53 protein-coding genes (1 of these 53 only partly in view) are annotated in these 56726 nt (G+C 70.5%); 41 read left to right on the forward strand and 12 right to left on the reverse strand.

What is annotated here, in order from left to right:
• The 6 genes from ruvB to LDL49_RS36475 form a co-directional block, all read left to right on the forward strand.
• On the forward strand, positions 1-402 hold the final stretch of the coding sequence (ruvB, locus tag LDL49_RS36450) for a Holliday junction branch migration DNA helicase RuvB (protein WP_225298193.1). The gene continues 630 nt to the left of window position 1, outside the view; the window shows 402 of its 1032 coding nt (coding positions 631-1032); its start codon lies beyond the left edge, outside the window; its stop codon occupies positions 400-402.
• A gap of 218 nt (positions 403-620) precedes the next feature.
• Positions 621-1058 (forward strand): preprotein translocase subunit YajC, encoded by a 438-nt coding sequence (yajC, locus tag LDL49_RS36455; RefSeq protein WP_225298195.1) that lies wholly within the window; start codon positions 621-623, stop codon positions 1056-1058.
• A 42-nt stretch (positions 1059-1100) separates the two neighbouring features.
• On the forward strand, positions 1101-2918 hold the full coding sequence (secD, locus tag LDL49_RS36460) for a protein translocase subunit SecD (RefSeq protein WP_225298197.1): 1818 nt from the start codon (positions 1101-1103) through the stop codon (positions 2916-2918).
• Position 2919: 1 nt separating this feature from the next.
• Complete coding sequence (gene secF, locus LDL49_RS36465; protein ID WP_225298199.1) at positions 2920-3912, forward strand: protein translocase subunit SecF; 993 nt, start codon at positions 2920-2922, stop codon at positions 3910-3912.
• Between the two features lie 227 nt (positions 3913-4139).
• Positions 4140-4658, forward strand: a complete 519-nt coding sequence (locus LDL49_RS36470; protein WP_225298201.1) for an adenine phosphoribosyltransferase — start codon at positions 4140-4142, stop codon at positions 4656-4658.
• A gap of 175 nt (positions 4659-4833) precedes the next feature.
• The gene (locus LDL49_RS36475) at positions 4834-7023 is read left to right on the forward strand and encodes a RelA/SpoT family protein (protein WP_225298203.1); all 2190 of its coding nucleotides are present in this window, start codon (positions 4834-4836) and stop codon (positions 7021-7023) included.
• Positions 7024-7028: 5 nt separating this feature from the next.
• Here LDL49_RS36475 and LDL49_RS36480 read toward each other — a convergent pair whose 3' ends face one another.
• The 3 genes from LDL49_RS36480 to LDL49_RS36490 form a co-directional block, all read right to left on the reverse strand.
• The gene (locus tag LDL49_RS36480; protein WP_225298205.1) at positions 7029-8144 is read right to left on the reverse strand and encodes a cupin domain-containing protein; all 1116 of its coding nucleotides are present in this window, start codon (positions 8142-8144) and stop codon (positions 7029-7031) included.
• A 123-nt stretch (positions 8145-8267) separates the two neighbouring features.
• Positions 8268-9497: a DUF349 domain-containing protein gene (locus LDL49_RS36485; RefSeq protein WP_225298207.1), complete on the reverse strand. Its 1230-nt coding sequence runs from the start codon at positions 9495-9497 to the stop codon at positions 8268-8270.
• A 60-nt stretch (positions 9498-9557) separates the two neighbouring features.
• A complete protein-coding gene (locus LDL49_RS36490) occupies positions 9558-10448 on the reverse strand; it encodes a peptidylprolyl isomerase (protein WP_308016239.1) in 891 nt (296 codons plus the stop codon).
• Positions 10449-10587: 139 nt separating this feature from the next.
• Here LDL49_RS36490 and LDL49_RS36495 point away from each other — a divergent pair, with 139 nt between their 5' ends.
• From LDL49_RS36495 to aspS, 3 genes are read left to right on the forward strand one after another with little or no spacing between them, the layout of a single operon-like run.
• A complete protein-coding gene (locus LDL49_RS36495) occupies positions 10588-11268 on the forward strand; it encodes an MBL fold metallo-hydrolase (protein ID WP_225298211.1) in 681 nt (226 codons plus the stop codon).
• A gap of 10 nt (positions 11269-11278) precedes the next feature.
• Positions 11279-12538, forward strand: a complete 1260-nt coding sequence (hisS, locus tag LDL49_RS36500; protein WP_225298213.1) for a histidine--tRNA ligase — start codon at positions 11279-11281, stop codon at positions 12536-12538.
• A complete protein-coding gene (aspS, locus tag LDL49_RS36505) occupies positions 12535-14271 on the forward strand; it encodes an aspartate--tRNA ligase (protein ID WP_225298215.1) in 1737 nt (578 codons plus the stop codon). Before hisS ends, aspS begins: the two co-directional genes overlap by 4 nt.
• Before the next feature lie 65 nt (positions 14272-14336).
• On the opposite strand, the gene LDL49_RS36510 is transcribed toward aspS, so the two are convergent.
• Positions 14337-15260, reverse strand: a complete 924-nt coding sequence (locus LDL49_RS36510) for a peptidylprolyl isomerase (RefSeq protein WP_225298217.1) — start codon at positions 15258-15260, stop codon at positions 14337-14339.
• Between the two features lie 152 nt (positions 15261-15412).
• Between LDL49_RS36510 and LDL49_RS36515 the strand changes: the two genes are divergently transcribed.
• The 9 genes from LDL49_RS36515 to LDL49_RS36555 all read left to right on the forward strand — a co-directional run bounded on the left by LDL49_RS36515 (position 15413) and on the right by LDL49_RS36555 (position 25773).
• Positions 15413-15892: a DUF2231 domain-containing protein gene (locus LDL49_RS36515; protein WP_225298219.1), complete on the forward strand. Its 480-nt coding sequence runs from the start codon at positions 15413-15415 to the stop codon at positions 15890-15892.
• A 134-nt stretch (positions 15893-16026) separates the two neighbouring features.
• Positions 16027-17268, forward strand: a complete 1242-nt coding sequence (locus tag LDL49_RS36520; RefSeq protein WP_263655970.1) for a replication-associated recombination protein A — start codon at positions 16027-16029, stop codon at positions 17266-17268.
• Positions 17269-17673: 405 nt separating this feature from the next.
• Complete coding sequence (locus LDL49_RS36525; protein WP_225298223.1) at positions 17674-18048, forward strand: DUF948 domain-containing protein; 375 nt, start codon at positions 17674-17676, stop codon at positions 18046-18048.
• Entirely contained in the window at positions 18045-18275 is a 231-nt protein-coding gene (locus tag LDL49_RS36530; protein ID WP_225298225.1) for a hypothetical protein, read from the forward strand. The genes LDL49_RS36525 and LDL49_RS36530 overlap by 4 nt, the downstream gene beginning before the upstream one ends.
• 17 nt (positions 18276-18292) lie before the next feature.
• Complete coding sequence (gene alaS / locus LDL49_RS36535) at positions 18293-20965, forward strand: alanine--tRNA ligase (protein ID WP_225298227.1); 2673 nt, start codon at positions 18293-18295, stop codon at positions 20963-20965.
• Position 20966: 1 nt separating this feature from the next.
• Positions 20967-21449: a Holliday junction resolvase RuvX gene (gene ruvX, locus LDL49_RS36540; RefSeq protein ID WP_225298229.1), complete on the forward strand. Its 483-nt coding sequence runs from the start codon at positions 20967-20969 to the stop codon at positions 21447-21449.
• An 802-nt stretch (positions 21450-22251) separates the two neighbouring features.
• Positions 22252-23274, forward strand: a complete 1023-nt coding sequence (mltG, locus tag LDL49_RS36545) for an endolytic transglycosylase MltG (protein WP_225298231.1) — start codon at positions 22252-22254, stop codon at positions 23272-23274.
• A 226-nt stretch (positions 23275-23500) separates the two neighbouring features.
• Positions 23501-24655: an endolytic transglycosylase MltG gene (mltG, locus tag LDL49_RS36550; RefSeq protein ID WP_225298233.1), complete on the forward strand. Its 1155-nt coding sequence runs from the start codon at positions 23501-23503 to the stop codon at positions 24653-24655.
• 260 nt (positions 24656-24915) lie between these two features.
• Complete coding sequence (locus LDL49_RS36555) at positions 24916-25773, forward strand: shikimate dehydrogenase (protein ID WP_225298235.1); 858 nt, start codon at positions 24916-24918, stop codon at positions 25771-25773.
• Here LDL49_RS36555 and LDL49_RS36560 read toward each other — a convergent pair.
• Together LDL49_RS36560 and LDL49_RS36565 are read right to left on the reverse strand one after the other, a co-directional pair.
• A complete protein-coding gene (locus LDL49_RS36560; RefSeq protein ID WP_225298237.1) occupies positions 25745-26164 on the reverse strand; it encodes a type II toxin-antitoxin system VapC family toxin in 420 nt (139 codons plus the stop codon). The genes LDL49_RS36555 and LDL49_RS36560 overlap by 29 nt on opposite strands.
• Positions 26161-26442, reverse strand: a complete 282-nt coding sequence (locus LDL49_RS36565; RefSeq protein ID WP_225298239.1) for a type II toxin-antitoxin system Phd/YefM family antitoxin — start codon at positions 26440-26442, stop codon at positions 26161-26163. Before LDL49_RS36565 ends, LDL49_RS36560 begins: the two co-directional genes overlap by 4 nt.
• A 348-nt stretch (positions 26443-26790) precedes the next feature.
• Here LDL49_RS36565 and infC point away from each other — a divergent pair, with 348 nt between their 5' ends.
• The 8 genes from infC to LDL49_RS36605 all read left to right on the forward strand — a co-directional run bounded on the left by infC (position 26791) and on the right by LDL49_RS36605 (position 34370).
• Positions 26791-27390 (forward strand): translation initiation factor IF-3, encoded by a 600-nt coding sequence (gene infC, locus LDL49_RS36570; protein WP_225298307.1) that lies wholly within the window; start codon positions 26791-26793, stop codon positions 27388-27390.
• Between the two features lie 124 nt (positions 27391-27514).
• Positions 27515-27709: a 50S ribosomal protein L35 gene (rpmI, locus tag LDL49_RS36575; protein ID WP_225298242.1), complete on the forward strand. Its 195-nt coding sequence runs from the start codon at positions 27515-27517 to the stop codon at positions 27707-27709.
• A gap of 23 nt (positions 27710-27732) precedes the next feature.
• Entirely contained in the window at positions 27733-28116 is a 384-nt protein-coding gene (gene rplT / locus LDL49_RS36580) for a 50S ribosomal protein L20 (protein ID WP_219538506.1), read from the forward strand.
• A gap of 163 nt (positions 28117-28279) precedes the next feature.
• Positions 28280-29083 carry a TrmH family RNA methyltransferase gene (locus LDL49_RS36585; protein ID WP_225298244.1) on the forward strand — a complete coding sequence of 268 codons (804 nt, stop codon included), beginning with the start codon at positions 28280-28282 and terminating at the stop codon, positions 29081-29083.
• 50 nt (positions 29084-29133) lie between these two features.
• Positions 29134-30222 (forward strand): sensor histidine kinase, encoded by a 1089-nt coding sequence (locus tag LDL49_RS36590; protein WP_225298246.1) that lies wholly within the window; start codon positions 29134-29136, stop codon positions 30220-30222.
• A gap of 171 nt (positions 30223-30393) precedes the next feature.
• Positions 30394-31434: a phenylalanine--tRNA ligase subunit alpha gene (gene pheS, locus LDL49_RS36595; RefSeq protein ID WP_225298309.1), complete on the forward strand. Its 1041-nt coding sequence runs from the start codon at positions 30394-30396 to the stop codon at positions 31432-31434.
• The gene (locus LDL49_RS36600) at positions 31434-33989 is read left to right on the forward strand and encodes a phenylalanine--tRNA ligase subunit beta (protein ID WP_225298248.1); all 2556 of its coding nucleotides are present in this window, start codon (positions 31434-31436) and stop codon (positions 33987-33989) included. The genes pheS and LDL49_RS36600 overlap by 1 nt, the downstream gene beginning before the upstream one ends.
• Before the next feature lie 51 nt (positions 33990-34040).
• Positions 34041-34370 carry a hypothetical protein gene (locus LDL49_RS36605; RefSeq protein WP_225298250.1) on the forward strand — a complete coding sequence of 110 codons (330 nt, stop codon included), beginning with the start codon at positions 34041-34043 and terminating at the stop codon, positions 34368-34370.
• Between the two features lie 14 nt (positions 34371-34384).
• On the opposite strand, the gene LDL49_RS36610 is transcribed toward LDL49_RS36605, so the two are convergent.
• The 4 genes from LDL49_RS36610 to LDL49_RS36625 form a co-directional block, all read right to left on the reverse strand.
• Complete coding sequence (locus LDL49_RS36610; RefSeq protein WP_225298251.1) at positions 34385-35677, reverse strand: MFS transporter; 1293 nt, start codon at positions 35675-35677, stop codon at positions 34385-34387.
• Between the two features lie 134 nt (positions 35678-35811).
• Positions 35812-36171 (reverse strand): nuclear transport factor 2 family protein, encoded by a 360-nt coding sequence (locus tag LDL49_RS36615; protein WP_225298253.1) that lies wholly within the window; start codon positions 36169-36171, stop codon positions 35812-35814.
• Positions 36172-36214: 43 nt separating this feature from the next.
• Positions 36215-36613 carry a hypothetical protein gene (locus LDL49_RS36620; RefSeq protein ID WP_225298255.1) on the reverse strand — a complete coding sequence of 133 codons (399 nt, stop codon included), beginning with the start codon at positions 36611-36613 and terminating at the stop codon, positions 36215-36217.
• Positions 36614-36754: 141 nt separating this feature from the next.
• Positions 36755-38197, reverse strand: a complete 1443-nt coding sequence (locus tag LDL49_RS36625; protein WP_225298258.1) for an MFS transporter — start codon at positions 38195-38197, stop codon at positions 36755-36757.
• A gap of 265 nt (positions 38198-38462) precedes the next feature.
• Between LDL49_RS36625 and LDL49_RS36630 the strand changes: the two genes are divergently transcribed.
• The 6 genes from LDL49_RS36630 to LDL49_RS36655 are packed head-to-tail and all read left to right on the forward strand — an operon-like array spanning position 38463 to position 45381.
• The gene (locus LDL49_RS36630) at positions 38463-38861 is read left to right on the forward strand and encodes an NADH-quinone oxidoreductase subunit B family protein (RefSeq protein WP_225298259.1); all 399 of its coding nucleotides are present in this window, start codon (positions 38463-38465) and stop codon (positions 38859-38861) included.
• A complete protein-coding gene (locus LDL49_RS36635) occupies positions 38858-40840 on the forward strand; it encodes a proton-conducting transporter transmembrane domain-containing protein (protein WP_225298261.1) in 1983 nt (660 codons plus the stop codon). The genes LDL49_RS36630 and LDL49_RS36635 overlap by 4 nt, the downstream gene beginning before the upstream one ends.
• 5 nt (positions 40841-40845) lie before the next feature.
• Positions 40846-41772, forward strand: coding sequence for a respiratory chain complex I subunit 1 family protein (locus tag LDL49_RS36640; protein WP_225298263.1), 927 nt, complete (start codon positions 40846-40848; stop codon positions 41770-41772).
• Between the two features lie 5 nt (positions 41773-41777).
• Positions 41778-42437 (forward strand): hypothetical protein, encoded by a 660-nt coding sequence (locus tag LDL49_RS36645; RefSeq protein WP_225298265.1) that lies wholly within the window; start codon positions 41778-41780, stop codon positions 42435-42437.
• Positions 42437-43921, forward strand: coding sequence for a proton-conducting transporter transmembrane domain-containing protein (locus tag LDL49_RS36650; RefSeq protein ID WP_225298267.1), 1485 nt, complete (start codon positions 42437-42439; stop codon positions 43919-43921). The genes LDL49_RS36645 and LDL49_RS36650 overlap by 1 nt, the downstream gene beginning before the upstream one ends.
• Positions 43918-45381 carry a hydrogenase large subunit gene (locus LDL49_RS36655; RefSeq protein WP_225298269.1) on the forward strand — a complete coding sequence of 488 codons (1464 nt, stop codon included), beginning with the start codon at positions 43918-43920 and terminating at the stop codon, positions 45379-45381. Before LDL49_RS36650 ends, LDL49_RS36655 begins: the two co-directional genes overlap by 4 nt.
• Before the next feature lie 11 nt (positions 45382-45392).
• Here the strand turns inward: LDL49_RS36655 and LDL49_RS36660 are convergent, their stop codons facing one another.
• Positions 45393-47054: a class I adenylate-forming enzyme family protein gene (locus LDL49_RS36660; protein ID WP_225298271.1), complete on the reverse strand. Its 1662-nt coding sequence runs from the start codon at positions 47052-47054 to the stop codon at positions 45393-45395.
• A 217-nt stretch (positions 47055-47271) separates the two neighbouring features.
• Between LDL49_RS36660 and argC the strand changes: the two genes are divergently transcribed.
• The 9 genes from argC to LDL49_RS36705 are packed head-to-tail and all read left to right on the forward strand — an operon-like array spanning position 47272 to position 56476.
• Entirely contained in the window at positions 47272-48294 is a 1023-nt protein-coding gene (argC, locus tag LDL49_RS36665; protein ID WP_225298274.1) for an N-acetyl-gamma-glutamyl-phosphate reductase, read from the forward strand.
• Positions 48295-48349: 55 nt separating this feature from the next.
• Entirely contained in the window at positions 48350-49501 is a 1152-nt protein-coding gene (gene argJ / locus LDL49_RS36670; RefSeq protein WP_225298275.1) for a bifunctional glutamate N-acetyltransferase/amino-acid acetyltransferase ArgJ, read from the forward strand.
• The gene (gene argB / locus LDL49_RS36675) at positions 49498-50370 is read left to right on the forward strand and encodes an acetylglutamate kinase (RefSeq protein WP_225298277.1); all 873 of its coding nucleotides are present in this window, start codon (positions 49498-49500) and stop codon (positions 50368-50370) included. The genes argJ and argB overlap by 4 nt, the downstream gene beginning before the upstream one ends.
• Positions 50370-51536, forward strand: a complete 1167-nt coding sequence (locus LDL49_RS36680) for an acetylornithine transaminase (RefSeq protein WP_225298279.1) — start codon at positions 50370-50372, stop codon at positions 51534-51536. Before argB ends, LDL49_RS36680 begins: the two co-directional genes overlap by 1 nt.
• Positions 51533-52462, forward strand: coding sequence for an ornithine carbamoyltransferase (argF, locus tag LDL49_RS36685; protein WP_225298281.1), 930 nt, complete (start codon positions 51533-51535; stop codon positions 52460-52462). Before LDL49_RS36680 ends, argF begins: the two co-directional genes overlap by 4 nt.
• On the forward strand, positions 52459-52965 hold the full coding sequence (locus LDL49_RS36690; RefSeq protein WP_225298283.1) for an arginine repressor: 507 nt from the start codon (positions 52459-52461) through the stop codon (positions 52963-52965). Before argF ends, LDL49_RS36690 begins: the two co-directional genes overlap by 4 nt.
• 30 nt (positions 52966-52995) lie before the next feature.
• On the forward strand, positions 52996-54195 hold the full coding sequence (locus tag LDL49_RS36695; RefSeq protein ID WP_225298285.1) for an argininosuccinate synthase: 1200 nt from the start codon (positions 52996-52998) through the stop codon (positions 54193-54195).
• Between the two features lie 32 nt (positions 54196-54227).
• Positions 54228-55649 (forward strand): argininosuccinate lyase, encoded by a 1422-nt coding sequence (argH, locus tag LDL49_RS36700; RefSeq protein ID WP_225298311.1) that lies wholly within the window; start codon positions 54228-54230, stop codon positions 55647-55649.
• 8 nt (positions 55650-55657) lie between these two features.
• On the forward strand, positions 55658-56476 hold the full coding sequence (locus LDL49_RS36705) for a DNA-3-methyladenine glycosylase (RefSeq protein ID WP_225298288.1): 819 nt from the start codon (positions 55658-55660) through the stop codon (positions 56474-56476).
• On the opposite strand, the gene LDL49_RS59375 is transcribed toward LDL49_RS36705, so the two are convergent.
• Complete coding sequence (locus tag LDL49_RS59375; RefSeq protein WP_372470509.1) at positions 56416-56556, reverse strand: hypothetical protein; 141 nt, start codon at positions 56554-56556, stop codon at positions 56416-56418. The genes LDL49_RS36705 and LDL49_RS59375 overlap by 61 nt on opposite strands.
• Between the last annotated feature and the right edge of the window lie 170 nt (positions 56557-56726).

Consider the following 56726-nt stretch of genomic DNA (forward strand, 5'->3'; position numbering starts at 1 on the left):
GAGATCGCCAGGCGCTCGCGCGGCACGCCCCGCATCGCCAACCGCCTGCTGCGCCGGGTCCGCGACTTCGCCGACGTGCGCACGGAAGGCGTGATCGACCGCGACATCGCCTCCGCGGCGCTCAACCTGTACGAAGTCGACCCCGAAGGGCTCGACCGGCTCGACCGCGCGGTGCTCGGGGTGCTGCTGCGCAAGTTCGGCGGCGGACCCGTCGGCCTGTCCACGCTCGCGGTGGCCGTCGGCGAGGAGCCGGAGACCGTCGAAGTGGTGGCCGAACCCTTCCTCGTACGCCAAGGACTGCTGGCCAGGACCCCACGCGGCCGGGTCGCCACCGCCGCGGCGTGGCACCACCTCGGGATGACACCGCCACCCGACGCATTCGGAGCGACACTTTTCGACTGATCACAGAACGGTTGCAACCGTTTCAATATGGGAACTTCCCCGCGCGCCGAAACGCTGCTTCGTTGCCGCGTTTCGCAACAAGCGCCTACACTCCGTGGCTTGGCTGGCTGTGTAGGCTGACGGGCTGAGCGGCGCGGCCCCGAGGCTACGCACGGAATTTCCGGCGCGAGGCCGGTGTCAACTTCTTGTACGACAATGGAAGGTCGCCCCTTATGAACATGGGACAACTCGGAAGCATCCTGCCGCTGATCCTTCTGGTGGTGGTGTTCTACTTCTTGCTGATCCGCCCCCAGCGCAAGCGCCAGCAAGAGGCGACCGCCATGCAGAACTCATTGGCTCCGGGTGCCCGTGTCATGACCACCACCGGCCTGTTCGGGACCGTGGTGGCGGTGGACAATGAGGACGTGATTCTCGAGGTCGCTCCCGGGATCGAGACCCGATGGGTGAAGGCCGCCATCGGGCGTGTCGTCACCCCCGGCGACGCTCCGGCTGACGAGTCTCTCGCCGACGAGCCCGTGGTGGACGACGTCGTCACGGACGACACGGTCGATCATGAGGTCGTCAAGGGCGACGATAAGGACAACACTCCCCGTGAGGAGACCGAGACGACCGTGGAGCGCAACGGCGGCAAGGACTCCAGCACCAAGCAGTCCTGATTAGGCTCTGCCTCAAACCCCTATCTGAAAGACTGACGACCAGTGGCCCGACCGACCAGCCGCCACAGCCGACCGGGGCGAACGCTCCTGGTGCTGCTGGCGCTCATCATCGCCCTGGGTGGGACGATGTTCCTGCAGAAGGCGTTCACGCCCAAGCTGGCACTCGATCTCGCCGGCGGCACGACGGTGACTCTGTCTCCCGTGACCCTGAACGGCGCCGCCCCGCCTGAGGAGATCCTGGACCGCGCGGTGAACATCATCCGCGACCGGGTCAACGGCACCGGCCTGTCCGACGCGGAGGTCGCCAAGTCAGGCGACAACATCATCATCTCCGTTCCGGGCGCGGGTCAGGAGGAGGTCATCAAGCTGGTCGGCACCACGGCGGAGCTCCGCTTCCGCCAGGTGCTCGCCATGGCGGCCACGCAGACTCCGCAGGAGCTCGCCACCGAGGCCCCCAAGCCGGGCACCTCGCCGTCCGCCGCCCCGTCCAGCACGGCGACCTCCGCGCCGTCGGCCAAGCCGTCATCGTCGGCGCGGGCCCCCAAGCCCACCGCGTCGCCCACGGGCAAGGCGCTGTCCTCGGCGCTCGTCGCGCCGTCGGCCACCCCGTCGGCCAGTGCCCCGGCGACCGCGGCGCCCAAGGCCCAGGAGACGCCGAAGGCTCAGGACACCAAGAAGGGCCAGAAGGACGCCAAGGCCACCCCGGCGCCCACCCCCACGTCGAGCGGCCAGCCGCCCGCCCAGGACCCCAACGCGGGGATCAACACCCAGGGCATCGACCCGGCCGTCCTCGCGCAGTTCAACAAGCTCGACTGCAGTGACCCGAAGAACCGCGGGAAGGGCGTCCAGGACGACCCGGCCAAGCAGTTCGCCGCGTGTGAGTCCGACGGCAGCCTCAAGTACGTCCTCGACGTGGCCAAGGTCGTCGGCACCGACATCTCCTCGGCCAGCGCCGGCGTCCAGCAGGGCAGCACGCAGTGGCTCGTCCAGCTCGACTTCAAGAGCAGCGGCGCGAGTGAGTGGAGCAAGCTCACCTCGACCGCGTTCAACTCGCAGGAGCCGCGCAACAAGGTCGCCGTCGTGCTCGACGGCGTCGTGATCACCGCGCCCAACATCATCGGCCCGATCCCGGGCGGCCGCGCCGAGATCACCGGCGGCTTCACCCAGAAGACCGCCACCGAGCTGGCCGACCAGCTCAAGTACGGCGCGCTGCCGCTGAAGTTCAACCCCAGCTCGATTGACACCGTGTCCTCGACGCTCGGCCAGGACCAGCTCATGGGCGGCCTGATCTCCGGCGCCATCGGCCTCGGCCTCGTGGTGCTCTACTCGCTGTTCTACTACCGCGGCCTGGGCATCGTCGCCGTCCTCAGCCTCGGGATCGCCACGGTCATCACGTACACGGCGGTGGTGGTGCTCGGCCACAACGCCGGGTTCCGGCTGTCGCTGCCGCACATCATCGGCCTGGTGGTCTCGATCGGCATCACCGCCGACTCCTTCATCGTCTACTTCGAACGCATCCGAGATGAGATGAAGGAAGGGCGGCGGACGCTTCGCGCGGCCGTCGAGGTGGCCTGGGTGCGTGCGCGGCGCACGATCCTGATCGCCGACGCCGTCATGTTCATCGCCGCGATCGTGCTCTACCTGCTCGCGGTGGGCGGTGTGGCCGGGTTCGCGTTCGCGATGGGCCTGACCACGCTGATCGACGTCGTGGTGGTCTTCCTGTTCACCAAGCCGCTCATCGCGATGCTGGCCAAGCTCAAGTTCTTCGCCAAGGGGCACCCGCTGTCCGGCCTCGACTCCGAGCGTATGAGCCAGGATCTTGGCAACACCGGCCGTACGACCACCCCGCAGGAGGCCTGAGATGGGACTGGGGCGTCGCCTCTACCGCGGCGAGATCGACGTTGACTTCGTCGGCCGCTGGAAGCTCTGGTACAGCCTTTCCGGCTTCCTGTTGATCGTGTCCCTCGCCGGGCTGCTGATCAACGGGCTCAACCTGGGCGTGGAGTTCAAGGGCGGGTCGGTCTTCGCCTTCAAGGCGCAGACCGCCACCATCCAGCAGGTCCGCACCTCTTTCCTCGACGAGGGCGTGCACCAGCCGATCGTGCAGACGGCCGGCGATCGCTGGCGGGTCACCACCGAGAGCCTTGACACGGCGGCGGTGACCAAGGTCCAGAACGGCATCGCGAAGGACTTCGGCGTGCCGGTCAAGGACGTCGACATCCAGTCGATCGGCGCGTCCTGGGGCGGTGAGGTGTCCAAGAAGGCGTGGATCGGCCTGGGCGTCTTCATGCTGGCGATCATTCTCTACCTGTCGATGGCGTTCGAGCCGAAGATGGCGCTGGCCGCGATCGTCGCGCTCATCCACGACCTCGTCATCACGGCGGGCGTCTACGCCTGGTCGGGCTTCGAGGTCACGCCCGCGACGCTGCTCGGCTTCCTGACCATCCTCGGTTATTCGCTCTACGACGCGGTCGTGGTGTTCGACATGATCAAGGAAGTCACCGGCAAGCTGGGCACCACGTCGAAGCAGACATACTCGATGGCGGCCAACAACGCGCTCAACCACACGCTGATCCGATCGCTGAACACCTCGCTGGTCGCGATCCTGCCCGTGGCGGCGATCCTGTTCATCGGCACCACGCTGCTCGGCGCGGGCACGCTGAAGGACCTGTCTCTGGCGCTGTTCGTCGGCATGATCGTCGGCACCTACTCCTCGCTGTGCGTGGCCACGCCGCTGCTGGTGACGCTGAAGGAGCGGGAGCCGAGATACCAGGCCATCGCCAGGCGACTGGCCTCCACCACCGGCACCAAGGGTGGCAAGGGCGCCAAGAGCGCGGCGACGGCCAAGGGCTAGCCCGGCTTGGCCCACACGGGCCCGTACACGCACGAACGACGCCTCCGCCCACCTGGGCGGGGGCGTCGGTTTATGGAAGCCCTGAGGGCCCTTACAGGGCCGGACATAACCGGGTGAATACCACTTACCGCCCCCCGGCGGGCGCCGGTGGTCCACCGGATGGGCCATCATGGAGGCCGTCAGTCGTGGGAGAGGACCGCCAGGCGGTCAACCGAAGGAGTGCCGTCATGAGCGACCTGAGCTCGTTGATCTGTGACCGGATCAGGGACGTGCCCGACTATCCCCAGGCGGGAGTCATGTTCAAGGACATCACCCCGCTGCTGGCCGACCCGGTGGCGTTCACGGCCGTGGTCGACGAACTGGCCGGCGGCTTCGACGTGGACAAGATCGTCGGGATCGAGGCGCGGGGCTTCATTCTGGCCGCTCCGGTGGCGTACCGGGCGGGGGCCGGGTTCGTGCCCATCAGAAAAAAGGGCAAACTCCCCTCCGAAACCCTGGAGGAGTCCTACGATCTCGAGTACGGATCCGCGACCATCGAGGTGCACCGCGACGCCTTCACCGAAGGTGACCGGGTGCTCATCGTCGATGACGTGCTCGCCACCGGCGGCACGGCGGAGGCTACCGTACAACTGGTGCGCAGAGCCGGTGCCGATGTCGTCGGCGTCGCCGTACTGATGGAGCTGGCCTTTCTCAAGGGACGCGAGCGTCTTGCGGGAGTGGATTTGCGCTCCCTTGTGATCGTCTGAGCCCGCCCCGAGAGAGGCCAGGTTTCTCACCTGGATACACTGGGGGGCCTGGACTCGATGGTAAGGAGTCTGTGTGCCCCGTGATGTGGTCGTGCCCGACGTAACCGACGCTGGGAGTGCCGAGACGGCGCCCGGTGTCCCGGCGGTGCGTCGACGGCGATTTGGGGGTGGGGCCATGAATCCGGTGCTGGAGCCGCTGTTCAGGACGGTTCGCGCCACCCACCCCAAGGCGGACCTGCGCCTGATCGAGCACGCCTACGACGTCGCCGCCTACCATCACCGCGACCAGAAGCGGAAGAGCGGCGACCCGTACATCACCCACCCGCTGGCCGTGGCCACGATCCTGGCCGAGCTGGGCACCGACGACGAGACGCTGTGCGCGGCCCTGCTGCACGACACCGTCGAGGACACCGCCTACGGCCTCGACGAGCTGCGCGGCGACTTCGGCGAGACGATCGCGTCGCTGGTCGACGGCGTCACCAAGCTCGACAAGGTCAAGTTCGGCGACGCCGCGCAGGCCGAGACCGTGCGCAAGATGGTCGTGGCGATGTCGCGCGACATCCGGGTGCTGATCATCAAGCTGGCCGACCGGCTGCACAACATGCGCACGATGCGCTACCTGCCCGAGCACAAGCGCCACCAGAAGTCCCGCGAGACCCTGGAGATCTTCGCCCCGCTGGCCCACCGCCTGGGCATGAACACCATCAAGTGGGAGCTCGAGGACCTCGCCTTCGCCATGCTCTACCCCAAGCGCTACGACGAGATCGCGCGCATGGTGTCGGAGCGGGCCCCGCGCAGGGACCTGTTCCTGCAGGAGGTCATCGAGAAGGTCTCCGGCGACCTGCGTGACGCCAAGATCCGCGCGCTGGTCAAGGGCCGGCCCAAGCACTACTACTCGGTCTACCAGAAGATGATCGCCAGGGACGTGGCCTTCGACGACATCTACGACCTGGTGGGCATCAGAGTCCTCGTCGACAGTGTGCGCGACTGTTATGCGGCCCTCGGAACGATCCACGCGCGCTGGAACCCGGTCCCCGGCCGGTTCAAGGACTACATCGCGATGCCCAAGTTCAACATGTACCAATCGCTGCACACCACGGTGATCGGTCCCGAGGGCAAGCCCGTCGAGCTGCAGATCCGCACGCACGCCATGCACCACCGGGCCGAATACGGCGTGGCCGCCCACTGGAAGTACAAAGAGGAGGTCGGCGCCCCCGGCCCCGCGGGCAAGGTCAAGCCCGGCAGCGACATGGCCTGGCTGCGCCAGCTCCTCGACTGGCAGAAGGAGACCTCCGACCCGGGCGAGTTCCTGGAGTCGCTCCGGTTCGACCTGTCGGTCTCCGAGGTCTACGTCTTCACCCCGCGCGGCCAGGTGGTGGCGCTGCCGGAGGGGGCGACCCCGGTCGACTTCGCCTACGCGGTCCACACCGAGGTCGGCCACCGCTGCATCGGCGCCCGCGTGAACGGCCGCCTGGTGCCGCTGGAGTCGCGGCTGGGCAACGGCGACACGGTCGAGATCTTCACCTCGAAGTCGCCCGACGCCGGCCCCTCACGCGACTGGCTCAAGTTCGTCAAGTCCGGCCGCGCCCGCAACAAGATCCGCCAGTGGTTCTCCAAGGAGCGCCGCGAGACCGCGATCGAGGCGGGCAAGGAGGCCATCGGCCGGGCCATGCGCAAGCAGGGGCTGCCGCTGCAACGCCTGATGTCCGGCGAGTCGCTGCTGGCCCTGGCCCGCGACCTGCGCTATCCCGACGTGTCCGCGCTCTACGCGGCCGTGGGGGAGGGGCACGTCGCCGCGCAGACGGTCGTGCAGAAGCTCGTGGCCTCCATCGGCGGCGTCGACAGCGCCGAGGAGGACATCGCCGAGACCTCGCTCCCGACGCGCCTGCGCGGCCGTCCCCGGGGCGGCGGCGCGGGCGTGGTCGTGGCGGGCGACTCCGATGTCTGGGTACGCCTGTCGAAGTGCTGCACCCCGGTGCCCGGCGACGAGATCGTCGGCTTCGTCACCCGCGGGCACGGCGTGTCCGTGCACCGCGCCGACTGCACCAACATCGTGCAGCTCAAGTCGCAGCCCGACCGCCTGGTGGAGGTCAGCTGGTCGCCGGGCGACGATTCGGTCTTCCTGGTGGCCATCCAGGTCGAGGCCCTCGACCGGCCCCGCCTGCTGTCCGACGTCACCCGGACCCTGTCCGACCAGCACGTCAACATCCTCAGCGCCTCGGTGACCACGTCGCGCGACCGGGTGGCGGTCAGCAAGTTCACCTTCGAGATGGGCGATCCCAAGCATCTCGGTCATGTGCTGAAGGCCGTCCGCAACATTCAGGGCGTCTTCGACGTCTACCGGGTCAGCGGCGCGAGCACGTAGCCGGATCAGGCGCCGGGTCGGCGGCCCAAGCGTATGGACAGATCGGGCAGGTTGACCACGATCGCGTCCTGCGTGCTGCGGGCGATGACGACCACCGCCTCCTGCTCCGGATCGGGATTTTCTTCGCGGTGCGGAACATAGGGCGGGACGAAGATGTAGTCACCGGGCTTCGCCTCCAGCCGCGTCTCGCGGGCGTCCCGGGGATCGAGGAACACGAACGACGGTGTGCCGCTGACCACGTAGATCGCCGTCTCCGACTCCCCGTGATGGTGATCCGCCGAGCGCGTCGACGGGGCCACGTGGGTCTGGCCCATCCACAGCTTGCCGGACCCGGCCGTACGCCCGCTGACGGCGGCCAGGCGGTGCATCCCGGAGCTCTGGGCGGTCTCGGACGTCAGATCGCCTGAGGCGATATGGCGCAGCCGCTGGTGGAACGGGTCCCCATCGGCCCGGTAACCCTCCCACAGGCGTCCTCCGGCCCGCTCCAGCACGCTTCCGGCCGTGGCGGCCAGGCGTACCGGATCGTCGTGGGCGGACAGCAGCTCGTCGGCGAGTGCCGCGTCGTACGCGCGCAGCTCGCGCAGCAGCCATTTGCCCGAGCCGTGCCAGCGGCCCGCGGACGTCAGCGCCAGCCGGGCCGACTCCTGGACGACCTGCCAGCGGATGAACGCCAGCTCGCCCGGGTCCGTCGCGCCCGCCAGGTCGTCGAGCAGATCCGACAGGACGTAGCGGGCCCGGTCCAGCGTCCCGGGCGCGGCGAGGCCGGGACCGGCGGAGAGGCGTTCGCGCATGACCGCCTGGACCTCGGCGGCGCGGCCCGCCCGGTCGGTGAGCACCACGCCCTCGGCGCACAGGCGCGGCAGGGTCGGCCGGTGGCCGGCCAGATCGCGGTCGGCCCAGGCGATCAGGCTCAGCTCGTTGTGCGCCAGCAGGTCGACCGGCCAGTCATGCCACCGCAGCGACTCGCGGTAGGGCACGGTCAGGCCGTCCAGCACCACGACCACGTCGAGATCGGACCGGCTCGTGCGGTGGCCGGTCAGCGCGCTGCCGCCCAGGAAGGCGTAGAGCGCGTCCGGGAACAGCTCGGCGACCAGGGCACGTGCGGCGGGCACAGGTTCCATGCCCAACACCCTAGAACTCCCCGAACACCGGGTACCCCCCCGACGCTGGACATCCCTGACGCGGGACATGCCGAGCGCCGGGCAGCGCAGGCGACCCCCTTCGCCCGCGGATCGGCGCGAACCTCAGCTGAACTCGGCCAGCGTCCGCTCGGCCTCCTCCAGCCACGAGCGACGGGCGGTGATGGCCTCCTCGGCCTCCTTCACGTCCTTGGCGCGTCCGGCGGCCTGAGCCTTGGCCAGGCGCTTCTCCAGCTGCTCGATCGAGGTGCGCAGCTGGTCGACCGCGTTCTGGGCGCGGGCCCTGGCCTCGGGGTTGGACCGCTTCCACTCGGCGTCCTCGGCCTTGCGCACGGCGTCGTCCACCTTGCGCAGGCCGCCTTCGAGGCGGTCGCGCTGCTCGCGCGGCACCGGACCGGCCGCCTCCCAGCGCTCCAGGATGTGGCGCAGCGCCGCCCTGGCCGTGCGGACGTCGGTGACCGGAAGGATCTTCTCGGCCTCCGTCAGCAGCACCTCCTTGAGCTCGGCGTTGGCCGCCAGGGACGCGTCGCGCTCGGCGAACACCGCCGAGCGGGCCTGGAAGAACAGGTCCTGGGCGCCCTTGAAGCGCGCCCACAGCTCGTCCTCGGCCTCCCGCGACGCCCGGCCCGCGCTCTTCCAGCGCTGCATCAGGTCGCGGTAGACGGCCGCCGTCGTGCCCCAGTCGGTCGAGTCGGCGATCGCCTCCGCCTCGGCGACGATGCGCTCCTTCTCGGCGCGTACGCCCTCGCGCTGCTCGTCGAGCCCCGCGAAGTACTGCTTGCGCCGCTTGGCGAAGGCGGTGCGGGCGGCCGACAGCCGCTTCCACAGCGCGGCCTCGGTGACGCGGTCGATGCGGTCGGCCGCCTTCCACTCCTCGACCAGCTGGCGCAGCCGCTCACCGCCCGACTTCCAGTGGGTGGTCTCATCGGCGATGCGCTCGGCCTCGTCGACGATGCGTTCCTTGACCGTCCTGGCCTCGGCGCGCGCGTGCTCACGCGCGGCCTTGACCTCCTCGCGCCGCTGCGCGACCGCCTCCGTCAGGCCGTCGAGACGGGCCGTCAGCGCCGCGAGGTCGCCGATGGCGTGCGCGTCGGCGACCGCTTCGCGGAGCTTGACGATGCTGGCCTCGGCCTGCGCCGGGGCCAGGTCGGTGCCTTTCAGCCGCTGCTCCAGCAGCGCGACCTGGCCGGCCAGCTCGTCGTACTTGCGATGGAAGTAGGCCAGTGCCTCGTCCGGTTCACCGGCCTGCCAGGACCCGACGGCTCGCTCTCCCTCAGCCGTACGCACGTAGACGGTGCCGTCGTCGTCTACCCGGCCCCACGGGTCGGTGCTCACCGTGTCCTCCCGCACTATCCATCAGACCCTTCGGGACTACTGTCCCTAGTTTGTATTACGTCAGCTCTTGCCAGAGAATGTCACGCTTTTGATTTCGACGGTTTCCTTAGGTGCGCCAGTACCATCTTGCATGGGAGTGATGACACCTGCTTTGTTCACCTTGTCCAGGATGTCCAGACCCTTGGTGATCGTACCCACCGGTGTGTAATCCGGGGTGAGCCCGAGGTCGCCGAAGACCAGGAAGAACTGGCTTCCGGTGCTGCCCGGCGCCTGCGTCTTGGCCATGGCCATCACGCCGCGCTTGTAGGTGGCGCCCTTGAGGTTCTCCTCGGCCATGACGTAGCCGGGGCCGCCCGCGCCGTCCGACTGGCCCTTGCCGTCGGCCTTGGCCTGCGGGTCTCCGCACTGCAGCATCGGGAACTGGGCGCTGCCGAGCCGGTGGCACTTGCTGCCGTCGTAGAACTTCTTCTCCGCCAGGTAGGCCAGCGAGTTGACCGTGCACGGCGCCTTGGCGTTGTCGAGCTGCACCTCGATGTCGCCCAGGTTGGTGTTGAGCGTCATCGTCCTGGTCGCCGGCTTGAGTTTCACCTTCTTCGGCGGCAGCCCGACGTCCTTGACCACGCCGCCGCCCTTTTCGGCGACGTAGTCGCAGGTGCCGGTCTTGGCGTCGTACGGCTTGGGCCCGGCGGCGGCCGAGGCCGAGGCCGAGGGCGCCGCCGTGTCCTGGGCGGAAGCCGTGGGCTGCGCCGTCGCGGCGGCGTCGGTCTTGGAGTCGCCGCCGCCCAGCAACGCGACCGCCGCCACGATGCCCCCCACCACGACGACCACGCCTACCGTGGAGCCGATGATCGCTGTGCGCTTGGCGCGCTGCTCGCGTTCGAGACGGCGTGCCAGCTGCCGCTCGTGGTGCTCGCGTGCCAGCTGTTTCTGCCGGTCCTTCCCCGTGGCCACCGCTTTGCCTCCCATAGTCAATCAACTGAGGTGGGCGAATCGTATCGGCCAACGGGTAATGATTCGCAGCCCGGCGACCCGCACCGGTACCCTTCGGTTACATTCCCATTGGCTTTTTTGACGAGATCAGCTGAGGCAGATGCTCATCGCAGGCTTCCCCGCAGGGGCCTTCCAGACCAATTGTTACGTCGTCGCGCCCGCAGCGGGCGAGGAGTGCGTGATCGTCGATCCAGGTCAGGACGCGGTCGACGGGGTCGACGAGCTGCTGAGAGAGCACCGGCTCAAGCCGGTGGCGGTGCTGCTCACCCACGGGCACCTCGACCACGTCTGGTCGGTGGCCCCGGTCTGCGGCGCGCGCGACATGCCCGCCTGGATCCATCCCGACGATCGCCACCTGCTGAGCGACCCGGCCGCGGGCTGGTCGCCGTCGAGCTCGGCGATCTTCGGCGGCATCACGCTGAGCGAGCCCGACGACGTGCGGGAGCTGTCCGACGGCGCCGTGCTGCCGCTGGCCGGGCTGGAGCTCGTGGTCGACCACACACCCGGCCATACCAGGGGGTCGGTGAGCTTCCGCCTGCCCGATGACGACATCCTCTTCTCGGGTGACCTGCTGTTCGCCGGCTCCATCGGCCGCACCGACCTGCCGGGCGGCGACTATCCGACGATCCTGCGCAGCCTGGCCGGCAAGTGCCTGCCGCTGCCTGACGATACGGTCGTCCTGCCGGGCCACGGACCACAGACCACGATCGGCCACGAGCGCGCCACCAATCCATATCTGAAGGAAGCCGCGCCGCACGCCGGTCCCACACGAGGCATCTAACAGGGATCTCATGAGTTTCCAAGCGCCAAAGGGCACCTTCGACTGGCTGCCGCCCCGCTCCGAGCAGGTCCTCGCCATACGCGAGGCCCTCGTCGCGCCCGCGCGGCTGGCCGGCTACGGCTACATCGAGACGCCGGTGTTCGAGGACACCCAGCTGTTCGCCAGGGGCGTGGGTGAGTCGACCGACATCGTGTCCAAGGAGATGTACACCTTTCCCGACAAGGCGGGCCGCTCCCTGACGCTGCGTCCCGAGGGCACCGCGTCGGTCGTACGCGCCGTCCTGCAGCACGGCCTGCACAACGGCCAGCTCCCGGTCAAACTGTGGTACTCCGGCAGCCAGTTCCGCTACGAACGCTCCCAGAAGGGCCGTTACCGGCACTTCTGGCAGGTCGGCGCCGAGGCGCTCGGCTCCGAGGATCCCGCGCTCGACGCCGAGATCATCGTGCTGGGCGCCCAGGGCTTCGCCGCGCTCGGCCTGACGGGCGTCCGGCTGCTGATCAACTCGCTGGGCGACAAGACCTGCCGGCCCGCCTACCGGGCCGCGCTGCAGGAGTTCCTGCGCGGGCTCGACCTCGACGCGGACACCAGGGCCCGGATCGAGATCAACCCGTTGCGGGTGCTCGACGACAAGCGGCCCGAGGTGCAGGCGCAGCTGACCGGCGCGCCCCTGGTGGTCGACCACCTGTGCGCCGCGTGCAAGACCTACCACGAGGAGGTCCGCGCGCTGCTGAGCGCCGCGGGCGTGGCCTACGAGGACGATCCGCGGCTGGTGCGCGGGCTCGACTACTACACGCGCACCACGTTCGAGTTCGTCCACGACGGGCTCGGCTCGCAGTCCGCGGTCGGCGGCGGCGGACGTTACGACGGGCTGAGCGAGATGCTCGGCGGGCCGCCCCTGCCCAGCGTCGGCTGGGCGCTGGGCGTCGACCGTACGTTCCTGGCCATGGAGGCCGAGGGCTTGATCGGCGAGGCCGTACCGGGACGCGTCCAGGTGTACGGTGTCCCGCTGGGTGACGAAGCCCGCCGCCGGATGTTCCTGCTCGTGACCGAGCTGCGCCAGGCGGGCGTCAGCGCCGACCTGGCCTACGGCGGCAAGGGGCTCAAGGGCGCGATGAAGGGCGCCGACCGCTCGGGTGCCCGGTTCGCGCTGATCCTGGGCGAGCGTGACCTGGCCGCGCAGGCCGTACAACTGAAGGATCTGACCACCGCTGAGCAGACCGAGGTGCCGCTGGCCCAGGTCGTCGATGTCTTGAAGGGGAAAGTGCAGTGATGCGCACGCATACCGCCGGGTCGCTCCGAGAGGAGCACGCCGGGCAGCAGGTGACGCTGGCAGGATGGGTGGCCAGGCGCCGTGATCACGGCGGTGTGGTCTTCATCGACCTGCGCGACGCCTCCGGCTCGGCGCAGGTGGTCTTCCGCGAGGAGGACCACGCCCACGACCTGCGCGCCGAATACTGCGTGCAGGTGGTCGGCCAGGTCCGGGTCAGGCCGGAGGGCAACGAGAACCCCGAGCTGCCCACCGGCGCGATCGAAGTCGTCGCCGAGCGGGTCGAGGTGCTCAGCGAGTCGGCGCCGCTGCCCTTCCCGATCGAGGGCAGCGCGGGCGTCTCCGAGGAGGCCCGCCTCAAATACCGCTATCTCGACATTCGCCGCCCGCAGGTGGCCAATGCCCTGCGGGTCCGCTCGAAGGCCACCTACCTGGCCAACGAGGTCATGCACGAGCTCGGCTTCGTCTACGTCGAGACGCCGACGCTGACCAGGTCCACGCCCGAGGGCGCGCGCGACTTCCTGGTGCCGGTCCGGCTCCAGCCGGGCAACTGGTACGCGCTGCCGCAGTCGCCGCAGCTGTTCAAGCAGCTGCTCCAGGTGGGCGGGCTCGAGCGCTACTACCAGCTCGCCAAGTGCTACCGCGACGAGGACCTGCGGGCCGACCGGCAGCCGGAGTTCACCCAGATCGACGTCGAGATGTCGTTCGTCGACCAGGAAGACGTCATCGCGGTCGGCGAGAAGCTCATCGGCCGCGTGTGGCGCGAGACGGTCGGCTACGAGATCCCGACACCGCTGCCCCGCATGACCTACGCCGACGCGATGGCCCGCTACGGCTCCGACAAGCCCGACCTGCGCTTCGGCCAGGAGCTCGTCGAGATGACCGACTACTTCGCCGGCACCTCCTTCCGCGTGTTCCAGGCCGACTACGTGGGCGCGGTCGTCATGCCGGGCGGCGGCTCGCAGACGCGCAAGGAGCTCGACGGCTGGCAGGACTGGGCGCGCTCGCGCGGTGCCAAGGGCCTGGCGTACGTGCTCGTCCAGGAGGACGGCACGCTCGGCGGCCCGGTGGCGAAGAACCTCTCAGAAGAGGAAATTTCCGGACTTGCGGCGAAGGTCGGCGCCCAGCCCGGCGACGCGGTCTTCTTCGCGGCCGGAGCCCGCAACTCGGCGCGTGACCTGCTCGGCGCGGCCCGGCTGGAGATCGGCCGCCGCTGCGGCCTCATCGACGAGTCGCTGTGGTCGTTCCTGTGGGTCGTCGACGCGCCCATGTTCGAGGAGGACGGCGAGGGTGGCTGGACGGCCGTGCACCACCCGTTCACCGGCCCCAAGCCCGAATGGGCGGACAACTTCCAGGACCACCCCGGCGAGGCCCTGGCCTACGCCTACGACATGGTCTGCAACGGCATGGAGATCGGTGGCGGCTCCATCCGTATCCACCGGGCGGAGATGCAGCAGCGGGTCTTCGACGTGCTCGGCATCTCCAAGGAGGAGGCCGAGAACAAGTTCGGCTTCCTGCTGGAGGCGTTCAAGTACGGCCCGCCCCCGCACGGAGGCATCGCCTATGGCTGGGACCGCATCTGCATGCTGCTGTCCGGCGGTGAGTCGATCCGCGACGTGATCGCCTTTCCGAAGACCGCCTCGGGCTTCGACCCGCTCACCGGCGCGCCCACGCCCATCACGGTGGACCAGCGCAAGGAGGCGGGCGTCGACGCCAAGCCCAAGAACGAGGGCTGACCCACACGAAACAGGGCGCCCCGCCTCTCCGGTTCGGGAGAGGCGGGGCGCCCTTTCGCGTCCGGCTAGCGGACCGTGACCTTCTCGATGATGATCGGGTTCTTCGGGGCGGTCGAGCCGCCGTCGCCGACGATGTCCTGGCTGTTGACGATGACGCCGTCCTTGGCGACCTTCTCGATGATCTCCAGGCCCGAGCGGACCATGCCGAGCACCGAGTACTGGGCCTCGATCTGCGAGTTCTCGTCCGACAGCGAGATGGCGAACTGGCTGCTGTTCTGTCCGGCCGCGTCCTGCGGCTGGGTGAGGAACACCACGCCGCGGGTGTACGGAATCGCGCCGACGGCCTCGTCCTGGTAGACGTAGCCCGCCGTGCCCTGGCCGTCCGTCGGGTTCTTGCCGTCGGCCTTGGCCTTGGGGTCGCCGCACTGCAGCAGGAACAGTCCCGCCGTCTCAGGCGTCACCAGGCGGTGGCACTTGGTGTTGTTGTAGAAGTTCTTCTTGGCCAGGAAGGCCATCGAGTTGACCGAGCACGGGGTCGCGGCCGGGTCGACGTCGATGACGATCTTGCCGTGGTTGGTGAAGACGGTCATCGTCTTCAGCTTCATGTCCGGGTGGCTGCCGGGCATGCCCACATACTTCATCGGTACGTCCGAGGTGTCCCGCTTGTAGGTGCAGGACACCTTGCCGGTCTTCTTCGGCAGCGAGGACAGCGACGGGGTCGGCGAGGGAGCGGCGCTGGGCGGGGCGGAGGCCGAGGCCGACGGACTGCTCTCGGCCGAGACCTTCTTGCCCGCGTCGTCCTTGTTGACCAGCGTGGTCGCGGCGTAGATGCCGCCCGCCACCACGACGACGGCCAGGCCCGCGCCGATGAAGACGTTCCGCTTCGCCTTGGCGCTGTCCGCCGCCGCGCGCTGCTCCTGCCGCTCCTTGTGCTCCCGAGCCAACTGGCTCTGGCGGTCGTCCTCGCCGCTCACCGGTATGTCCTCCACTTTTGCCAGTACATGACCAAACAACTCCGGGAATGCTACCGGCCCTGCGATGTGCCGGACGTAAGAGGAGGAAACCACTCGTAGTGACGGGATGGACCGCGAACCATATCGTGTCGCCATTCGTAGTTGAAATGAGAACTAGGAGTGCAGACATGTTCGACGAGATCTTCGGCTTGCCCGCCCATCCGCTGATCATCCACTTCGCCGTGGTGCTGACCCCGCTCCTCGCGGCCGTCTCCGTGGCGTACACGGTCCTGAACCGCTGGCGGCCGATGCTGGCCTGGGCGGTGGTCCTGCTCTCCGTGGGGTCGCCTGTGGCCGTCTTCGCGGCCAAGGAGAGCGGCGAGAGCCTCAAGGCGGCCCGGTTCGCCTCGGTCGACGGCCCTTTGGGTCAGCGGATCGAGACCCACGAGAGCTTCGCCAACCCCTTGCTCCTGTCGACTGCCGGCCTCGGCGTCGCCGCGTTGCTGCTCGTCTACGCCACGAGCCCGAGTCGCGGCTCGCTCGGCGACAGATTCGGCCGCCCGGTCACCCTCGTGCTGTCCGGTGTGACGGTGCTGCTGGCCGTGGCGGTCGGCTACTTCGTCTTCCGCGCCGGTGACTCGGGAGCGAGAGCCGTCTGGGGCGCGTGACCCGCTTCCTTCGCTGTCCGCTTCCTTCGGTGATGGTGGACCGCCGGGCGCGATCCACCCCGTAAACTCGCGTTGTGGAGAGTCTGTTCGATTCGGCGGCTGAGGAGGCCACACCGCAGCCCCTCGCGGTCCGGATGCGGCCGCGCACGCTCGACGAGGTGATCGGCCAGCGTCACCTGCTCGGCGCGGGCACCCCGCTGCGCAGGCTCGTCGAGAGCGAGGCGCCGATGTCGCTCTTCCTCTGGGGGCCGCCCGGCACCGGCAAGACGACGCTCGCCTATGTCGTCTCCAACGTCACCAAGCGGCGCTTCGTCGAGGTCTCCGCCGTCTCGGCCGGGGTCAAGGACGTACGCGCCGCCATCGAGGTCGCCAAGCGCGAGCTGGGCATGAGCGGCCGGCAGACCGTGCTCTTCGTCGACGAGGTCCACCGCTTCAACAAGGCCCAGCAGGACGCCCTGCTGCCCGCCGTCGAGAACCGCTGGGTCACCTTCATCGGCGCCACCACCGAAAACCCCTTCTTCTCGGTCATCTCCCCGCTGCTGTCGCGCTCGTTGCTGCTCACGCTCGAGTCCCTGACCGACGACGACGTCCGCGCGGTCCTGGAGCGGGCGGTGGCCGACGACCGCGGCCTCGGCGGCCGCGCCACCGTCGCCCCCGAGGCCGTCGACCATCTCGTACGCCTGGCCGGGGGCGACGCCCGCCGCTCCCTGACCTACCTCGAAGCCGCCGCCCTGCTGTCCGACGACATCACGGTCGAGGTCGTGGAGAAGGCCGTCGACAAGGCGGCCGTCCGCTACGACCGGCAGGGCGACCAGCACTACGACGTCATCAGCGCCTTCATCAAGTCGATGCGCGGCTCCGACGCCGACGCCGCGCTCCACTACCTGGCCCGCATGATCGAGGCGGGCGAGGACCCACGCTTCATCGCCCGCCGCATCGTCATCTTCGCCTCGGAGGACGTCGGCCTGGCCGACCCGACATGCCTGCAGACCGCCGTCGCCGCGGCCCAGGCGGTGCAGCTCATCGGCCTGCCGGAGGGTCAGATCAACCTGGCCCACGCGGTCCTCCACTGCGCGCTCGCGCCCAAGTCCAACGCCGTCGTGAAGGCCATCGGAGCGGCGATCGGTGACGTGCGCCGCGGCCTGATCGGCCAGGTGCCCGGCCACCTGCGCGACGCCCACTATCAGGGCGCCGCCAAGCTGGGCCACGGTGACGGCTACAAATACCCGCACGACTTCGACCACGGGCTGGTCCGCCAGGACTACGCGCCCGAGCAGGTGCGCGACAGGCGCTACTACGAGCCCACCAAGCACGGCGGCGAGGGCGTGCTGGCCGAGCGGTGGGCTCGGATCCGTGACTTCCTGCGGGGCTCTTGACGGCCCTTTTGACGGCCTTCAGGCGGATTCCTCCGCGGGCTGGGCTCTGGACGGGCTTTTGGGCAGGCTCAGGACGGGCACTGGGACAGGCTCAGGACGTGCTTGAGATGGATGGGCTTTGGGACAGGCTCTGGACGTGCTTGGGGACGGGTCTTGGGACAGGCTCTGGACGTGCTTGAGGACGGGTCTTGGATGGACTTTGGGTGGGCTCCCGGCCGTAGGACGCGGGCCGGGTTCGGCTGGTCGGGCGCGGGATGGGGCCGCTCGCGGGCCGGCCCGTTCGAGCGGGGAAACGGGGGTCACCGACGTGGCGGCCTGATGGAGCCGGGCGTCGCCAGTAATCTGGGCCGTCGAACGCGATAGGGTTCTTGCCGTTCCGGCCCAGCGTACGAGGGAGATGAGCGGATGCTTACCGCTGGAGAGGTCGCCGGCCTGATCGCCGCCACGGGCTGGATCGTCCTGGTCTGCGTGCTCGTCATGGTGCTGGTCAAGCTCACCCGGCTGATCACCGAGACCGGCAGGGCGGTGGCCGACCTGAGCGCCCGCATGGCGCCGCTGCTCGACGACATGAGCCTGACGGTCAACGAGACCAACCGGCAACTGGTGGCCGTCGAGGCCATCGCCAAGGACGTCAAGCAGGTGAGCTCCCACGCCGCCAAGCTCAGCGCCGTCACCCAGACCGTCTTCACCGGGCCGCTGATCAAGGTCTCCTCCATCGGCTACGGCGTGCGCAGGGCCATCGAGGCCCGCAGGCCGCGCAAGGCGGGGCGACGGCGATGATCAGACGGCTGTTCTACCTGTCGCTCGGTGCCCTGCTGACCCTCTGGGTGATGCGCAGGCTGCAGGCACTCCACCCCAACCACGTGGCCCGCCGTACGGTCGGCGGCGCCGCGAGCATGCTCGGACGGGTGAGAGACTTTACTTCTGACGCGCTCGGCGAGGCCGCGGAGCGCGAAATCGAGTTGCGGGCCCGTTTCGGACTCGACAACCCTGAAAGCAACGACTAACGCAAAGGATGGCCACCATGGAGTCGGCAGAGATCGCGCGCCGCTTCCTGCGCTTCTTCGAGGAGCGTGGGCACAAGGTAGTGCCCTCGGCCAGCCTGATCGCTGAGGACCCGACGCTTCTCCTGGTCAACGCGGGTATGGTGCCCTTCAAGCCGTACTTCCTGGGGCAGCGCAAGCCTCCGGCGGACCGGCTGGCCACCGCGCAGAAATGCGTGCGCACCCCCGACATCGACGAGGTCGGCAAGACCACCCGGCACGCGACGTTCTTCCAGATGCTGGGCAACTTCTCCATCGGCGACTACTTCAAGGCCGAAGTGATCCCGTTCGCCTGGGAGCTGCTGACCAAGCCGGAATCCGAGGGCGGCTTCGGCTTCCCGCCCGACCGCCTCTGGGCGACCGTCTACCTCGACGACGACGAGGCGCTCGACATCTGGCACAACAAGGTCGGGCTGCCCCTTGAGCGCATCCAGCGCCGCGGCCTCGAAGACAACTACTGGCACATGGGCGTGCCGGGCCCCGGCGGACCGTGCTCGGAGATCTACTACGACCGCGGCGCCGAATACGGCCGCGAGGGCGGCCCCATCGCCGACGAGAACCGCTACCTCGAAGTCTGGAACCTCGTCTTCATGCAGGACCAGCTGGGCGAGGTTCGCAGCAAGATCGACTTCGACATCATCGGCGAGCTGCCCGCCAAGAACATCGACACCGGCATGGGCCTGGAGCGCATGGCGGCGATCCTGCAGGGCGTCGACAACATCTACGAGATCGACACCACCTACAAGATCCTCGACAAGGCGGCCGAGCTCACCAAGACCCGCTACGGCCGCGACCACCGCTCCGACATCAGCCTGCGGGTGATCGCCGACCACGTCCGCACCGGCACCATGCTGGTCGCCGACGGCGTCATGCCCGGCAACGAGGGCCGCGGCTACGTGCTGCGCCGCATCCTGCGCCGCTCGGTGCGCAACCTGCGCCTGCTCGGCTCCGGCGACGAGCGCTACATGCACGAGCTGACCGCGGTCGCGATCGAGGTCATGGGCGAGCAATACCCGCAGCTGAAGGCGGACGCGCCGCAGATCCACGGGGTCATCGACGCCGAGGAGGCGTCCTTCCTGGGCACGCTGCGCACCGGCACCGCCATGTTCGACGTCACGGTGGAGGAGACCAAGCGCAAGTCCGGCACCACGCTCTCCGGCGAGCAGGCGTTCCAGCTGCACGACACTTATGGCTTCCCGATCGACCTCACGCTCGAGATGGCGTCCGAGCACGGGCTCCAGGTCGACGAAGAGGGTTTCCGCCGCCTGATGAAGGAGCAGCGCGACCGCGCCAAGGCCGACGCGGCGGCGAAGAAGACCGGCAACGCCGACATCTCCGTCTTCGGGCAGCTGCTGGAGAAGGCGGGCCGGGTCGAGTTCCTCGGCTACGACCAGACCGAGGCCGACACGAGCATCGTCGGCATCCTGGTCGACGGCGGCGCGGTCCCCGCGGCGGGCGCGGGCACCGACGTGGAGGTCGTGCTCTCCCGCACCCCCTTCTACGCCGAGGGCGGCGGCCAGCTCGCCGACCAGGGCGTGATCCGCACCGGCGGCGCCGAGGTGGAGATCCGCGACGTGCAGACGCCGCTCGCGGGCCTCGTCGTGCACCGCGGCCGGATCCGCAAGGGCGAGCTCAAGGTCGGCGACGAGGCCCAGGCGGAGATCGACATCGAGCGGCGCCGCGCGATCTCGCGCAGCCACAGCGCCACCCACCTCGTCCACCGCGGCTTCAAGAACGCGCTGGGCGAGACGGCGGCGCAGGCCGGCTCCGAAAACTCGCCCGGCCGCTTCCGCTTCGACTTCACCGCGGCGGGCGCGGTGCCGCCGAGCGTGCTGCGCGATGTCGAGGACGAGGTCAACGCGGTCCTCGTCAACGACCTCAAGGTCAACGCCTTCTACACCTCCCAGACGGAGGCCAGGGCGATGGGCGCGCTGGCGATGTTCGGCGAGAAGTACGGCGACGAGGTCCGCGTCGTGGAGATCGGCGACTACTCGCGCGAGCTCTGCGGCGGCACCCACGTGCACAGCTCAGGCCAGCTCGGCCTGGTCAAGGTGCTCGGCGAGCAGTCGGTCGGCGCCGGTGTGCGCCGCGTCGAGGCGCTCGTCGGCATCGACGCCTTCCGCTTCCTGGCGCGCGAGAGCGTGCTGGTCGCCCAGCTCACCGAGCAGCTCAAGGCGCGCCGCGAGGAGCTGCCCGAGCGCGTCGAGGGCATCGTCACCCGCCTGCGCACCGCCGAGAAGGAGCTGGAGCGGCTCCGGTCCGCGCAGGTGCTCCAGGTGGCGGGCGAGCTGGCGGCGCAGGCCCGTGACCTGGACGGAGTCTTCGTGGTGACGCACCGCGCGCCTGACGGCACTGGGCCAGACGACCTGCGTAAGCTCGCGCTTGATGTGCGTGGCAGATTCTCGGCCGACCGACCGGCGGTCATCGTGATCGCGGGTGTCCCCTCCGACCGGCCCGTGGTCGTTGCCGCGGTCAACGAGGCGGGACGTGAGCGTCAGCTCAAGGCCGGGCGACTGGTCGGCGTCGCCGCCAAGGCGCTTGGGGGTGGCGGTGGCGGCAAGGACGATGTCGCGCAAGGCGGCGGCACACGACCGGAGGCGGTCGGCGACGCGCTGCGACTGGTCGAGCAGGCCATCGCGGAGCAGCTCGGCTGACATGCGGTTCGGTTCACGGATCGGCGTGGACGTCGGGTCCGTACGCATCGGAGTGGCCCGCAGTGACCCCTCGGGCCTGCTGGCCACCCCGGTGGAGACCGTCAGACGAGGCCAGGGCGACCTCGACCGCATCGCCGCGATCGCCGACGAACACGCGGCGATCGAGGTCGTGGTCGGGCTGCCCACCTCGCTGTCGGGCCGCGAAGGGCAGGCCGCCGCGCTGGCCCGCGACTTCGCCACAGCGCTGGCCCGGCGCCTGGCGCCCACGCCCGTCCGCCTCTTCGACGAACGGCTGACCACGGTCGCGGCGCAGCAGGGACTACGGGCCAGCGGCGTACGGGCCAAGAAGCAGCGCGCGGTCGTCGACCAGGCGGCGGCGGTCGTGCTGCTGCAGGACGCGCTCGACGTCGAGAGAGCCACGGACAGACCACCCGGCAGGCCCGTCGATCCGCCCTCCGGGGTGGACGGCGGACCCGCCTCATGACCGGGCGTCTCACCGGGGGCGGCAGGGGTCGGGCGGGGGTGGCGGCATGAGCGGGCCACCGGATGAGGATGACGACCTGATCCCGTTCGTCCCGGAACCCTTCATCCCGTCCTCGGACACGGCAACCTCCTCGGAGGCCGGAACGTCCTCCACGGCAACGTCCTGGGACGGCGAGGTGTCGTCTGACTCCGACGGTCCCTTGGGGCCGGACGCGTCAGAGGCCCTGGACGTGCCGGTGACGGGTGACCCCGCGGCGGACGGCCGGGAGTGTCGGGCAGACGACCTGGGCGCGACCGCTCCGGTGGACGTCGGGAGGCTTCCCGGCGGCGCGCCATCTGGCGGTGGCGCGCCTTCCGATGGTGGTGCTCTGCCCGACGGCACTTCGCCGGACGGCGGGAGGTTTTCCGGGGGTGCGCCTTCTGAGGGTGGTGCGTCGTCTGACGTTGTCTCGCCCGGCGGCGGACGGCTTCCCGGCGGTGTTCCGTCCGGCGGTGGTGCGCCTGCCGACGGCGGGCGGCTTTCTGGTGGTGGCACGTCCCACAGTGGCGCGCCTTCTGAGGGCCGTACCGCCGATGGCGGCGTCTCCGGCCCGGACTCAGGCGAATCGCTGGGCGTCGGTGGCCTCGCATCCGCGGAGGCCCGAGTCGGTGGCGGTGGCGGTGGCGCGTCTGATGCCGGAGCCGAGGCCAGAGCCGGAACCGAAGGCAGAGCCCGAGGCAGAGCCGGAGCCGAGGTCGGCGCTGGGGTTGGCGGCGGGGGCGGAAGTGTTCGTGAGGTCCGGCGGCGGGAGAAGCGGACGGCCGTGCGTACGGCGGCGCTGCTGGGTGTGGTGGTCTCGGCGTCGGTCGCCGCGCTCGGCATAGGCGTGTACGTGGCGCTCAAGCCGTACACCACCCCCGACGACTTCGAGGGGACCGGCAGCGGGCCCGTGACCGTGCGGATCCCGCCCGGTGCCAGCGCGGGCGACGTCGGCGCGGTGCTGGCCCAGGCCGGGGTGGTGGCCAGCGCGCGGTCGTTCGTGAACGCGGCCGAGGCCCGCGCCGTGGCGGGACGCCTGCGGCCGGGGCACTACCGGCTGCGCAAGGGCATGGCCGCGGGCGCCGCGCTCGACCTGCTGCTCGCGCCCGCCTCCAGGATGGTCAGGCGGGTCACCGTGCCCGAGGGCATGCGGGCGTCCGAGACGCTCGTCCGGCTGGCCGCGCAGTCCGGGCTGGCTCTGAAGGAGTTGCGGGCGGTCGACGCCGCTCTCGTCGGGCTGCCCAAATACGCCAAGGGTCTCGAAGGGTTCCTGTTCCCGGCCACGTACGAGGTCGAGCCCGGGGACAAGGCCGTCGACCTGCTGGCCGCGATGGTGGCGCGCTTCGGCGCGGCGGCGAGGCAGGTGGAGCTGGTGAAGAAGGCCCCGCACGTACATCTGACCCCGCTGGAGGCCGTCACGGTGGCCAGCATGGTCCAGGCCGAGGGCGGCAGGGACGAGGACTACCCCAAGATCGCCAGAGTGATCTACAACAGGCTCAAGCGAGACATGCGGCTCCAGATCGACAGCACGGTCCTGTACGCCCTGGGCAAGCGGACCCTGAAGGTCACCGAGAGCGACACCAAGGTCCAGTCGCCGTACAACACCTACCGGCACACCGGACTGCCGCCGGGGCCCATCTCCAATCCCGGAGAGAAGGCGCTGATAGCGGCCTTGCACCCAGCGACAGGTGATTGGCGCTGGTTTGTGACGACGGATCCGGCGCATAGAATCACCAAATTCACCGACAAAGAGAGCGAGTTCGTGAGATACCGGGAAGAGTTGCACCGAAACCTCGGGACGAAATGATGCTTGCCGGGACCCCCCTCGTCCCGCGAGGGATCTTCGAAATCTCCGAGCGGAGCCCCCGAGAGGGGGCCCGCGCGCTCTCCTCGTCCTCTAGCATGGCTACCCAGAGTGATATTCGCCGGTCGTGGGTGCACGGCCGGCGGACCCCCCGCTCGGTGACCCCCAACGGTTCGGCAGTTCCGCTTGACGCCGGCCCGTACGTACCGGGAGATTGGCCTGCGCACCTATGAACGATCTCGACATGGATTTCCTGCTCGGCGCCGAGGACGACGAAGGCTCCTCCCGGCGCCGCGGCCGAGGTAACGGCAAAGGCAGCAACCGCAGGCGTCGCAGGCGCCGTAACCGGGGCGGCTTCATCGCACCGCTGCTGGCCTTCATCGTCCTGGCGGGCATCATCGGCGGCGGCGGCTACTTCGGCTACCAGTGGGTCAGCGGCGCTCTGGTGCCCGACGACTTCACCGGCGAGGGCAAGGGCGAGGTGACCGTCGAGATCAAGGACGGCCAGACCGCCTCCGACGTGGCGGTGGAGCTGGAGCGGCAGGGGGTCGTCGCCAGCGCCAGAGCGTTCACCAACGCGATCGCCAACGCCAACAAGAGCGGGGCGCTCCAGCCGGGCCAATACACCCTGCGCAAGGGGATGTCCGCCGCCAACGCGGTGACGATGCTCGGCTCGGCCAACAAGCTGATCGTCAGGATCCCGTTCGAGGAGGGGCTGCGCCTTTCCGACGTCCTCGCCCGGCTCGCCGACAAGACCGGCAAGCCGCTGAAGGACTTCGTCGCCGCCTCCAAAGACACCAGCGAGATGGAGCTGCCCTCCTACGCGAAGGGCAGGCTGGAGGGCTACGCCTTCCCCGCCACGTACGAGTTCCAGCCGAAGTCCACGCCGGCCGAGATGCTGTCGCAGATGGTCGACCGGTTCAACCAGGCGGCGGAGAAGGCCGACCTCGTGGGCGGCGCCAAGGCCCTGCGGCACACGCCCGCCGAGATCATCACGATCGCCAGCATCATCCAGGCGGAGGCCGGCCGGCACGAGGACATGCCGAAGATCGCCCGCGTCATCTACAACCGGCTCCAGCACGAGCCGGAGATGCAGCTGAAGATGGACAGCACGGTGATGTACGCGACGAACAAGAAGGGCACGTCCGCGACCCACGCGCAGCTGCAGAGCACCTCCAAGTACAACACCTACAAGTACTTCGGCCTCCCGCCCGGCCCCATCTCCAACCCGGGCGACGCCGCGATCGAGGCGGCTCTCAACCCGGCCAAGGGTCCCTGGCTCTACTTCGTCGCCACCGACCCCAAGAGCCACATCACCAAGTTCGCCGTCACGGACGCGCAGTTCCAGGCATTGCTCAACGAATACCGCCAAAACGGTGGCTGACGCCGCCGGGTGAGCGGCGGAAGCGGGCCACGCCACCGATCTCACCGTCTTGTAACGGCGCCCGGCCATGTGCGGGCTCAGCGGCCGTCTCCCTGGAGGCCCTGAGCCCTGTACGGCGACTGGGGCCGGCCGGGCATGCCGTACAAGACAGGCATGCGGTAAAAAGCGACTGTACGGCGGGCATGCCGTACAGAAGCGGCTGCACAGAAGACATGCTGCGCAAAAACAGCAGGCAGTAAAGGCATGGAGAGGAGAACCGCGTGCGGGCAGGGGTGCTGGGGTCGCCGATCGCGCATTCGCTGTCGCCCTACCTGCATCGGGCGGCCTATCAGGCGATGGGGCTCGACGGGTGGAGCTACGAGGCCCGCGAGTGTGACGAGGCCCGGCTGCCCGGGCTGCTGCGGGAACTCAGGCCGCGCCGCGGCGAGGTGCCGGGCGACGAGGGGGCCTGGGCGGGGCTGTCGCTGACCATGCCGCTCAAGCGGGCCGTGCTGCCGCTGCTCGACACCGTCTCCGACCTGGCCGTCGAGGTGGGCGGGGCCAATACGGTGGTGTTCCGCGACGGCGCGAGCCATGGGGACAACACCGACGTCTACGGCATCGAGCGGGCGCTGGCCGAGGCGGGGGTGCCGGCACCGAGGTCGGCGACCGTGCTGGGCGGGGGCGCCACCGCCGCTTCGACGCTGGCGGCGCTGCGCAACCTGGGGCTGCACTCCGCGACCCTGCTGGTACGCGATCCCGCCAGGGCGGGGGACACGGCCGGGGTGGCCGAGCGGCTCGGGATGGCGCTGGCGATCGAGACCTTCGACAAGCTCGACGTCTCGACGCGGGTGGATCTGGTGGTGTCCACGCTGCCGAGCGGAGCGGCCGACGCCTTCGCGGCGCGGCTGGCGCGGGTGCCCGCGCTCTTCGACGTGGTCTACTCGCCCTGGCCGACCAGCGCGGCGGCGGCCGTCCAGGCCGGGGGCGGCACCGTGGTCGGAGGGTTCGGGATGCTGCTGCACCAGGCGGTGCGGCAGGTGGAGCTGATGACGGGCCGGACGGATGTGCCGGTGGAGGCCATGCGCGCGGCCGGCGAGGCGGAGATCCTCAGACGGTCGGCCAGTCGAACGGGTTGATCAACTGGACGTCGAGGCCCACGAAGTCCTTCACATTGCGGGTGACGAGGGTCCAGTCATGCGCGCGGGCCGTGGCGGCGATGAGGCCATCGACGATCGGGAGCGGCCGCACGGCGTGCATCCGCCCCCATTCCTCGGCCACGGAGGCGGTGACGGGTAGCACCCGAGTCCTGAACTGGTGCTGGAGCCGATCCAGCCAGGACTCGTAGCCACCCGCCTGCAGTGGGTCGCGGCGGCGCAGCAGTTCGATGCCTTTGCGGATCTCGCCGAACACCATGACGCTCACAAAGAGGCTGGGCCCGGTGATGGTGTCGAGCCACGCCTGCACGCTGTCGTCCCTGACCCGCTTGGTCATTTCCGACACGACATTGGTGTCGAGAACGTAGCTCACTCGATGCCCTCGAGGTCGACATCCCGCATCATGCTGCTCTTGTCGCGGGTGAGGTCGAGCGCGCTCAGATCCGGGCCCGAGAGCAGGAATTCCTTGAAGTCCGGCTGCTCTCCCTTGAGCTGGCGGTATTCCTCCATGTCCAGGATCACCGCCACATCCTGCCCGTGCCTGGTGACGATCTGCGGTCCCTCGTCATGGGCCCGGCGGACAACCTCGCTGAAGCGCTGTTTGGCCTCCTGCAGCTGCCATTTGGCCTCTTCGAGCTGTTCTACGGTCATATGCCCTCTTTCTGGCTAGTTTTCTGGACAGAATTTTACTGCAGAGACCCTGGCCAGCGGGGATGATTCGAAGAAGTCTCGTGGTTGTGGTAGCGTAGCTCACTGATCGGTCCGGCATGCCTTGCTGGACGCGCAAGCGGAGGTCTCCCTCCCACCTGAGTCGCCGAGAGGCGGCCGGGTCCAGGATCACGCCGGACTTACTCCGGGGAGCTTTCGGCCACGATGCCAAAGAGCTCAGTGGCCCCGCATGCGCGACGTGCGGGGCTTTTCGCGTTTGCGCGGAGTTCCTCGGCACCGAGCACGTACGGGAACGCAAACCTAGGAGGCCCCATCAGCACTGAGCCCCGCATCAACGAGCGTATCCGAGTTCCCGAGGTTCGCCTCGTGGGCCCGAACGGCGAGCAGGTAGGCATCGTCTCCATTCACGATGCCCTCAAGCTCGCTCAGGAGGCCGACCTCGACCTCGTCGAGGTCGCGGCCACGGCTCGACCGCCCGTGTGCAAGCTCATGGACTACGGCAAATTCAAGTACGAGTCCGCGATGAAGGCGCGCGAGGCGCGCAAGAATCAGGCGCACACGATCATCAAGGAGATCAAGCTCCGGCCGAAGATCGACCCGCACGACTACGAGACCAAGAAGGGTCACGTGGTGCGGTTCCTCAAGGCGGGGGACAAGGTCAAAGTCACGATCATGTTCCGTGGTCGCGAGCAGTCCCGGCCGGAGCTCGGCTTCCGGCTGCTGCAGCGGCTCGCGGACGACGTCCAGGAGCTGGGGTTCGTCGAGTCCCACGCCAAGCAGGACGGTCGTAACATGATCATGGTGATCGGTCCGCACAAGAAGAAGGCCGAGGCAAAGGCCGAAAAGGCCGCAGCCAAGGCACAGCGTGGCGGCGAGGAGCCTTCCGAGCTGGAGACTTCCGAGCAGGAAGCTCCCATACAGGAAGCGTGACCCGCGGTTGGGGTTAGCCTTAACAGCACACCCCGACAGCCACCCCGCCAGACGAAGACGCCGCGACCGGGTCGGCCAGCACCGGCCCGGCCACCGGCACGGACGAATTGAGGAGAGACGGCGAATGCCGAAGATGAAGACGCACAGCGGTGCGAAGAAGCGGTTCCGGCTCACCGGCACCGGCAAGGTCGTGCGCCGCCGGGCCAATCGCGCGCACTACAACGAGTGGAAGTCGTCCACGCTGACGCGCCGTCTCAAGAACGAAGTCGTCCTGTCCGACGCTGACTCCAAGAAAATCAAGAAGCTGCTCGCCAAGTAGCGCGACCCCCGGGGAGATAGAACATGGCACGCGTGAAGCGGGCGCTCAACGCCAAGAAGAAGCGCAAGGTCGTCCTCGAGCGGGCTTCCGGTTACCGTGGCCAGCGGTCACGTCTGTACCGCAAGGCCAAGGAGCAGATGCTCCACTCGATGACGTACGCCTATCGGGACCGTAAGGACCGTAAGGGTGCGTTCCGCCGTCTGTGGATCCAGCGGATCAACGCCGCTGCCCGTCAGAACGGCATGACGTACAACCGCCTGATCCAGGGTCTGCGGCTGGCCAACATCGAGGTCGACCGTAAGATCCTCGCCGATCTCGCGGTCAACGACAGCCAGACCTTCGCCACGCTCGTCGAGGCCGCCAAGAAGGCGCTGCCGGCGAACGTGAACGCCCCGGCCGCGAGCTGAGGCGCTTGACAGAGGAGCCCGGCGAGGCTCTAGCCGAGGGCCCACCTGATGGTGGGCCCTTTGCTGTGTGTACAGGCGCCACGACCGCAACCGCTCTGCGCGCAGGCGCTACGACCGGGCACGCGGCCGGTGCGACCGGCCGTACAGATCATCAGGGGAGAGCATGGCCGGATCCGAGCTGACCAACGTGAAGTCGCCGCGCGTGAAGGCCGCCAGACGGCTCGCCAAGCGCGCCTTCAGGGAGCAGGACCGCAAGTTCCTGGCCGAGGGGCCCCAGGCCGTACGCGAGGCGCTGAAGCTCGAAGGGGTGACGCTGGAGCTGTTCGCCACCGCCGAGGCCGAGCTCCGCCACCCCGAGCTGATCACCGACGCGACGCTCAAGGGCATCCCGCTCCACCGGGCCAGCGGCGAGGTCATGGCCGAGCTCTCCCAGACCGTGACCCCCCAGGGGCTGCTCGCTGTCTGCCGGCTGGTGCACGTGCCGCTCGACGACGCCCTGTCCGGCGACCCGCGCCTGGTCGCGGTCCTCGCGCACGTGCGCGACCCCGGCAACGCGGGCACCGTCATGCGCGCCGCCGACGCCGCGGGCGCCGACTCCGTGATCTTCACCGACGCCTCCGTCGACCCCTACAACGGCAAGTGTGTACGCGCCAGCGCGGGCAGCCTGTTCCACCTGCCCGTCACCATCGGTACACCGGTGGCCGCGGCCGTGCGTCAACTCAGAGAGCGCGGACTGCGCGTGCTGGCGGCCGACGGCGCGGGCAAGCACACGCTCGACGACGTCGACCTGTCGGGCCCCACCGCGTGGATCTTCGGAAACGAGGCATGGGGTCTGCCTGAGGAGGTTCTCGCCGAAGCCGACGATGTGGTCAGAGTGCCCATCTACGGACAGGCCGAAAGCCTCAACCTGGCCACCGCGGCCGCGGTATGCCTTTACTCCTCCGCCAGGGCTCAGCGAGTGCCCTAGGCGGCTGGAAACCCGCTATTGTCGGCCTTGTAGGCGGAGGAGGCGAGTTCGTGCACGGCGCAGACACCGATGGTCGAGTGGTCGCCTCCGCGTGCACGATAGCCATCGACGATCTTCCGGACGGCCTCATCGTGACCGACAGATTCGGTTGCGTGCTGGCCGTCAACCGGGCCGCCGCGCGCCTCACCGGCGTCACCGTCGAGCGGGCGGTCGGCAGGGACATGAACGAGGTCTTCCCCTTCCGCGATCATGACGGCCGCGAGTGGTGGAAGGCCCTCGACCCCGAGGGCGGCCTGCGCACCCGCAGCAGGGTGCCCGAGCGCCCCATCCACCTGCCCGGCGGGCAGGAGCTCTACGTCGCGGCCAGGCTGTCTCGCGAGCCCGAGCGGTGCGGCGACGTCGAGCGGGTTACCATCACGCTGCGTGACGGCGGCGCCCGCGCCCGGCTGGAGCGCAGCCGTGCCGACCTGGTGTCCACGGTCGCCCACGAGCTGCGCTCGCCGCTGACCAGCGTCAAGGGCTTCACCGCGACCCTGCTGGCCAAGTGGACCCGCTTCACCGACGAGCAGAAGCGCGTCATGCTCGAGACCGTCAACAACGACGCCGACCGCGTGACCAGGCTGATCACCGAGCTGCTCGACGTCTCCCGCATCGAGTCGGGCCGGCTGGAGCTGCACCGCCAGGTCGTCGACGTGCCCGCCAGAGCGCGGCGCATCATCGCGGGCCGTGTCGCCGCGGGGGAGGCCGAGGACCGCTTCCGCCTCGTCGTCGGCGACCATCTCCCCGAAATGTGGCTCGACCAGGACAAGGTCGACCAGATCCTCGGTAACCTGATGGAAAACGCGGTGCGCCACGGACGCGGCACCGTCACCATAGACATCGAGTCCGTCGGATGGGGAGTTGCCGTGTCGGTGCGCGACGAGGGCGAGGGCATCGCGCCCGAGCTGGCTCCGCGCGTCTTCCGGCAGTTCTGGCGCGGCAACAGCCGCCGGCGTGGCGGCACCGGGCTCGGCCTGTTCATCGTGAAGGGCCTGGTCGAGGCGCACGGCGGCACGATCACCGTGCAGCGCGCGCCCGAGGGTGGGGCGGAGTTCCGATTTACCGTGCCCACCGGCACACCCGACTTCGCCACGGTGTAGTTCGCCACAGTGCGGGCCGCGCGCCCCGATCGCGGGAAGCGCGCGGGAGTCGGGCCCGGTGGGCGGATCCCACTAGACTCTGTCACGCTCAAGCCCTGGATACGGAGCTCACTCTTGTCTGACTACGACCCCGTCGAGGTGACACCGTTGCATGCCGACGAGGTGTCCCGCATGGAGGCCGACGCCCTGGCGGCGATCAAGACGGCCGGCGACCTCGACGCACTCAAGCAGGCGCGGCTGGCCCACGCGGGCGACCGCTCGCCCATCGCGCTGGCCAACCGCGAGATCGGCGCCCTGCCTCCCAAGGCCCGTGCCGAGGCCGGCAAGCGCGTCGGCGGCGCCCGCAAGGCGATCAACGAGGCGCTCGCCGCCCGGCAGGCCGAGCTGGAGGCCGAACGCGACGCCCGGGTGCTCGTCGAGGAGGCCGTCGACGTCACCCTGCCGTGGGACCGGCAGCCGCGCGGCGCCCGCCACCCGCTGACCACCATGCAGGAGCGCATCGCCGACACCTTCGTCGCGATGGGCTACGAGGTGGCCGAGGGCCCCGAGCTCGAAGGTGAGTGGTTCAACTTCGACGCCCTCAACATCGCCAAGGACCACCCGGCCCGCTCCGACCACGACACCTTCTTCGTGGAGTCCACCGAGTCGGGCATGGTTTTGCGCACCCAGACCTCGCCGGTGCAGGTCCGCGCGCTGCTGCAGCGGGGCGCGCCGTGCTACGTCATCTCGCCGGGCAAGGTGTTCCGCACCGACGAGCTCGACGCCACCCACACCCCCGTCTTCCACCAGGTCGAGGGCCTGGCGATCGACGTGGGGCTGACGATGGCCCACCTCAAGGGCACGCTCGACCGCTTCGCCGAGGTCATGTTCGGCGAGGGCATCACCACCAGGTTCCGGCCCAACTACTTCCCGTTCACCGAGCCGTCGGCCGAGATGGACCTCAAGTGCTTCGTCTGCCGCGGCGCCTCGGCGATCCCCGGCAACCCGCCGTGCCGCACCTGCAAGTCCGAGGGCTGGATCGAGTGGGGCGGCTGCGGCATGGTCAACCCGCGCGTGCTGATCGCCTGCGGCGTCGACCCGTCGACATATTCGGGCTTCGCGTTCGGCATGGGCATCGAACGCACGCTGATGTTCCGCCACAACGCTGAGGACATGCGCGACATGGTCGAGGGAGACGTGCGCTTCACGCTTCCGTTCGGATTGGAGATCTGATGAAGGTCCCGCTCTCCTGGCTGCGGGAGCACGCCGATCTCCCGGCGGTCACCGCCCAAGAGGTGGCCGACAAGCTCACCGCGGCCGGGCTCAAGCTCGAGTCGATCACCTCCCACGGCCACGACGTGAAGAACGTCGTCGTCGGCGAGGTGCTCGAGATCGAGGAGCTGACCGGTTTCAAGAAGCCGATCAGGCACTGCAAGGTCGAGGTCGGGGAGGCGATGCCGCGCGAGATCGTCTGCGGCGCCACCAACTTCGCCGTCGGCGACCGCGTGCCGGTCGTGCTGCCGGGCGGCGTGCTGCCCGGCGGCTTCGAGGTCGGCGCGCGCAAGACCTACGGGCGGCTGTCCGAGGGCATGATCTGCTCCGAGCGGGAGCTCGGTCTCGGCGACGACCACGGCGGCATCATGGTCCTGCCCGCCGGCACGCCGATCGGCGCGGACGTGGTCGAGCTGCTCGGGCTCCGCGACGACGTCATCGAGCTGGAGATCACCCCCGACATCGGTTACGCGCTGTCGGTCAGGGGCGTGGCGCGCGAGGCCGCGACCGCCTTCGACGTGGCCTTCCACGACCCCGCCGACGTCGAGCTGCCCGCCGCCGAGGAGCAGGCGTGGCCCGCCTCGATCGGCGACCCGACCGCCTGCGACAGGTTCGTGCTGCGCGAGGTCACCGGCTTCGACCCGGCCGCCCAGAGCCCGCTCTGGATGCGCGTACGGCTGACGCGGGCCGGCATGCGCCCGGTGTCGCTGGCCGTCGACATCACCAACTACCTGATGCTGGAGCTCGGCCAGCCGCTGCACGCCTTCGACCGGGCCAAGCTCACCGGCGAGATCGTCGTACGCCGGGCCGGGCAGGGCGAGCGGCTCGAAACGCTCGACCACGTCACCCGCGAGCTCGACCCCGACGACATCCTGATCACCGACCAGTCGGGCCCGATCTCGATGGCGGGCACGATGGGCGGACTGGAGACCGAGATCTCCGGCGAGTCGACCGACATCGTCATCGAGGCCGCGCACTTCTCGGCGACCGGCATCTCCCGGGAGTCGCGCAGGCACAACCTCGTGTCCGAGGCGTCCAAGCGGTTCGAGCGCGGCGTCGACCGCGAGCTGCCGCTGGTCGCCTCGTGGCGGGCGGTGAGCCTGCTGGCCGAGCTGGGCGGCGCCACCGTGCGGCCGGGCCTGACGCACGCCGAGGTCGAGGTCGAGCCGGCGCGCATCGCCATTCCGGCGAGCCATCCAGGCGACGTGGCCGGCGTGCCCTACTCCAAGGAGACCGTCGTACGCCGCCTGGAGCAGGTCGGCTGCGTCGTGACCGAGGGCGACGACCCGGCCGTGCGCCGGGGCGGCGTCGACCCGACTGGGGTCGTGACCGGCGGCGAGCTGGCGGCCAAGCTGGCCGTCACCGGCGACGACATGCTCACGGTCACCCCGCCGTCCTGGCGGCCGGACCTCACCGACCCCAACGACCTGGCCGAAGAGGTCATCCGCCTCGAAGGCTACGAGCGCCTGCCCTCCGTGCTGCCCAAGGCGCCGGCCGGCGCCGGGCTGACCGAGGGGCAGCGGCTGCGCAGGCGGGTCGGCCGGGCCCTGGCCGCCGCCGGTTATGTCGAGGTGCTCGCCTACCCGTTCATCAGCGAGGGCGACTTCGACGCGCTGCAACTGCCCGGCGACGACGCCCGCCGCCGCGCCCTGCGGCTGGCCAACCCGCTGGCCGAGGATGAGCCGCTGCTGCGCACGACGCTGCTGCCCGGGCTGCTCAAGACCCTGGTACGCAACACCGGGCGGGGCTTCTCCGACGTGGCGCTGTTCGAGTCGGGGCCGGTCTACCGGCCACGTGAGGGAGCGCCGGACACCGCGCCGGTGCTGGGTGTCGAGCGCAGGCCCAGCGATGACGAGCTGGCCTCGATCGCCACTGCTCTGCCCGACCAGCCGCACCGGGTCGCCGTCGTGCTGGCCGGCGAGTTCGAGCGGTCCGGCTGGTGGGGCCAGGGTCGTCAGGAGTGCTGGGCCGACGCCGTACAGGCGGCCCGGCTGGTGGCGGCCGAGGCGGGAGTCGAGCTGTCGGTCATCGCCGACCAGCACGAACCGTGGCACCCCGGCAGGTGCGCCGCCCTCTACGTCGGTGACACGCTCGTCGGCCACGCCGGCGAGCTGCACCCGCGCGTAGCCGAGGCCTACGGGCTGCCGCCGCGCACCTCGGCGATGGAGCTGGAGCTGTCCAAGCTGGAGCCGGCCATGCCGGGTCCGGTCGACGCGCCGGCCGTCTCGTCCTACCCGGTCGCGACCCAGGACGTGGCGCTGATCGTGCCCGACTTCACGCCGGTCGCCGACGTGGAGGCGGCGCTGCGTGACGGGGCGGGCGAGCTGCTGGAGTCGATCCGGCTGTTCGACGTCTACGCGGGGGAGCAGGTGGGGGAGGGCAACAAGTCGCTCGCCTACACCCTGCGCTTCCGCGCGGCCGACCGCACGCTGACGGTGGAGGAGACGACGGCGGCTCGCGACGCCGCCGTGGCCATGGCCGCCGACCGCGTCGGCGCCCAGCTCCGCGGCGCCTGAGCGGCCAGTCGCCACGAGGTCCGGTACGGTCCGCCGTACCGGACCTCACGCATGAGTCCCCCAGTACCAGACCTGACGCATGAGTCCGGCGTACGCGGCATCGCGCATGAGTCCGCCGTGCCGGGCCGCACGCATGAAAGGCCGGAGATGAGGCATCTGCTGGTGTTCGCCGAGCGCGACGACGCCGAGGAGGTGGCGGAGGCGCTGGGCGAGCGCTTCCCCGCGCTGGGGACACCCCAGGTGGTACGGGAGACGCTCGCCGGAGAGGACGACGCCGAGGACGCGCAGTGGCTGGTCGTCCTGGAAGGGCTCGACGAGGGCGGCCTGCCGGAGGTCGACGCCCTCGTGGAAGACCACGACGGCTGGCGCGAGCCGGGCTGACCACAGCCACGGCTCTAGGCGGGGAGGCGGCCCTCTCGGCGGGTCTTCTCGGCGAGCGCGTGCTCGTCGGTGCGTGAGTCGTACCCGCGGAACTTCGGCAGCACCGCCGCCAGCCCGGCCACCGCCGCGACGCACAGCACGCCGCCCGCGCCCAGGGAGAACCGGGCGCCGCCCCACTGCGCCATCAGCCCGGCCCGGGCGTTGCCGAGCATCGGACCACTGGCGTAGGACAGCAGCTCGATGCCGGCCAGTCTGCCCCGCAGCTCGTTTGGGATCGTCTGGTTCCACATCGTCATGCGGAAGATGCCGCTGATCATGTCGGCCGCCCCGGCCAGCGCGAGGCAGAGGAAGATCGCCCAGACATTCGGGATCACCGCCGCCAGCGCCATCGCGGCACCCCAGAGCGTCGCCGCGATGATCACGCCCATGCCCTGGCGGTGCACACGCGCCGTCCAGCCGCCGGTGAGCGAGGCCACGAGGGAGCCCACGGCACCCGCCGAATAGAGCAGCCCGAGCGCCTGAGGCGCGCCGAGCTGGTCGGCCAGGAACGGGAACAGCGCCGTCGACATCGCGAACAGCATGGCGGCGATGTCGACCAGGTAGGTGCCGACCAGGTCACTCCGCCCGGCCGCGTAGCGCACGCCCTCGACCAGCGAGCTCAGCGACGCGGGCGCGGCGTCCTCGGCGGGCGGCACAGCCTTCATCCGCCAGAGCAATGCCAGGGACAGGACGAAGCTCACCGTGTCGAGGCCGTAGGCGACGGCCGTGCCGAACGCCGTCACCAGCAGCCCGCCGAGCGCCGGGGCGACGATCGCGCCGAGGTTCCAGCGCAGGCTGGCCAGCACCGCGGCCGCGGCGAGCTGGTCGTGCCTGACCACCTGCGGGATCAGCGCCTCCAGGCTGGGCCGCTGCAGGCAGCCGATGCCCATCGCCAGGGCGCCGACCACGTAGAGGACCCAGACCTGCGGGTGGGGGAGCAGCGAGTTGACCATGAGCAGTCCCGAGGTCACCATCAGACCCAGCTCGCTGAGCAGGATGACCGTGCGCCGGTCGAGCGCGTCGGCGATGGCGCCGCCCCACAGCCCGCACACCACCATCGGCACGAACTCGGCCAGGCTCACCAGACCGACCGCCACGTAGGAGCCGGTGAGCTCCTTCATCTGGTACGGCACCGCGACCATGGTGATGAACGTGCCGAACATCGTGATGACACCCGACGTCATGAGCAGCCGATAGTCGCGCGAGTCGCGCAGCGGGCCCAGGTCGGGCGCCAGCCCGCGGAACAGGCGTTTCAGTTGATCGGCCACGAGGTCCGATTCTGCGTCGTGGCCCTTGGCACGGGCAAGCGGTTTATCTTGCGCCCCTCGGTACGGGCAAGCGGTTCATCCGGCACAAGGCTGGGCCCCCCGGAGTGTCTCCGGGGGGCCCAGTGAAGCCGTGTTCAGGCGGCAGGCACCTTGTCCAGGAAGCCCAGGACCCTGGCGATCCGGCCGTCCGCGGCCAGCTGCACCACGTCGAACCCGACCACCACCGGCTCCTCACCCGCCGGGCCCAGGTGCCAGGTGAACCGGGCGATGTCGTGGTGGGCGTCGTACACCTCGCCGGGGCTGAACACGAAGCCCGGGAACATGCCCTGCGCGCCCTCGATCAGCGCGGCGAGCCCGGCGTGGCCGGAGACCTCGGCCAGCGGGTCGGTGTAGGTGGCGTCCTCGGTCCACACCTCGGCCACGGCCTTGGCACGGGCGTCGGCGTCGGTCTCGTTCCAGGCGGCGATGTAGCGGTCGATCAGCTCGTTGCTCATAATTATCTGCCTTTCAGGTGATATCGGAAGAGGAGGGAGAGGGTCAGCGGAGCCGGCGCAGGCCCGTGATCTGCAGCTCGGCGAAGACGCCGACCACGATGGCCTGGGCGATCGCCCACACCGCGCCGATTGTGGTGAACTCCGCCACCCCGGTGACCACGGTGGCCACGCTGCCCAGGGTCCAGACGGCGTTGAGCGCGATCACGGCCTTGGTCGCCGCCGGGCTGATCGCGCGGCGGCCGGCCAGCAGGCCGACCGCCACGCCGTACACGAGGAGGAAGACGCCGATCGCCCTGAGCAGGCCCGCGTCCGGGCCGAGCAGGTCACTCGCGGGACCGGCGGCGGCGAGGTAGACGAGCCCGTTGACACCGGTGACGACGGCGTCGAGGGCCAGCACCACGCGCAGGAACCTGGCCTGGTCGGTCACAGTGAGGGCGGTCATTTCGGCGCTCCCTTCGAGCGGTTCGTTCGGACATGAGAAACATGTCAGCCGGGGCGGGGGCGCCGCGATTACGCCAGAGGTAATGCGGGCGCTTATCTCCGGCTCCACCTGGGGGCGCGGCCCGAAAACTCGTCTCCGACGTCAGCCGCGCGCCTTCTTCGGGAGCAGGAAGCCGATCGCGAAGGCGACGGCGGTCAGGCCCAGCGTGATCAGTGTCACCGAGGCGGCGGCCTGCACCGCGTCGAGTTCGGCGGTGCCCGGCAGGTGGGAGCCGAGCCGGCCGAAGAACACCGTGCCCAGGACGGCGATGCCGAGAGAGGCGCCGAGTTGCTGGATGCTCTCCAGCGCCCCGGAGGCGGAGCCGACCTCGTGGTCCTCGACGTCGCCCATGATGATGCCGAACAGCGGGACGAAGATCATGCCCATGCCCACCCCGTACGCCAGCAGCGGGAAGGCCAGCTCCCAGTCTCCGGTGCCGCCGAGCCGCAGGACCACGTAGAGGGCCGCGATGCCGGCCGCCATGATGGCCAGGCCGAGATGCAGGATCCGGCGGCCCAGCACGGCCGTCCTGGCCCCGGCGAACGCGGTGCCGAAAAAGGCGCCGACGGCCCAGGTCGCCATCGTCAGGCTGGCATGCAGCGCCGTGTAGCCCAGCCCGAGCTGCAGGAACATTCCGACCGCCAGCCCGAAGCCGCAGACCGCGCCGAAGAACACGATCACGAAGGCGATGCCGGAGGCGTAGGAGCGACGGCGGAAGACGCTCGGCTCGACCAGCGTGGTGGCCCCGGCCCGCTTGCGGCGCAGCTGGTGCAGCCCGAACGCGCCGAACACCGGCACCGAGGCGGCCATCATCACCAGCGACCAGCCCGGCCAGCCCAGCTCGCGGCCCTGGACCAGCGGGTAGATCAGCAGCAGCATCCCCGCTCCCGCCAGCACGCTCCCACCCAGGTCGAGCCGGGTCGAGCGGGCCGAAGCCGTCACGGCCGGCAGCACCCGTGAGCCGACGATCAGCGCGTACGCGCCGAGCGGCAGGTTGATCAGGAAGATCATGCGCCAGCCGGTGCCCAGCACATCCGCGTCGACCAGCAGCCCGGCGACGACCGGCCCGAGGATCGTGGCCAGGCCGATGACCGGGCCGAACGCGCCGAACGCCTTGCCCAGCTCGGCGGGTGGGAACAGATCGCGGATCAGGCCGAAGCCCTGCGGGATCATGACGGCTCCGGTCAGGCCCTGCAGCACCCGGGCCACGATCAGCACCTCGGGCGTGGGCGACAGCGCGCAGGCCAGCGAGGTGAGGACGAAGCCGGCCGTACCGAGGAGCAGCATGCGCCGTCGGCCGAACATGTCGCCGAGCCGTCCGCCGGTCAGCAGCCCCACCGCCAGCGCCAGGGTGTAGCCGGCGGCGATCCACTGGAGCGCGGCGTAGCCGCCGCCCAGGTCCGCCTGGATGGCCGGGCCGCCGACGCTCACCACGGTGGAGTCGAGCAGGTTCATCAGCGTCGCGCCGAGGACGGCGGACAGGCCGAGCCAGCGGTGCTCGCGGACGGTCGTCTCGGTGGCCGGCGCCTCGAGTATTGCGGTCATTGAGGAGTCCTCCAGATAGCGGAACGGATCGCTCTGTTCTAAACAGAGTCTATGGGAACGGAATGATTTATTCCATAGATGGATTCAAGATCTTTGGGAATGAAGGCTCCGGGTCGCCCGCGAGCGCGGCATAGTGGTCAGCCCGGCAAGAGGATGGTGTTTTCCCAGGTCGGAGCGATGGGGGGTCGCTGTGGGTCTGTGGCGAAAAATTCTGAGAACAGGGCGGATGGCCGAGCCGCCGATGGAACGTGCCAAAAGTCAAGGAATGCTGGAACTGGCGGGATCGGTGCAGATCCGCCACGTGGACGCGGGCTCGTGCAACGGCTGCGAGGTGGAGATCGCCTCGGTCTTCGGGCCGGTCTACGACGCGGAGCGCTACGGCGCCCGGCTGGTCGCCTCGCCGCGGCACGCCGACGCGTTGCTGGTCACCGGGCCGGTCACGCGCAACATGGAGATGGCGCTGCGCCGCACCTACGAGGCCGTGCCGGAGCCGCGCATGGTGATCGCGCTGGGCGACTGCGCGCGTGACTGCGGGGTGTTCGCGGGCGCGTACGGCGTCGTGGGCGCGGTGGGTGACGTGGTGCCGGTCGACGTCGAGGTGACCGGCTGCCCACCGCCGCCGGAGGCGATCATCGAGGCGCTGCGCGGGATGACCGGGCGATGATCCTCTACGCGTGCGCCCTGGGCCTCTGCCTGACCGCCGCCCTCGTCGCCCTGCTGCCCGCACGCGCGGTCACCGTCGCGGCCGAAGTGATCACGGCGCTGGCCGGCGTGGTGGCGGCCGTGGCGGGGGCGCGGGCGACGCTCGGCCACGGCTGGTCGGCCTGGCTGCCCGACCTGCTGCCCCTGGGCGGTCTGCGCCTGGCGCTCGACCCGCTCGGTGGCCTGTTCACCGCCATCACGGGCGCGGTGACGGTGTGCGCGGCGATCCACGGCATCGGCTCCGGCGCGGCCAGGGCGACGCGGGCGGTCATACCGCTGTTCGTGGCGGCGCTGCTGCTGGTGCCCGCGGCTGACAGCGTGAGCACGTTCCTGTTCGGCTGGGAGCTGATGGCGATGACCTCGCTCCTGCTCGTGGCGGCCGAGCACCGCGACCGGCCGTCGGTCGGGAAGGCCGCGCTGTGGTACGCCGTCATGACCCACCTCGGCCTGGTGACGATCATGTGCGGCCTCTGCTACCTGGCGGCCGGAGCCACGGGCGACGGCTTCGACCAGCTGCGCGCCGCCGAGCTGTCGCCCGCGGCCAGGGACGTGATCTTCCTGGCCACTCTGGCCGGGTTCGCGGCCAAGGCCGGGATCGTGCCGCTGCACGTGTGGCTGCCAAGGGCCTACCCGGCCGCGCCCGGTCACGTGTCGCCGCTGATGAGCGGCGCCATGGTCAACATGGGCGTCTACGGCGTGGTCAGGGTCGGGCTCGACCTGCTGCGCGGCGGTCCCGTCTGGTGGTGGTGGATCGTCCTGGCGCTCGGCGCCCTGTCCGCGCTGTACGGAGTGCTCCACGCCGCCATGGCCACCGACCTGAAGCGGCTGCTCGGCTACTCCTCGACCGAGAACATGGGCCTGGTGCTCATCGGCGTCGGCGCGGCCGGCTTCTTCGCGGCCGACGGCGCCGGCCCCCTGGCCGCCCTCGCCCTCACCGCGGCCCTGCTGCACGTGGTCAACCACGCCGCGTTCAAGACACTGCTGTTCCAGGCGGCCGGTTCGGTCCAGCGGGCGACGGGCACCCGGGATCTCGACGCGCTCGGCGGCCTGCGCACCCGCATGCCGTACACCACGGCCCTGTTCGCCGTCGGCGCCCTGTGCGCGTCGGCGCTGCCGCCCGGCAACGGCTTCGTCAGCGAATGGCTGCTGCTGCAGAGCCTCATCCACGCGCTGCCCGCCTCGGGGGTGGCAGGGGCGGTCACGATGCCGCTGGCCGTGGGCGCCATCGCGCTCACGGCGGGGCTGGCGGTGGCCACGTTCGTGAAGGCGTTCGGCGTCGGGTTCCTGGCCCGGCCGCGCAGCCCGGCCGCCGAACGGGCGGCGGAGAGCCCGCGTACGGCGATCTGCGGGACGGCGCTGGCGGCGGCGGCCTGCCTGCTGCTCGCGCTCGACCCCGCGCTGGTCCTGCCCGCGCTCACCGCGGCCGTCACGCGGGTGATCCCGGTGGGCCGGCCGGTCACCGGAGAGGTGACCCTCCGGCTGAGCGCGATCACCGGCTCGATCTCGCCGGTCCTCATCGCGCTCGCGCTGGCCGGGGCCGTGGCGGCGGTGCTGTCGCTGGTCCGCGCGGTGGCCACCCGGCGCGTACGACGGCCGGCCCGCCTGTGGGACTGCGGAGCGGGACCGGTCTCGGCCCGCATGGAGTACACCGCCACCTCCTTCGCCGAACCCCTGCAGCGGGTCTTCGTCGACGCCCTGCAACCGGAGAGCGCCATCGACGTGACGGTCGTCAAGGAGTCGGCCTACCTGGTGCAGCGGGTACGGTTCCGCGCCAGGGTGCCCGACCGGGTCGAACGGCTGCTGTACGAGCCGGTGCTGGCCGCCGCCGTCAGGCTGGGCTCGCAGGCGCGGCGGCTGGCCGACGGCAGCGTCCACCGCTACCTGTCCTACGGCTTCTACGCGCTGACCGGCGTGCTGATCGTGCTGGCGGTGATCTCGTGATCGCCATGGTGCTGCAAGTGCTCGTGGTGGCCGCCGGGGCGCCGCTGCTGGCCGGCCTGATGCGCCAGGTCAGGGCCCGCCTGGAGGGGCGCGCGGGCGCCGGGGTGCGGCAGCCGTGGCGCGACCTGCGCAAGCTGGCCCGCAAGGAGCGCATCGCACCGCACGGCACCGGCTACCTGTTCCGTGCGGCGCCGCCGTTGCTGGCCGGGACCACGCTGGTGGTCGCGGCGGCGGTGCCGCTGGTCACCGCCGCCTCGCCGCTCGACGGCGTCGCCGACCTGTTCGCGGTCGCCGCGCTGCTCGCGCTCGGCTCGGTGGCGCTGGCACTGGGTGGGCTCGACACGGGCACCGCGTTCGGCGGGATGGGCGCCAGCCGGGAGATGACCGTGCTCGCCCTGGTCGAGCCGACGATCCTGCTGGCCGTCTTCGCGCTGTCGATCCGCGTGGGCACCACCGACCTCGGCGCGATCGTCACCGAGACCGCGAGCAGCCCGCTGTCGGTCATCTCCCCGGTGAGCCTGCTGGCCGCCGTCGCGCTCGCGGTGGTCACGATCGCCGAGTCGGGCCGGATCCCGGTGGACAACCCGTCGACCCACCTGGAGCTGACGATGATCCACGAGGCGATGATCCTGGAGTACGCCGGCCCCGACCTGGCGCTCATCGAGTGGGCCTCGGCGATGCGGCTCACGGTCATGCTCGGGCTGTTCACCGGGCTGTTCGCGCCGGCCGGCATCGCCACCGCGGGCGCCGGGCCGATCATGCTGCTGGTCGCCGTGGTGGCGTTCGCCCTGAAGGTGGCGCTGCTGGGCGGCGTGCTGGCGGCCGGTGAGGTGTTCATGGCCAAGCTGCGCCTGTTCCGCGTCCCCGAGCTGCTGGCCGGCTCGTTCCTGATGGCCCTGCTGGCGGTCGCCGCCTCCTTCTTCCTGGCGTGAGTGAGATGACTGATCCCGTGTACGTGCAGGCGCTCGACCTGGCCTGCGGCGCCTTCCTGTTGACGGGCGTGCTGGTCCTGTGGCGGCGCGACCTGGCCGCGATCATCTGGCTGTTCGGGCTGCAGGGGGTGGCGCTGGGCGCCCTGATCGCGGTCAGGGGGCTGCACGAGGCCGACGTCGAGCTGACCGTGCTCGGACTCGGGGTGGGACTGCTGCGCGCGGTGCTCCTGCCCTGCCTCATGCGGCGCGCGCTGGCGGCCGGCGACGAGGGGCGCGAGGCCCGGCCACACGTCAGCGTCGCCGCGTCGCTGCTGGTCACGGCCGTGCTGACGATGCTCGCGTACGCGGTCTCCCAGCCCCTCGTACGCCTGGCGCCCACACCCGCCACCCAGGCCGTGCCGATCGCGCTGACCGTGCTGCTGGTGGGCTTCTTCGTGCTGGTCACCAGGAGGCGGGCGCTGTCGCAGGTGGTCGGGTTCCTGCTGATGGACAACGCCATCACCGCCGCCGCCTTCCTCACCACCACCGGGGTGCCGCTGGTGGTGGAGCTGGGCGTCTCGCTCGACGTGCTGCTGGCCGTACTGGCGCTGCAGGTTCTGACCACCCGGATGCGGGCCGCGTTCGGCGGCACCGACCTCGACGAGCTACGGGAGCTGCACGACTGATGGTGATCGTTCCGGTGGCGCTGCCGCTCGCGGCCGCGGGCCTGTATGCCGTGTTCGGCTGGAACCGCGTGACGGAGTGGCTCGGCGCCCTGTCCGCGGGCGGGCTGCTCGCCGTCGCCGTCCTGCTCGCGCGGGCTGGCGAGGGGAGCGGGTTGTGGGGGCTGCTGCGGGTGGACGCGCTCAGCGCCTACATGCTGATCGTGATCGGCGTCGTGGCGCTGCTGGCGATGCTGGCCAGCCCCGGCTACCTGCGGGCCGAGGCGGCCACCGGCCATGCGGGGCCGCGGGCCGCACGTAGCTACGGGATCTTCACCCAGTGCTTCGTCGCGGCGATGGCGACGGCCGTGCTGTCCGCGAGCCTCGGGATGCTCTGGGTGGCGGTCGAGGCGACCACGATCCTGACCGCGTTCCTGGTCGGGTACCGCCGCACCAGGAAGGCCACCGAGGCGGCCTGGAAGTACGTGGTGATCTGCTCGGTCGGCATCGCGCTCGCGCTGCTCGGCCTCGTGATGGTGCACTACGCCGCCGTACACGCCGGGCTGTCCTCGCGCGAGGGGCTCGACTGGGTGTCGCTCGCCGGGCACGCCGGGGGGCTGGACCCGGGGGTGACGCGGATCGCGGTGGTGCTGCTCGTGCTCGGCTTCGGCGCCAAGGCGGGCCTCGCGCCGCTGCACGCCTGGCTGCCCGACGCCCACAGCCAGGCGCCCGCGCCGGTCTCGGCGCTGATGTCCGGGGTGCTGCTGTCGGTGGCGTTCTACGCGATCCTGCGGGTCAAGGTGGTGTCCGACGTGGCGCTCGGGGCGGGGTTCTGCCGGATGCTGCTGATCGTGGTGGCGCTGGCGTCGCTGGCCGTGGCGGCGGCGCTGCTGATCGGGCAGCGCGACTTCAAGCGGATGCTGGCCTATTCGAGCATCGAGCACATGGGGCTGATCGCGCTCGGCGCGGCCATCGGCAACGGGCTGGCGCTGGGCGCCGTGCTGCTGCACATCCTCGGGCACGGGCTGGGCAAGTCGGTGCTGTTCATCGGCTCGGGGCGGATCCAGCAGGCGGCCGGGAGCAGCAGCGTCGACGCCGTGCGGGGCCTCGGCGGGCGGGCGCCCGGACTGGCCACGGCCTTCGGGCTCGGGCTGCTGGCGCTGCTGGGGTTGCCGCCGTTCAGCCTGTTCGCCAGTGAGCTGGGGATCGTGCGGGCGGGGTTCGCGGCCGGGCTCGGGTGGGCGGTGGCGCCCGCGCTGGTGCTCATGCTGGTGATCGTCGCCGGCGTGGGCAGAGCGGCGGGCCGCATGCTGCTCGGCACCGCGCCACCGGGCTTGGCGGACGGGTCTGACGGGCGGTTGCGCGGCGCGGGTGTGCCGCTGGTCGTCGGCCTGGTGGCGTGCGCGGTGCTCGGCGTGACGCTGGGACCGCTCCGGCCGCTCCTGGAGTCCGCCGTCACCATCGCGACCGCCGGACCGCCGCTGAGCGCCATGGGAGGTGCGCGATGACGGCCACGCTCCCGCTGGTCGCCGAGATCGGGCCCGGCGAGCTCGCCGGGTGCGCCGCCGAGCTGCTGGCTCTGGGACACCGCGTCGCGCTGGTGGCCGCGCACGTCGAGGACGACGGCTTCCGGCTGGTCTACCTGTTCACCGCCGCCCGTCCGGCGAGAAGGGCCGAGCTGCACGTACGCCTGACCGAGCCCGCCGTGCCCAGCCTGGCCGCCCTCTCCTTCCCCGCCGGCCGCTTCGAGCGGGAGATCCGCGACCTGTACGGCATCACCCCCGAAGACCACCCGCTGCCCAGCCGCCTGGTCCGTCACCACCACTGGCCCCGAGGCTGGTACCCGATGCTCCCCGACGCGGGCCCGCCCCCGTCGTTCGGCGACCCCGAGGGCCCGTACCCGTTCGGCGATGTGGAGGGCGATGGCGTCTACGAGATCCCGGTCGGCCCCGTGCACGCGGGCTGCATCGAGCCGGGCCACTTCCGCTTCTCGGTGGTCGGCGAGACGATACTCAAGCTCAAGGCCCGCCTCTGGTTCGTGCACAAGGGCCTCGAGCAGCTCTTCGAGGGCCGCCGGCCGGAGGACGGGCTGGCCCTGGCCGAGCGGGTCAGCGGCGACACCTCGGTCGGCCACGCCCTGGCCTACTGCCTGGCCGTCGAGGAGGCCACCGGCACGGCCGTCGACCCCGACTCGCAGCGCGCTCGAGCCGTGCTGCTGGAGCTCGAACGCCTCTACAACCACGTCACCGACCTGGGCGCGCTCTGCAACGACGTCGCCCACAGCGTGCTGCAGGCCCACTGCGGCACCGTCCGCGAGCGGCTGCTGCGCGTCAACGCCGAGGTCACCGGCCACCGCCTGCTGCGCGGCGCGATCCGGCTGGGCGGCGCCGAGCCGCTGGCCCTGCCCGATAACGCCAGGCTCGCGGCGCTCGGCACCGAGGTGGCCGAGATCGTCGGGCTCGCGCTCGGCCATGGCGTGGTGTCGGACCGGTTCACCGGCACCGCCGTGCTCACCGAGCGGGCCGCCGCGGACCTGGGCACGCTCGGCTACGTGGCCAGGGCCAGCGGGCTCGACGTCGACGCCCGCCGCGACCATCCGTTCATCGACCTGGGGCCGTTCCCGGTAGCGATCCGGTCCGGGGGAGACGTGCTGGCCCGCTTCCAGGTCCGGGCCGACGAGATCGCCGCCTCGATCGGGCTGATCGAGCGGCTGGCGCACACCTCGGGTGACTGGAGCCTGCCGGACGGGCGGCGCGGCTCGGGCGTGGGCATCGTGGAGGGCTGGCGGGGCACGATCGTGCATCGCGTCGAGCTGGGCGAGGACGGCAGGCTGGCCAAAGTGAAGATCGCCGATCCGTCGTTCTTCAACTGGCCCGCCCTGCCGGTCGCGCTGGGCGGGGCGATCGTGCCCGACTTCCCGCTGGTCAACAAGAGCTTCAACCTGTCCTACGCGGGAAACGATCTCTAGCCGCCCGGCCTCTACCCGCCCAGAACCTCGCGGCGCAGGTGGGTCTTGAGGATCTTGCCGCCCGGGTTGCGCGGCAGCTCCGCCTCCCTGAACCAGATGTGCGCGGGGATCTTGAACTTGGCGATGCGCTCCACCAGGAAGGACCGGAGCTCCTCGGCGGTGGTCGAGGTGCCCGGCTGGAGCCGGACCACCGCCCCCACCTCCTCGCCCAGCTCGTCGTGCGGGACGCCGATCACCGCGGCGTCGTCCACCGCCGGGTGCTCGAACAGGGCCGCCTCCACCTCGGCGGAGTAGACGTTCTCGCCGGCCCTGATGACCATGTCCTTCGCCCGGTCCACGATGTAGACGAAGCCGTCCTCGTCGATCCTGGCCAGGTCACCGGTGTGCAGCCAGCCGTCGACGAAGGTCTGCGCCGTCGCCTCCGGCTTGTTCCAGTAGCCCATGATGACGTTCGCGCCGCGTACGCACAGCTCGCCCACCTCGCCGGGCGGCAGCTCATCGCCCAGCGGGCCACTCACCCGGACGTCGACCACGGCCGTGGGCAGGCCGATGCTGTCGGGCCTGGCCAGGTAGTCGGGCCCGCCGTTGCCGATGGCCAGGCCGGTCGTCTCCGTCATGCCGTAGCCGTTGGAGGCGGCGCGGTCGGGCAGGTTCTCGCCGATGCGCTCCAGCAGCTTCGGCGGAGCCGGTGCCCCGCCGTAGCCGAGGGTGGTCAGCGACGACAGGTCATACTTGACGAAGTCGGGATGCGACATCAGCTGCCACGCGTTGGTCGGCACGCCGATCATCGCGGTGACCCGCTCCCGCTCGATGAGCCGCAGCGCCTGCCCGGGGTCCCACTTGTACATGAGGACCAGCCCGCCGCCCGCGAACATGGTGGTGGTCAGCGCGGAGAAGCAGCCGGTGACGTGGAACAGCGGCACGGTCAGCAGCGTCACCCGGCGCGCGCCCGTCGCCGCGGCGACGTCCTTGCCCGCCAGCGCGACCGCCCGCATCAGCCCGTAGGCGAGGGTCATCGGCGACTGGCCCAGGTTGCGGTGGCTGCCCAGCGCCCCCTTGGGATGCCCGGTCGTGCCGGAGGTGTAGAAGATCGTGGCCGGATCCTCGGGGGAGAGCTGGACGTCCGGCAGCGTCACATCCCCGGTGACCTCGCCCAGCACGTCGGCGAACGAGCGCGCGCCCTCGGGCACCTCGCCTCTGGCCACGATCATCGGCACGCCGGTGTCCGCGAGCCTGACAGCCCGCTCACCGTCCACGATCAGCACCTTGGCGTCACAGTCACGTACGCCGTACGCCAGCTCCGACTCGGTCCACCAGGCGTTGAGCGGCACGGCGATCGCCCCGGCGGCGAGGGCGGCGGAGAAGGCCACCACCCACTCCGGATAGTTGCGCATGGCCACGCACACCCGATCGCCCTTGGCCACGCCGTAGTCCGTCACCAGGCGGTTGGCCAGCGTCGCCGCCCGCCGGAAGTGCTCCTCGAAGGTGATGTGCTCGTCCTCGTAGACGAGGAACTCCTTCTCGCCGTGGAACCTGCTCATCTCCAGCAGGGCGCGGAAGTGGCCCGGAGCGTGTTTCCAGGTCCGCACCCCCGTATCGCCGATCTCCTCCATCTCGAAAAGCTGGCCAGGACCGGTGAGCTGGGCTTGGACCTGGGCATGAGAAAGAGTCATGCGACGTACTCCCGCGGTGGACGGCTCTATCGGATAAATCACAGTACCGACCGGTAGGTACGTCGCGCTAGACCGCGAAATCCGGATGAAACGCGCGGTTTACCGTCTCGCTATGTGAGCGCTTTGGCGCGCCCGGCTTGCGTGTTCATGCCCTGGAGTGCATCATCGTCACAGTAAGGACATGAGTTTAGGTGCATGATTATGCAGGAGGTTCGGCATGAGAGCGGCGATCGCGGGAGCCAGCGGCTACGCGGGCGGTGAGCTTCTGCGCCTGCTGCTCGGGCACCCGGAGCTCGAGATCGGCACGCTCACCGCGGCCGCCAGCGCGGGCAGCGCGCTCGGCGCCCACCAGCCGCACCTTCCGCAACTGGCCGACCGGATCATCGAGGACACCACCCCGGAAACGCTGGCCGGACACGACGTGGTCTTCCTGGCCCTGCCGCACGGACACTCCGCCGCGGTCGCCGCCCAGCTGCCCGCGAGCACGGTCGTCGTCGACTGCGGCGCCGACCACCGGCTCGCCGACCCGGCCGCCTGGCAGGAGTTCTACGGCGGCGAGCACGCCGGCACCTGGCCCTACGGCCTGCCCGAGCTGCCCGGCCAGCGCGAGGTGCTCAAGAACGCCAAGCGCATCGCGGTGCCCGGCTGCTACCCGACATCCGTCATCCTCGCCCTGCTGCCCGCCTTCGCCGCCGGCCTGGCCGAGCCCGACGTGGTCGTCGTCGCGGCCAGCGGCACCAGCGGCGCGGGCAAGGCGCTCAAGCCCAACCTGCTCGGCAGCGAGGTCATGGGCTCGGTCAGCGCCTACGGCGTGGGCGGCGTCCACCGGCACACTCCGGAGATGGAGCAGGCGCTCGGCGCCGTCGCGGGCACCCCGGTCCGTGTCTCGTTCACCCCGACGCTGGCCCCGATGAGCCGGGGCATCCTGGCCACCTGCACCGCCCCCGCCGCGCCCGGGCTGACCAAGGCCGCCGTGCGGGAGGCGTACGAGAACGCGCTGGCCAAGGAGCCGTTCGTCACCCTGCTGCCCGAGGGCACCTGGCCCGCCACCGCGATGACCTACGGCGCCAACACCGCCGCCCTGCAGGTGACGCTCGACGAGCGCGCGGGCCGCGTGGTCGCCGTCATCGCCATCGACAACCTCACCAAGGGCACGGCCGGAGGTGCGATCCAGAGCGTCAACCTCGCACTCGGCCTGCCGGAAGAGCTCGGCCTCCCCCTGACAGGAGTTGCTCCGTGAGAGAGCGCAGCGTACCAACCGACACAGCAGTCCCGCGGCCGACGGAGGAGGGCGCATGAGCGTGACCGCTCCCCTTGGTTTCAGAGCCGCGGGCGTCGCCGCGGGCATCAAGCCCGGCGACGCGCGCGACCTGGCCCTGGTCGTCAACGACGGACCCAACCACGCGGCGGCCGGTGTCTTCACCGCCAACCGCGTCAAGGCGGCCCCGGTCCTGTGGTCGCAGCAGGTCCTGCGCGGCGGCCGGGTCCGGGCGGTCGTCCTCAACTCGGGCGGCGCCAACGCCTGCACCGGCCCCGAGGGCTTCCAGGACACGCACGCCACCGCCGAGAAGGCGGCCGAGGTGCTCCAGGACTCGGCGGGCGAGATCGCGGTCTGCTCCACCGGCCTGATCGGCGAGCGGCTGCCCATGGACCCGCTGCTGGCCGGGGTGGAGCGCGCCGCCGCGCAGCTGTCGCGCGACGGCGGGCTGGCCGCGGCCGACGCCATCCGCACCACCGACACCGTCTCCAAGATCTCCTTCAAGCGCGCCGACGGCTACATGGTGGGCGGCATGGCCAAGGGCGCGGGCATGCTCGCCCCGGCCCTGGCCACCATGCTCTGCGTGATCACCACCGACGCCGACCTCACGGCGGAGGAGCTCGACACCGTGCTGCGCGAGGCCACCTCCAAGACCTTCGATCGCCTCGACGCCGACGGCTGCATGTCCACCAACGACACCGTCCTGCTGCTGGCCAGCGGCGCCGCCGGGGTCAAGCCGGACCTGGCGGAGTTCGGGCAGAAGGTCACCGAGGTCTGCGCCGACCTGGCCAGGCAGCTGCTGGTCGACGCCGAAGGCGCGTCCAAGGCCATCGCCATCGAGGTGGTCGGAGCGGCGTCGGAGGACGACGCGGTCAAGGTCGGCCGCACCGTCTCCCGCTCGAACCTGCTCAAGTGCGCCATCCACGGCGAGGACCCCAACTGGGGCCGCGTGCTGGCCGCCGTCGGCACCACCGACGCCGTCTTCGAGCCCGACCGGCTGAACGTGGCCATCAACGGCATCTGGATCTGCCGCGGCGGCGCCGTCGGCGACGACCGGAACAAGGTGGACATGCGCCCGCGCGACGTGACGATCACCATCGACCTGTCGGCGGGCACCCACTCCGCCACCGTCCACACCACCGACCTGACCGCGGACTACGTCCACGAGAACTCGGCGTACTCCTCATGAGGACCGTCACCGCCCACACCAAGGCGGACACCCTCATCGAGGCCCTGCCCTGGCTGGCCCGCTTCCACGGCGCGACCGTCGTCATCAAGTACGGCGGCAACGCGATGATCGAGGAATCGCTCATGGAGGGCTTCGCCGAGGACATCGGCTTCCTGCACTACGCCGGTCTGCGGCCGGTCGTGGTGCACGGCGGCGGCCCGCAGATCAGCAAGCACCTCGACCGGCTCGGCATCGAGTCGACGTTCACGGCCGGGCTGCGGGTCACCACGCCCGAGGCCATGCAGGTGGTCCGGATGGTCCTGGTCGGCCAGGTCAACCGCGACGTCGTCGGCCTGATCAACCGGCACGGCCCGCTCGCGGTCGGCATGTCGGGCGAGGACGCCCACCTGTTCACCGCCGAGCGCAAGCACGCGCTCGTCGACGGCGAGCACGTCGACATCGGCCAGGTGGGCGAGATCGTCAAGGTCGACCCGGGCGCCGTCCAGGCCATGATCGACAACGGCCGCGTCCCCGTCGTCTCCAGCGTCGCCCGCGGCGAGGACGGGGAGATCTACAACGTCAACGCCGACACCGCCGCCGCCGCGCTGGCCGTCTCCCTCCAGGCGCAGAAACTCATCGTCCTCACCGACGTCGAGGGCCTGTACGCCGGCTGGCCCGACGACACCGACGTGATCGACAAGCTCGACGGCGCCGCGCTGGAGGCCATGCTGCCCTCCCTGTCCAGCGGCATGAAGCCGAAGATGGAGGCCTGCCTGACGGCGGTCCAGGGCGGTGTCCCCCAAGCGCACATTCTCGACGGCCGGGTCTCCCACTCGCTGCTGCTCGAGATCTTCACCGACCAAGGAATCGGAACCATGGTGATGCCCTGATGAACCTTCGCGACAGGTTCGAACAAGCCTTCATGCCCAACTACGGCGTCCCGCCGATCGCCCTGGCACGAGGCGAGGGCACCCGCGTGTGGGACGTCGACGGCAAGGAATACCTCGACTTCGTCGGCGGCATCGCGGTCACCTCGCTCGGCCACGCCCACCCGGCCCTGGTCGAGGCGGTCTCCAAGCAGGTCGCGACCCTCGCGCACACGAGCAACCTCTACCTGCACGAGCCGGAGGTGCTGCTCGCTGAGCGGCTCCTCGGCCTGCTGAACGCCCCCGGCCGCGTCTTCTTCGCCAACTCCGGCACCGAGGCCAACGAGGCCGCCTACAAGCTGGCCCTCAAGTACGGCAGGCGTGACGGCCGCACCTACTTCGTCGCCGCCGAGAACGGCTTCCACGGCCGGACGATCGGCGCGCTCTCGCTGACGGGCAAGCAGTCGATCCGCGACCAGTTCGGCCCGTTCCCGGTAGAGGTCCAGTTCGTCCCGTACGGTGACGCCACCGCCCTCAAGGAGGCCGTGACCGGCGACTGCATCGCGGTGTTCCTGGAGCCCACCCAGGGCGAGGCAGGCGTGGTCCCGCCGCCCGACGGTTACTTCGCGGCGGCTCGCGAGATCTGCGACTCGACCGGCGCGCTGCTGGTCGCCGACGAGATCCAGTCCGCGATCGGCCGCACCGGGCACTGGTTCGCCCACCAGGCCGACGGCGTCACCCCCGACATCCTGACCCTGGCCAAGGGCCTGGGCGGCGGCCTGCCGATCGGGGCGTGCGTCGGCTTCGGCGACTCGGGCCGGCTGTTCGGCAAGGGCGACCACGGCTCCACGTTCGGCGGCAACCCGGTCTCGTGCGCCGCGGCGCTGGCCGTACTCGACAACCTCGACCTCGACCACGTGCGGACGACCGGCGCCCGGCTGCGGGCCGGGCTCGAAGCGGTCGATCATCCGCTGCTGAAAGGCGTGCGCGGACGCGGCCTGTGGCTGGCCGCCGTGCTGGCCGAGCCGGTCTCCGGCAAGGTGCAGCAGGCGGCGGCCGAGGCGGGCTTCCTGGTCAACGCGCTGCAGCCGGACGCCGTACGGATCGCGCCGCCGCTGGTCGTGACGGCCGAGCAGGTCGACGCGCTCGTGGCCGCGTTCCCCGGGATCCTCACCGAGGCGGCGAAATGACGGCGACTGTCAGGCACTTCTTGAGGGATGACGACCTGTCGCCCGCCGAGCAGGCCGACGTTCTCGACCTGGCCGCCGCGATGAAGAAGGACCGCTACGGCTACCGCCCCTTCGAAGGGCCGCGGACCGTCGCCGTCCTGTTCGACAAGCCCTCGACCAGGACCCGGATCTCCTTCGCCGTCGGCATCGGCGAGCTGGGCGGGCTCCCGCTGGTCATCGACGGCGGCAGCTCCCAGATGGGCAGAGGCGAGCCGATCGAGGACACCGCCAGGGTGCTCGAACGGCAGGTCGCCGCGATCGTCTGGCGCACCGGCGCCCAGGCGGGCCTCGAGGCCATGGCCGCGGGCACCGCCGTGCCGGTGGTCAACGCGCTGACCGACGAGTTCCACCCCTGCCAGATCCTCGCCGACCTGCTGACCGTCCGCGAACGGTGCGGCGGGACGGCCGGGCTGACCCTGACCTACCTGGGCGACGGCGCCAACAACATGGCCCACTCCTACCTGCTGGGCGGCGCCACGGCCGGGATGCACGTGCGGATCGGCGCTCCGGACGGCTACCAGCCGGACCCCGCCATCCTCGACCGGGCCGCCGCCATCGCCGCCACGACCGGCGGCTCGGTGCTCTCGCTGACCGACCCGGTCGCCGCGATCGAGGGCGCGCACGTCGTCGCCACCGACACCTGGGTGTCGATGGGCCAGGACGGTAAAGACGAGCGGGTCCGCGCGCTCATGCCCTACCAGGTCAACTCCGAGCCCATGGAGCACGCCGCGCACGACGCGATCGTGCTGCACTGCCTGCCCGCCTACCGCGGCTACGAGATCACCTCCGAAGTGATCGACGGCCCGCGCAGCGCGGTGTGGGACCAGGCCGAGAACCGGCTGCACGCGCAGAAGGCGCTGCTCCACTGGCTGGTGAGCACCGCATGACCATCCCGATGACCAAGGTCGCGCGGCAGGCGAAGATCACCGACCTGCTGCAGCGGCAGGCCGTCCGCTCCCAGCCGGAGCTGGCCAAGCTGCTGGCCGAGAGCGGCGTGGAGGTCACCCAGGCCACGCTCTCGCGCGATCTGGACGAACTCGGCGCGCTCAAGCTGCGCGCCGAGGACGGCTCGCTGGTCTACGCGCTGCCCGGTGAGGGCGGCGGCCGCATCCGGGTGGCCAGGCTGGGCACCGGCGAGTCCCCGGCCGCCCGGCTGCACCGGATCGCGGAGGAACTGCTGGTCTCCGCCGAGGCGTCGGCCAACCTGGTCATCGTCAGGACTCCGCCGGGTGCCGCCCAGTTCATGGCCTCCGCCATCGACCACGCCGACTGGGAGTCCATCCTCGGCACGGTGGCGGGCGACGACACGATCCTCGTGATCAGCCGCGATCCCCAGGGCGGGAGCGTCGTGGCCGAGGCCCTGCTGAGGATCGCCGCCCGGCGTACTTAGCCCGTTTTACGAAGATTTTTGGAGGCACCGATGACTCAGAGAGTGGTACTCGCCTTCTCCGGCGGTCTGGACACGTCCGTCGCCATCCCGTTCCTGGCCGAGAAGATGAACGCCGAAGTGATCGCCGTCGCCGTGGACCTGGGACAGGGCGGCGAGGACATGGAGGTGATCCAGAAGCGGGCCATGGACTGCGGCGCGGTCGAATCCGTCGTGGTGGACGCCAAGGAGGAGTTCGCGGCCGACTTCTGTGTGCCCGCGCTGCAGGCCAACGCCCTCTACATGGACCGCTATCCGCTCCTGTCGTCGTTGTCGCGGCCGCTCATCGTCAAGCACCTGGTGAGCGCGGCCAAGCAGTTCGGCGGCACGATCGTCTCCCACGGCTGCACCGGCAAGGGCAACGACCAGGTACGGTTCGAGGCCGGCCTGGCCGCCCTCGCGCCCGACCTGCAGGTCGTCGCCCCGGCCCGCGACTTCGCCTGGACCCGCGACAAGGCGATCGAGTACGCCGAGCAGCGGGGCCTGCCGATCGAGACCTCCAAGAAGAACCCGTTCTCCATCGACCAGAACCTCTGGGGCAGGGCCGTCGAGACCGGCTTCCTGGAGGACATCTGGAACGGCCCCACCGAGAACGTCTACGCCTACACCGCCGACCCGGCCGTCCCCCGTGACGCCGACGAGGTGGTCATCACCTTCGAGCAGGGCGTCCCGGTCAAGCTCGACGGGCGTTCGCTCACGCCGTACCAGGTGATCGACGAGCTGAACACCCGCGCGGGCGCGCAGGGCGTCGGCCGGATCGACATGGTCGAGGACCGGCTCGTCGGCATCAAGTCGCGCGAGGTGTACGAGGCGCCCGGCGCGATCGCGCTGATCACCGCGCACATGGAGCTGGAGAACGTCACCGTCGAACGCGACCTGGCCCGCTTCAAGCGCGGCGTCGACCAGCGCTGGAGCGAGCTCGTCTACGACGGCCTGTGGTTCTCGCCGCTCAAGCACGCCCTCGACGCGCTCATCGCCGAGGCCCAGAAGCACGTCACCGGCGACATCCGGATGACGCTGCACGCCGGCAAGGCCACCGTCACCGGCCGCCGCTCCGAGCAGTCGCTGTACGACTTCTCGCTGGCCACCTACGACACCGGCGACACGTTCGACCAGTCGCTCGCCAAGGGCTTCGTCCAGCTGTTCAGCCTGCCCTCCAAGATCGCCGCCGCGCGCGACGCGAAGAAAGGATGATGTGCACTATGGTCGCGGGGGACGAGAAGGAGATGACGGTGAGTGATGGCAAGCCGATGCGGCTGTGGGGCGGGCGATTCGAAGGAGGTCCCGCCGACGCGCTGACCCGGCTGTCGGTGAGCGTGCACTTCGACTGGCGGCTGGTGCCGTACGACCTGGCGGCGTCCAGGGCGCACGCCCGGGTGCTGCACAGGGCGGGGTTGCTCAGCGACGACGAGCTCGAACGCATGATCGGCGCGCTCGACGATCTGGAGCGGGCCTGCAAGGCGGGCGAGTTCCGGCCGACGGTCGCGGACGAGGACGTGCACACCGCGCTCGAACGCGGCCTGCTGGAGCGGCTCGGCTCGCTCGGCGGCAAGCTGCGCGCCGGCCGGAGCCGCAACGACCAGATCGCCACCGATCTGCGCCTCTACCTGCGCGACCACGCCCGCACGATCGTCTCCCGGCTGGTCGAGCTGGAGACGGCGCTGATGGCCCAGGCCGAGCAGCACGCCGAGACGGCCGCGCCCGGCATGACCCACCTGCAGCACGCGCAGCCGGTCTCCTTCGGTCACCAGCTGCTCGCGCACGTGCACGCCTTCGCCCGCGACATCGACCGGCTCACCGACTGGGACCGCCGCGCGGCCGTCTCGCCGCTCGGCGCTGGCGCGCTGGCCGGCTCGTCGCTGCCGCTGGACCCGGAGGCCGTGGCCGTCGAGCTGGGCTTCTCCTTCGCCGCGCTCAACTCCATGGACGCGGTGTCCGACCGTGACTTCGCGGCGGAGTTCCTGTTCGACGCGGCTCTGATCGGCGTGCACCTGTCGCGGCTCGGCGAGGAGATCGTGCTCTGGGCCTCGCAGGAGTTCCGCTGGATCGAGATGGACGACGCCTACTCCACCGGCTCGTCGATCATGCCGCAGAAGAAGAACCCCGACGTCGCCGAGCTCGCCCGCGGCAAGTCCGGGCGGCTCATCGGCAACCTCATGGCGATGCTCACGACGCTCAAGGGCCTGCCGCTCACCTACAACCGCGACCTGCAGGAGGACAAGGAGCCGGTGTTCGACTCGGTCGACACGCTGCTGCTCGTCCTGCCCGCCATGGCCGGCCTGGTCGCCACCATGCGGGTCAACACCGCGCGCCTGGAGGCGTCGGCTCCCGACGGCTTCGCGCTCGCCACCGACCTCGCCGAGCTGCTCGTACGCCGCGGCGTGCCGTTCCGCGACGCGCACGAGGCGGTCGGCCACCTGGTGGTGTGGTGCCAGGTCAACGACAAGGACCTGGGCGACCTGACCGACGAGGAGCTGGGCAAGGTCTCGCCGCACCTCACGCCCGACGTCCGCGACGTGCTCAACGTGCCCGGCGCCCTCGCCGCCCGCAAGTCGCACGGTGGCACCGCGCCCGACCGGGTCCGCGACCAGCTCACCGCGCTGCGCGAGACGGTCGACGCCCAGGCGGCGTGGGCCGCGGGAGCCTAGCGCCCGGCATGGATTCCGGGATCCTGGACTCGGCGCCCCTGCCGCGGAGCTTCTTCGACCGGCCGTCGCACGTGGTCGCGCCCGACCTGCTCGGGCGTGTGCTCGTGCACGGTCCGGTCGCGGTCCGCCTCACCGAGGTCGAGGCGTACGGCGGCCCCGGCGAGGACCCGGCGGCCCACACTTACCGGGGACGGACCGCCAGGAACGCGGTCATGTTCGGGCCACCTGGGCATCTGTACGTGTACTTCACCTACGGCATGCACTTCTGCGCGAACTTGGTGTGCCTGCCCGAGGACCACGGGTCGGCGGTGCTGCTGCGGGCCGGTGAGGTGGTGGCGCGGGCCGACCTGGCCCGCTCCCGCCGCTCAGGAGGCGGTGATGTGAACGGCGACGGCCCGCCCGCCGCCCGGCGCAAGCCGATCGCCGACCGTGACCTCGCCCGCGGCCCCGCCCGGCTGGCGGTGGCCCTCGGGCTGGCGCGCGAGCACAACGGGCTCGACGCCGTATGGGAGGGCTCGCCGGCCGCGCTGCCGCACTTCCATGAGACGGGTGACGCTACTCGCGGCTCTGGCGGTTCTGGCGGCGATCGGCCCGAGCACGCGGCCTGGCTCACCGGTCTCCCCCAGGGGACCGTGGCCGTCCTCGGCGGGCGGCCCGCCGAGGCGGACACGATCAGGTCGGGGCCGCGCACCGGGATCTCGACCGCCAAGGACACGCCGTGGCGGTTCTGGATCGACGGTGACCCGACCGTCTCACCCTTCCGGGCTCACGCGCCGCGCCGCCGCAGCACCGCGGCCACCTCGGTCGGGGAGGCGCCCAGCTCGTGAGCGCTGAAGATGTGCAGCTGGTCGCCCGTGTCGATCTCCAGCATCTCGCTGCGCAGACCGTACCTCCTGCGTACGTCCACCTGGATGTCCTCGATCGCCTCCCACGGTACGTGCCGCCGGCCGGGGTCTGGTGCATTTGCTGGGGAGCGGTCACGGTCGGTGATCTCAGCTCAGTTCAGCAGTGCCATCTTTCTGAGGAGGTCGTAGTTGGCGCGGCCGAACATGAGCCGTTTCAAGAATTTGATCTTGC

Origin of the sequence: Nonomuraea aurantiaca, assembly GCF_020215705.1 — a bacterium.
Lineage (GTDB): Bacteria > Actinomycetota > Actinomycetes > Streptosporangiales > Streptosporangiaceae > Nonomuraea > Nonomuraea aurantiaca.

Excerpts from the sequence above, each read along its gene's own strand:
- yajC (WP_225298195.1), top strand. The coding sequence starts at position 621 with ATGGGACAACTCGGAAGCATCCTGCCGCTGATCCTTCTGGTGGTGGTG.
- secF (WP_225298199.1), top strand. The coding sequence starts at position 2,920 with ATGGGACTGGGGCGTCGCCTCTACCGCGGCGAGATCGACGTTGACTTC.
- LDL49_RS36470 (WP_225298201.1), top strand. The coding sequence starts at position 4,140 with ATGAGCGACCTGAGCTCGTTGATCTGTGACCGGATCAGGGACGTGCCC.
- LDL49_RS36475 (WP_225298203.1), top strand. The coding sequence starts at position 4,834 with ATGAATCCGGTGCTGGAGCCGCTGTTCAGGACGGTTCGCGCCACCCAC.
- LDL49_RS36480 (WP_225298205.1), bottom strand. The coding sequence starts at position 8,144 with ATGGAACCTGTGCCCGCCGCACGTGCCCTGGTCGCCGAGCTGTTCCCG.
- LDL49_RS36495 (WP_225298211.1), top strand. The coding sequence starts at position 10,588 with ATGCTCATCGCAGGCTTCCCCGCAGGGGCCTTCCAGACCAATTGTTAC.
- hisS (WP_225298213.1), top strand. The coding sequence starts at position 11,279 with ATGAGTTTCCAAGCGCCAAAGGGCACCTTCGACTGGCTGCCGCCCCGC.
- LDL49_RS36515 (WP_225298219.1), top strand. The coding sequence starts at position 15,413 with ATGTTCGACGAGATCTTCGGCTTGCCCGCCCATCCGCTGATCATCCAC.
- LDL49_RS36520 (WP_263655970.1), top strand. The coding sequence starts at position 16,027 with ATGCGGCCGCGCACGCTCGACGAGGTGATCGGCCAGCGTCACCTGCTC.
- LDL49_RS36525 (WP_225298223.1), top strand. The coding sequence starts at position 17,674 with ATGCTTACCGCTGGAGAGGTCGCCGGCCTGATCGCCGCCACGGGCTGG.
- LDL49_RS36530 (WP_225298225.1), top strand. The coding sequence starts at position 18,045 with ATGATCAGACGGCTGTTCTACCTGTCGCTCGGTGCCCTGCTGACCCTC.
- alaS (WP_225298227.1), top strand. The coding sequence starts at position 18,293 with ATGGAGTCGGCAGAGATCGCGCGCCGCTTCCTGCGCTTCTTCGAGGAG.
- ruvX (WP_225298229.1), top strand. The coding sequence starts at position 20,967 with ATGCGGTTCGGTTCACGGATCGGCGTGGACGTCGGGTCCGTACGCATC.
- mltG (WP_225298233.1), top strand. The coding sequence starts at position 23,501 with ATGAACGATCTCGACATGGATTTCCTGCTCGGCGCCGAGGACGACGAA.
- LDL49_RS36565 (WP_225298239.1), bottom strand. The coding sequence starts at position 26,442 with ATGACCGTAGAACAGCTCGAAGAGGCCAAATGGCAGCTGCAGGAGGCC.
- rpmI (WP_225298242.1), top strand. The coding sequence starts at position 27,515 with ATGCCGAAGATGAAGACGCACAGCGGTGCGAAGAAGCGGTTCCGGCTC.
- rplT (WP_219538506.1), top strand. The coding sequence starts at position 27,733 with ATGGCACGCGTGAAGCGGGCGCTCAACGCCAAGAAGAAGCGCAAGGTC.
- LDL49_RS36585 (WP_225298244.1), top strand. The coding sequence starts at position 28,280 with ATGGCCGGATCCGAGCTGACCAACGTGAAGTCGCCGCGCGTGAAGGCC.
- pheS (WP_225298309.1), top strand. The coding sequence starts at position 30,394 with ATGGAGGCCGACGCCCTGGCGGCGATCAAGACGGCCGGCGACCTCGAC.
- LDL49_RS36600 (WP_225298248.1), top strand. The coding sequence starts at position 31,434 with ATGAAGGTCCCGCTCTCCTGGCTGCGGGAGCACGCCGATCTCCCGGCG.
- LDL49_RS36605 (WP_225298250.1), top strand. The coding sequence starts at position 34,041 with ATGAGTCCCCCAGTACCAGACCTGACGCATGAGTCCGGCGTACGCGGC.
- LDL49_RS36615 (WP_225298253.1), bottom strand. The coding sequence starts at position 36,171 with ATGAGCAACGAGCTGATCGACCGCTACATCGCCGCCTGGAACGAGACC.
- LDL49_RS36620 (WP_225298255.1), bottom strand. The coding sequence starts at position 36,613 with ATGACCGCCCTCACTGTGACCGACCAGGCCAGGTTCCTGCGCGTGGTG.
- LDL49_RS36625 (WP_225298258.1), bottom strand. The coding sequence starts at position 38,197 with ATGACCGCAATACTCGAGGCGCCGGCCACCGAGACGACCGTCCGCGAG.
- LDL49_RS36630 (WP_225298259.1), top strand. The coding sequence starts at position 38,463 with ATGCTGGAACTGGCGGGATCGGTGCAGATCCGCCACGTGGACGCGGGC.
- LDL49_RS36635 (WP_225298261.1), top strand. The coding sequence starts at position 38,858 with ATGATCCTCTACGCGTGCGCCCTGGGCCTCTGCCTGACCGCCGCCCTC.
- LDL49_RS36640 (WP_225298263.1), top strand. The coding sequence starts at position 40,846 with ATGGTGCTGCAAGTGCTCGTGGTGGCCGCCGGGGCGCCGCTGCTGGCC.
- LDL49_RS36645 (WP_225298265.1), top strand. The coding sequence starts at position 41,778 with ATGACTGATCCCGTGTACGTGCAGGCGCTCGACCTGGCCTGCGGCGCC.
- LDL49_RS36650 (WP_225298267.1), top strand. The coding sequence starts at position 42,437 with ATGGTGATCGTTCCGGTGGCGCTGCCGCTCGCGGCCGCGGGCCTGTAT.
- LDL49_RS36655 (WP_225298269.1), top strand. The coding sequence starts at position 43,918 with ATGACGGCCACGCTCCCGCTGGTCGCCGAGATCGGGCCCGGCGAGCTC.
- LDL49_RS36660 (WP_225298271.1), bottom strand. The coding sequence starts at position 47,054 with ATGACTCTTTCTCATGCCCAGGTCCAAGCCCAGCTCACCGGTCCTGGC.
- argC (WP_225298274.1), top strand. The coding sequence starts at position 47,272 with ATGAGAGCGGCGATCGCGGGAGCCAGCGGCTACGCGGGCGGTGAGCTT.
- argJ (WP_225298275.1), top strand. The coding sequence starts at position 48,350 with ATGAGCGTGACCGCTCCCCTTGGTTTCAGAGCCGCGGGCGTCGCCGCG.
- argB (WP_225298277.1), top strand. The coding sequence starts at position 49,498 with ATGAGGACCGTCACCGCCCACACCAAGGCGGACACCCTCATCGAGGCC.
- LDL49_RS36680 (WP_225298279.1), top strand. The coding sequence starts at position 50,370 with ATGAACCTTCGCGACAGGTTCGAACAAGCCTTCATGCCCAACTACGGC.
- argF (WP_225298281.1), top strand. The coding sequence starts at position 51,533 with ATGACGGCGACTGTCAGGCACTTCTTGAGGGATGACGACCTGTCGCCC.
- LDL49_RS36690 (WP_225298283.1), top strand. The coding sequence starts at position 52,459 with ATGACCATCCCGATGACCAAGGTCGCGCGGCAGGCGAAGATCACCGAC.
- LDL49_RS36695 (WP_225298285.1), top strand. The coding sequence starts at position 52,996 with ATGACTCAGAGAGTGGTACTCGCCTTCTCCGGCGGTCTGGACACGTCC.
- argH (WP_225298311.1), top strand. The coding sequence starts at position 54,228 with ATGACGGTGAGTGATGGCAAGCCGATGCGGCTGTGGGGCGGGCGATTC.
- LDL49_RS36705 (WP_225298288.1), top strand. The coding sequence starts at position 55,658 with ATGGATTCCGGGATCCTGGACTCGGCGCCCCTGCCGCGGAGCTTCTTC.